Here is a 42,797-nt window from a genome sequence, read left to right on the forward strand (position 1 = left end):
GCGAAGGGAACTATTACTACGTCGATAAGACACCGCACATTGAGCGTTTGGTTAACCAGAACAAATACTACTTCCTCTCGCGGCCACGCCGCTTCGGCAAAAGTCTCTTGCTGGACACCCTGCGCTGCCTGTTTGAAGGTCGCCAGGCGCTGTTCGAAGGGCTGTATCTCCACGACAGGTGGGACTGGCAGCAGCGCTACCCGGTGATTCGTATTAGCTTTGCCGATGGCGTGATGCAGGGCCGTGAAGGGCTGGATGAGCGTATTCGTGAGCAGCTACGCGTTCAACGAGAGCGACTCGGCATTACCCACCACCATAAAACCGATATACCGGGTGAATTTTCCGCCCTCATTCGTGCCGCCCACCAGCAGAGTGGTCAGCGGGTGGTCATCCTGATTGACGAGTACGACAAACCGATTCTGGATAACATCCTGGCGCCGGAGCGTGCCCGGGAACTGCGCGAGGGTTTGAAGAACCTTTACAGCGTGCTGAAAGACGCCGACCCGCACCTACACTTCGTGCTGCTTACCGGCGTTTCCAAATTCAGCAAGGTCAGCCTGTTTTCGGGCTTGAACAATCTCCGCGATATTACCCTTTCGCCCGACTATGCAACCTTGTGTGGTTATACCGATGACGATATCGATACCGTATTTGAACCTGAACTTTCTGGGTTAGACCGTCAGGAAATCAAACAGTGGTATAACGGCTATCGCTGGGGTGGTCGTGAGGTTACCTCTGTCTACAATCCCTTCGATGTACTATTGCTGTTCCAAGAGCAAGAATTCGGCCCGTACTGGTTTGAGTCCGCGACGCCAACGTTTTTGGTCGATATTCTCAAACAACGCGGGGTGTTTACCCCTCGATTGGAGACCTTGCAAGCAAAAGCACAGTTGCTCGGCCGCTTTGATGTCGACGATATCACCACCGAAGGACTGCTGTTCCAAACCGGCTACATCACCATTAAAGACGTGCAGGAACCCATGCTGGGTTATCGCCTCTATACGCTGGGCTTTCCGAACAGGGAGGTAGAAAGCAGCCTTAACGATTTATTGCTGCCAGTATTGGGTATTAACACAAGCGATGCGCAAACCTACCAACTGGCGTTATTTGACACTTTTCAGCGCCATGACCTTGCTGCGTTGGAAGCTCACTTAAAGGCGCTCTACGCCGGACTCCCCCATGACTGGTACCGCAACAACCCCATCGCCAAATACGAAGGCCACTATGCCAGTGTCTTTTACAGCCACTTTGCGGCCTTGGGGCTGGATGTAACCGTGGAAGACGCCAGCCACCACGGCAAGGTGGATATGAGCGTGGACTTTGGTGGGCATATCTACCTGTTTGAGTTCAAAGTGGTGGAACAACTGCCGGAAGGTAAAGCGCTGGAGCAGATCAAACATAAAGGCTATGCCGATAAGCACCGCGCTTCGGGCAAGCCCATCCACCTGATCGGCGTGGAGTTTTCCAGCGTTGAGCGCCAAATTGTGGCGTTTGAGGTGGAGACCTTGGCTTAGCTACCAATCTATCCGCCACTGTCATCTCCGCGTCATGAATGGCTAGTTACATTGAATGCATACAGTTTTTGCCATTCACTAAGACACGATGAATGCCCAGGGGAAATACAATGCTCGATAGCAGTAACGACCTACTCGAAACGGTGAAGCAGGCGGCGTACGAGGCAGGTGCGCTGTTACGCGAGGGGTATTCGCTAAAGGGAAGAATTGCCTTTGAGCAAAAGGGGGCGTCAGACTTTGTCAGCTACTACGATACGGCCGCCGAGAATATCATTATCGACTGTATCAACAGCGCTTTTCCCGATATCGCTTTCCTTGGTGAAGAGAGCGGGCTTACACCCACCGATAGTGACTATACCGTCATCATTGACCCTCTCGATGGCACTAGCAACTTTCTGCATGGGGTGCCCCACTTCTCGGTCTCCATTGCAGTCACCAAGGGCGATGAGCTGATCATCGGGGTTGTTTATCACCCCTTGCTTGATGAAATGCTTTGGGCCAGCCTTGGCACCGGCGTATTCCTCAACGACACGCCGCTCACGACGACTGAACCGCGCCCATTGAACGAGATGCTGATAAGCACCTGCCTGCCCTACCACGCTAAAGGCGACTGCTCGACGGCCCTAAATCAACTCGCTGGTCTAATGCCCCAGGTGGCCGGTATCCGCAGCCCGGGCTCCGCGGCGCTGGAGATCGCCTACACCAGCCTGGGCCGGTTTGATGCGTTTTGGTCTCAAGGCGCTAAGCTCGACTTTTGGGATATCGCCGCTGGCATTGTGATTGCCAGAGAAGCTGGCTACACCGTCACGGATCTCACTGGCGAGCCGAATCCCGCTCAATGGAACAGTTTACTTGCGGCGCACCCCGAGAGGCATGGACAACTGCTAGCGTGTTTAGCGTCTTGCTGATAAACGATCAACGTCATCTCTAATCACATCGGTTAGCCAATCAAGCAGAGGCTAACCGCCTGAGACCTGCCCCTTGCCTGCTTTCCCCAAGCGGCGTTTGCCATCTATCACGTAAATCTTTTCATTTTTTTGTTAAAAATGAGAACCATTAGCACTAGAATGGAGGCATTATCATCAACCCTATCGCCAGGAGTCATTCATGTTCGAGGTCAAAGGCGCCACCTTTGAAATCAATGGTAAGCAGATTTTAAATCCCATTGACCACAGCTTTCATGAGGGCAAGGTTTATGGCCTGATTGGCCATAACGGCTCGGGCAAGTCGACGCTAATCAAGCTCATGGCCCAGCAGCAGCCGGTAAGCCAGGGGGAGATTCACTTTGATCAGCGCCCGCTGAGTGACTGGGGAAATCGTGAGTTCGCTCGTCAGGTGGCTTACCTGCCCCAGCATTTACCAAGTGCAGAAAGTCTTACCGGACGCGAGCTAGTCGCCTTTGGCCGCTACCCATGGCACGGGCTGCTGGGCCGCCATACCCAGAAAGACAAAGATGCCATTGATCGCGCCATTGCCCTGACCCACACAGAGTCCTTTGCCGACCGCTTGGTCGACACGCTCTCTGGTGGTGAACGCCAAAGGGTATGGCTGGCGATGCTACTCGCCCAGGGCAGCCGATTCCTGCTGTTGGATGAGCCGCTAGCGGCGCTGGATATCGCCCACCAAATCGAAGTGCTGGCGCTGATCCGTAAGCTGTGCGATGAGCTAAATCTTGGGGTGATTATTGTACTGCACGATATCAATATGGCCTCGCGCTACTGCGACGAGCTAATGGCGCTGCACAGCGGTCGCTTGTTGGCCCATGGCAGCCCGGATAATTTGATGTGCGGCAGCACCTTAGAGGCTATTTATGGCTTACCGATGCAGGTCATGAAGCACCCCAACGGAGAGCACAATATCGCCGTTGCTCAATAACGGTATGCTCCGAGGCCAGACACTATTAAAAGCACTCATTCGTAACCAAACACTTCAACTGATACGCATTATCGATTAAGCTGAATGCCATATTTTCCCTGTGTGCTGTGTCAAAACCTTGTTTGAAAGACCTGCGATGGAGCCCCGCGATGCCCTCTGCTCTGCGTCAGCCGCAACTGTTCGAGCCTTCGTTAGCGTCCTGCTACACCGGGCCGTTGGCGAACTTTACGCCGCCGTTAATAGGTGGAACGCCACCGCTGGAAGCGTTCAAAACAGCCCGTTGGCGGAATGCCGATTGGCTCAAAGAGGATCTCTCCCGTTTCGCTGAACAGTACCCAGGCGGAGACCAGCGGGCAGTGGTATCGATCTGGTCGAAATGGCACTTAAGTGCGCTAACCGTTCCCACACTGACTGCCAACCTGCTGCTTAACCGTGACCTGCCGGTGGGGCTGGACGACATGCAGGTTATCTTTAACGACAAGGGCGCCACCTCGCGGCTGTGGTTGCCCCACGAAGGCACGTCGATAACCACTCACGACCCGTTTGAGCGTTTTGCTACCCTGATTGAGCAGCACTGGGCACCGTTGATTGAGCAATTAGCGGCTATCTCCGGCGCTGCACAGCGGGTGTTCTGGAGCAATGCCGGTGGCTACCTGGACTTTTACGTCAACGCGCTGGGCGAGCACCCGCTTGCCAATAGGCAGGCGTTTGAGGCCGCCAAGGCGTTGCTAGAAGCGCGCAACCTGCCCAACGGCAAGCGCAACCCGCTGTTTCAGCCGGTGCGTTACTTTACGCCCAAGGGTAGTAAGGAAGTTAAGCGGGTGCGCAAGCTTTGCTGCCTGCGCTATTTACTGGATGAGTTTGATACCTGCGGCACCTGCCCGCTAGAGGGCTGCGACCTGGAAGCGCGAAAGCGGGCCAAACAGGTCGCCCGTTAAAACGTGAGCTATTTTTAACACGGTTTAGATATTAATTTGCGCAACAGCATCTTCGCTTGCCCGCGCACGCTGCTCGCCTTTCAGCTCGCTAAGCTGCCCCTTCGACATCTCCAGCAACCGATCAGCGTGGACGAAGTAGCTGTCGTCATGACTGATAGCAAACACGGTTTTACCCATCGCTTTTAAGTGCGGTAACAGCTCGCGGTAGAACAGCCGCCGGAACTGCGGGTCTTGATCCGCCGCCCACTCGTCGAGGAGCAGGATATCGCGTTTTTCGGCAATCGCTAGTAGCAGTGCCAGGCGCTTACGCTGCCCCTGGGAGAGCTGGGTGTTAATAACGCGATCACCCTCCCACTGCAATTTATGCTGCATCTGCAGTCGCTCAAGCCAGGTATCAACGACCTTCTGGTCAGCAGGCAGGCCTTCAGGGCCCATGGTCTGATCAAACTGATGAAAATCGGTAAACACGCTGGCAAAACGAGCGCGGAATGCTTCCCACTGAGCAGCAGTGACCACCTGCCCATCAATCTTAATAGTGCCGCTTTGGGGACGGTATAACCCCGAGAGCAGCCTTGCCAGGGTCGACTTACCGCTGCCGTTGCCGCCGATCAAAAACACCCGCTCACCGCGCTCTAGGGTCATATTGAGCGGCCCCACCTGGAAGCCCTCGCCCTGGGCAGTGTCCGGGTAGTGATAAGTGACTTCCTCCAGCTCCAGACGCTGCCAATCAGCCAGCGTATCGTCGACAGCAAAGCTTGCCTGGTACTCGGCTAGCTCCAGGCTGCTCAATTTATCAAAAGCGACCTGGGCGCTGATCAAGGTTGGCCAAGCGCCCACCGCCTGAATCAGCGGCGTACGCAGGAACAACAGCGTCAACGCGAAGGTGGAAGCCACCGTGGTATTCGCCCACCCCAACCCATTAGAGAGGAAAAACACCACCCCGATGGCACCCAACATCATAATGTTAGACCAGTTGTTAGCGCTTAAATGGTAGGTATCGGCGCGGATGATGTGATGACGGTAGTCGCGGGCATTGGCGGTATAGCGCTCATCATAAAAGCGCCGGGCACGGTCGCGGTTGAGCGCCAGCTCTTTGCGCCCTTCAATGGCCGCCTGGAAATCTTTATACAGACTGTCTTCGCTTTCACGCACGAGGCGAAAATGGCGATACACCCGCGACACCAGCACCCAACCCACGCCCATGGTGAACGCGATCCACAGCACCGTGATCACCACCATTTGCGGCGACAGCCAGGCCAAATAGGCCACCGAGGCAAGCGTTAGCACCACGCCCTGAATCAGTTCCGGCAGACGCACAAAGCCAATGGTGATGTTGCGCACATCGCTGGACAGACTGGCCAGCAAGGTGGCGTTGCCCAACTGCTCCAAGCGCTCAATATCGGTGTCGAGAATCCGCTTCACCAGCCGCGAGCGTAGGTCAAACACAAAGTGGTGCCCCAACACGGTCAGCGCTAATTGCGTACTGAGTGTGACCGCCAGGAGCACCGCCAACAGGCCGAGAAATTGCGGCAGCGCCGCCATACTGCCTACTTCGATAAGCCGCTGGTTGATAAAGGCAATTACCCCGACCCCTAAGCCAGCGCTCAATAGGCTCAAAGCAATGGCGCCTAAAAAGGGCCAGCGGTAGTGATGAAATACTAAGCGCAGCAGTTCCATGGGGCTCCTTGCCTTCCTGTAAAGAGCGCTGAAGTCTAACAGCAGCGCCTCTCACCAAGAAGACGTCATTCATATTGGGTGGCAAACGAGCAGCGACAGAGGCCTGACAAAGAGTAGTCTGAACCGGAACGCTATTCCTAAGAGCTATTCCTAAGGGCGATTCCGAAGGGCGATTCCTAAGAACTATGTCAGATGGTTATCCCAGCGGAGTTCCAGACTGGCGACCAGTTGGGGTGTTGCCGAGCCAGGCGTTACTCGGTAGAGCCCGCCCTGGCCGGAGGAGACCAGAAAGCCGCCGTTGCCGTCGCAGCGGGCGCCGGCGGCGTCGGGTAGCGCTAGGCTGGCAACAAGCTTGCCTTGCGCGGCATCCAGCAGCAGTACCCGGTTGCCGCGAGGGGCAGTCACCAGGGCATTGCCAGAAACACGGCTAAACGCCACGCTGGCAGTGTAGTGCTTCAGACTGGCGGTGACTTCATCGGCCAGCGCCAGCTCAGAGAAGTGCCCTTGGGCATCCAGACGGCAGATCAGCGGATGGGTCTCCCACTCGGGCCCTTCAAACTGGTAGCCAGCGATCACTGTACCGTCCGCCGCCACATCCAGATGACGGCAACTGAGCTGGTGGTGCGAAGGTTCGTGACGTGCCAATATCTCGCCGCTGTGGCGATCCAGCAGCATCAGCGCTGGTGCCATGGTATCAAGATTGAGTTTAACCCGGCCATAGTCAGGATGAGTCTTGATCCCCCCCAAACCAATCACCAGTGTGTCACCATCCGGCATCAGCCTAAGCTCATGAGGCCCGATACCACCCAGCGGCATATCGCGCACATGGGCGTAGTCGTTGGCAGCGTCGTAAACGCGCACTAGCCCGGCGCTGTCCTCCAAACGATTGGCGGTGACATACAGATAGCGCCCGCTCAGGTCGAAAACGCCATGCCCGTAGAAGTGGTAGCCCTCCCCGGCCGCAATGGTGTGGGCTAATTGGCGGCTGTCCCCATCGATCACATGCATCCGTGTGCCAGGGCGGCGAGCAAACAATACCGCCTGGCGAGAGTCGGGCTGCAGACAGCCTCCATGGCAGCGCTCGGGTACTTCGATCATAAAGCGGGTCTGACCATCCAATGCCACCCCGGCGATGTAATGCCCTCCTCTGGGGTCGTCTACCGCGCTGAACAGCCAAGCGGCTTCCTCCCGCGCGGGCAGCGCCCAACTCAGCGGGGTCAGCGCCATGGCGACGCTGCCCAACCCTACTTTGAGTACTTGGCGTCGCTGCATGGTTCAATCCCCATCGCTGGAGTTAAAGCCTCGTACCAGCCCCAGTTCACCAGCGATCTCGTTACCCAGTAGATGGCGTAGCTGGCTGATGTCGAGGTAGAGCGACTGCAGACCGCGAAACGCCTCTTCGTCTTCAAGGGAAGGCACCAAGCCCGGTGGCAGTTCGCTGGCCTGAACGAGTGTCTTATCCAACTGATCACGAAACGCCTCGGCGAGCGGCAGCGCATCGGCCTCGCGCAACAGCGCGGTGAGCCCCGGCAAGAAGCCGGTACGCAGACCCTCCAGGCTGCTCTCTACCAATCGAACCGTTTGTCCGCTTCGCCACGCTTCCGCCAAGTAGCCGTTGGCGGGTGCGCCTTTAAGGCCCATGGGCTCACCGAGCCGTTTATCTTCGAGTATTTCGAGAGCCTGGATGGCGCTCGCCAGCGTGGTCTCCGTGTAGTCAGGAGTCTCAAGATAGTGCTCGCCAAAGGCCTGCCAGTCGCGATGCAGCGCGCTTGTGGTATCAGCAAGATGCGTGGTGATGGCCTGCATCAGCGAGCAGGCTCCAGGGTCGCTCAGGGCCTGTTCGTCCATGGCGTCGTCATAAAGCAAGTATTCAAGGGCGGGAAAGCCTTGAATCGCCACGCTGTCACTGGCGATATCTTGGGCATCCGGGGCTTCGGCTGCCTTCAGCCAGCCGCGCACCTTGCTGCCCACCAGGTTTTTACGGTCTGGCCAGAATTGCAGTTGCCAGCCTCGGCTATTCTGCTCGACCGGGCCGAACTGAATAAAACGCACCGCCTGCCAAGCTTGATAGGCGCTCAGCCAGTCATTTTCCAGCCGCTGTCTGAGCGCTTCGTCTGGGCTCTGGCAAAAGCGTGCGGCGCTAGCTTCCAGGCGCTCGGAGGCGGCGCTCAGCTCAGCATACTGAAGTTCCACCGCGCCGTGCCACATTTCCCGCGGCGTAGGGGTGTCCGTAGCAAAAGAGAGCGGCGTCGCGAGTAGCGCGCAAGCCAGCAAACTCAGGCGGCGAAGAGATGCGATCACGTTAACTCCTTAACAGTAATGACTTACAGGGATTCAAGGAAACGTATAAGTTCCGCTCGCTGGTCAGCGGGCAATGCGCGATAGCCCTGGGTAGCGCTTTCTGCCTCACCACCGTGCCAGAGTATCGCCTCTTCCAGAGTGCGGGCGCGACCATCGTGGAGAAAACCAGCCCGGGGGTTAACCGTTTGCGCCAAGCCGATGCCCCACAGCGGCGGGGTGCGCCATTCGCGGCCATCGGCCTGGAACTCGCTGCGATGATCAGCCAGGGCATCGCCCAGATCGTGGAGCAGTAGGTCGCTATAGGGCCATATTTCCTGATTGGCTAGCGCCGGACGGGCAGCATCCGCAGCGGTGCGATGGCGCGGCGTATGGCAGCTCGCGCAGCCGAGCGCGTTAAATCTCTCAGCGCCCTGTTTCACCGCTGGGTCATCCATATTGCGTCGCATCGGTACCGCCAAGCTGGAGGCGTAGAAGGTCACGAAGTCGGCCACGTCATCGCTGACCTCAGGCGTGCCACCGTTAGGAAAATCATCGCACCCCTGGCTCTCCATGCAGTCGGTTTGTGGCACCAGACTGGAGGTCAGCCCCATATCCCCGGCAAAGGCGTGCAGCCCCTGCTGCTCAATGCTGGGCTCGCCGGCTTTCCAGCCAAAACGCCCTAGCACCGTGGTACCACTGCGCACATCCCATACCTGGTTGTAGCGGCCGGAAATCCCGTCGCCATCAGCATCGTCAGGGTCTGCGGCAGCGATAAGGTCAGCTTCAGGAATCGCTTCTAGCAGGCCCAGGCCAATCATTGGAGGTGCTAACCGTGGCGAAGTTTGCAGTGACTCCGGCAGCTCTCCGTAAGCGGGCTCGGCAATCGAGTAGAGCGGCTCCTGCAAGGTGACGCTGGTGCCATCGGTGAAACTCACTTCCCGAGGACGATACTCAATCACCAGCTTGGCCTCGGGCTTGGCACCGCTAATCGCCGCGGTTTGGAGCTGCAAACCGTAGTTAGGTACCGGAAGCGCGCCCCGCTGCTCCAGTGTTTCTGGATCCGCTTGGCTTGCGGGTAGCGAGAGGCGCAGAAACAGCGCGATGGGGTTTTCGTCGCCGGTGGGTGGGTGCCCCCGACCATCTTTAAGGTGGCACCCCTGGCAGCTATTGGTATTGAGCAGCGGCCCCAGGCCATCCCGGGCCTCGGTGCTGGCGGGCGCCGCCACCCAAGGGTTGCGAAAGAAGCTGTTGCCGACGCTGAAATCCAGCCGCTTGGTCATCGACATATTACCCAACGGCAGCGAATAGGCGTTATGGTCAAACTGCTCCACCGAGCCATCGCCACCACTCATGGGCGTCGTTTGAATGGGATAATCTTGGCTAGGTGGCGCATTTTGTATAGGTGATTCGGCTGCCTGCAAGGGCACGGCCAACAAGAACAGTAAGAAACTGCTGTGGGCTAATGTGCTGGGCACCCACTTGGCTAGGACAATAAACCGGGGTAAGCGGTACATGGTGATACCTTGAGAAGGAAGATACTGACAAAACCAACAGAGCCGCGCGATAGCAACACTATCGGCGGCTCATGGTAGACGCTAGTCCGCTCTAGAACCGGTGACCGGCATCATCAGGCTGTAGGGAGGTCACGCCCAGTTCACCTGCGGCCTGTTCGATAGACCCTGTTTGCGCCACCAGGGAGAGAATCGCCTCGTTGATCAATTCACTGCCCTGCTCGTTACCCGGCGCAATCATCATATCGAATGCCATCGGCGAGCTTTCCGCTTCAGCCGCCTGCTTGATAGCATCAAGCCGCGCCATGGTGGCTTCAAGCTGCTCACCAAGGGTGTCGGCTAGCTCGCTATCTGCCTGAGACAGTAAGTCTTGCAGCGAAGGCCCCTCTACCACACTGCCATCAAGACGCTGATAGCTGCCGGTGTAAATATTCTGAACACCCTGGCCGTTGTAGTAGTGGGAGTTGTGGGTATTGTCGCTGAAGCAGTCGTGCTCATCCTCAAAAGAGTTGGCTTCCAGGGCGACCTTTAAGCGCTCACCCGCCAGCTCGCCAAGCGACAGCGAGCCCATGCCGAACAGCATGCGGCGCAGGCCTTCCTGATCGCTCTCCGCCAGCAGTTCCTGGCGATAGTTGCCTTCAGTTTCCGGCGCCCACTGATTCACCATCCACTCAAGGTCATCGACTAACAGGTCTGAGACCGCGTCCAGGTAGGTACGACGACGGTCACAGTGACCATGAGTGCAGTCATCGCCGGTTTGGTAATCACTCACCGGTCGTTCGCCGTTGCCTTCCTCAAAGCCATGCAGATCCTGCCCCCAGAGCAGAAACTCGATGGCGTGATAGCCGCTGGCGACGTTAGCCTCCGAGCCGCCGATTTCATTCAGGTCGGCGAGTAATTCTGGGGTAATATCGCTAACGTCCAGAGTTTCGCCGCCGACAGTGATTTGCTCGTTGGCAATGATATTGGCAGTGGCACCTTCGTTGCCCAGCTCATATTGGTAGTCATCGCCCTCGACATAATCGATCATGCCCTCATCAAGGGGCCAGGCGTTTAGCTGCCCTTCCCAGTTGTCCACCACCGCATTACCGAAACGAAACACTTCGCTCTGCTGATAAGGCACCCGCGCCTGCAGCCAGGCTTGCTTGGCTGCGCTCAGGGTTTCGGCCGTGGGATTGGCGAGCAATTCGTCGATACGCTCGTTCAATGCTTGGGCAGCATTCAGTGCATCGGCGTAATTGGCATGAGCCAGATCGGCGTAGTGTTTAACCACGGCGTCAGCGCTAACGGTGTCGTCTGCAGCAGCAGTGTCGACAGCAACTGGGGCAAAAGGCATCAGCGCGCTAAGCGCAACGATGCCTGCAAGAGGGCGACGGAGCATGATGGCGGGCATTACAGTGTCCTTTAGGCTGTGGCATTACAGAAACTACTCACATAAAGTGCTAGGCAACCCGTGAGGGTTTTGGTGCTCTAGCCCTGCCTGAAATGTAATTCATTGACCTATGAGATTCAATCCTATTTGAGCGTAAATAAAGAGCACTACGCCGTTTCATCACCATTTTTTGCTCTGTGTCACTTTTTGCTGCCTTGGGAAAACCGACATGCTGGATTATAAACTGCTTCATGCCTTGGCAATCGTGGTGGAGTGCGAAGGTTTTGAGCGCGCAGGCGATGTACTGGGGCTTTCGCAGTCAGCTGTCTCCCAGCGCATTAAGGCACTGGAGGTTCGCCTTGGGCAGCCGGTGCTTATACGCTCTCCTCATCTAGCGCCGACCCCTGCGGGTCAGCGGCTGTTGACCCATTACCAGCAGGTACAGCTATTAGAGCGCGATCTCCGCGGCTCCCTACCCACGCTGGATGACCAGGCGCCGCGTCTGCGGATTGCTATCAATGCGGATAGCTTGGTCACTTGGTGGGCCGAGGCCGTTGCCACGATCTGCCAAGAGGAGGGTTTACTGCTGGATTTGGTGATTGAAGACCAGGATGTCGGACTCAAGCGCTTGCGCGATGGCGATGTAGCGGCCTGCCTGTGCGCCACACCACAACCGATAGCCGGTGCACGCAGTGTTGCGCTGGGAGAAATGCGCTACCACCCTTTGGCGACACCGGCTTATATCGAACGCTACTTTCCAGAAGGCCCTTGCAAAGAGAGCTTTCAATCCGCGCCAGCCATCGTCTTCGGCCCTCACGATCAGTTGCAGCATCGCTTTCTTGCTCAGTGCGGCTACCACGGCCACTTTCCTTATCACCTCTGCCCATCTTCAGAAGGGTTTGTGCGCTTAGCCACAGCCGGGGTCGGTTACGGCATGATGCCTCAGTTGCAGGTCGGCGAATTAATGGCCAGTGGCCAACTAGCCAGTGTTGCTCCCGGTCATTTTTTAGCAGTGCCCTTGTACTGGCATTTTTGGCGCCACAGCGGGCAACTCATTCAACGACTTACGCAACATTTAAGTCGTGCTATGACTTAAGCATGAGAGTTTTCAACGTTTCCTTTCACCAAAGCCAACTACACTCAAAGAGCTTATCGTACGGCACAAGGAAATTTGAGCTGCTTTTGGGCGGGGCGGCATGCAAACCGCGTCTGAGCGCTATGTCGACGAATTAGCGGCCCCCGGCGGGTAAGGGAACCCAGGGAACAGCGAACGGGGTAAAAAAACGAAAAAAGCGATACCCTATGCATGCACAACGTTTAACAGCGGGTGTTTACACCGGCTTATTGCTGCTGCTTGCGGTTTGTTTTATGCCCTGGGCGCAGGCAAATACTCTCCTATCCGCATCGCCAAGCCAGGCGAGCTATCCACTTGCCCCTTATAACGAGTTCTGGCACGCCGACGAACAGTCTGTAACGCTTAACGATTTGCTCGCCCAACCGCGTACTTTTACCCCCACGCACCAAGCCCAAGATTTAAATTTCGGCTATACCCGTGGTGATGTGTGGTTGCGAACTCAGGTGCGCAATGATTCGTCGGAACCCCAGCGTTGGATGGTGGAGTTTGAATACCCGTTCTTGGATTACGTTACCCTTTATACGCTTCGCCAACAGCTAAGAAGTGTGCAACGAAGCGGCAGCGCGGTTCCCGTTGAACAGCGTGCGCTTGCCCACCGTCAGGCAGTTTTTCCATTGGAGCTGGCCGCCTTTGAAACCGTCACGCTGTACACCCATGTGGCTGCCTCAGGCAGCAAGATGCTGAGCTACAACTTATTAACGCCAGAGAGATTTTATACCCAGAATGATCGCCATAATTTTTGGCTGGCGACTTACTTCGGCATGCTACTGGCGATGGGGTTATATAACTTACTGCTATTTTTTGGCTTAAAAGAGCGCATATTTCTTCACTACTCGCTTTTTGTCGCTGGCTTTGGGCTTGCCATTCTGGCGTTTAACGGAATTGGCACACTCATGTTTTGGAGTTTTCTGGGTGAGAACACGTCTCGCTTGGTGGCGCTCGGTTTCACCTTTGCCTCTACCATGGCCACACTGTTTGCGCAGAGCTTCCTAAACACAGAGACGTATTGCCCACGCTGGCACCAGGTATTAAACACCTTTCGCAGCTACTGTTGGCTCGCCGTCATTGCCTCGCTGCTGCTGCCCATTCCTGCGGCCCTCCACCTAATGGATGTGACGGGGTTTATGGCGGCTTTACTGCTCCTGATATGCGGCAGCTACTGCAGCTTTCGACGCATACCCAGCGCTAGACTCTTCGTGTTTGCGTGGTCGATATTTCTGCTGGGTGCAGGTGTCTTTACACTCCGCAACCTGGGCATACTGCCGGCTAATTTTATTACCCTACACGGCATTCAAATTGGCTCGGCGCTAGAAATGTTACTGCTTTCGTTTGCACTGGCATCACGCTTTAACAAACTTAAACGGCAAAAAGAGCGCGCTCAAGCCGCTATGCTAGCTGCGCTAAAAAAGCAGGAAGCCGTGCTGGAACAAAAAGTCGCTGCCCGAACTAAAGCGCTAGAGCATTTAGCCAACGGCGATATGCTGACCGGTTTATTAAATCGCCATGGCCTGGCGCGCTGCGCCGCAGAAGCTCTGGAGCGTAATCGTCAAAACGGCCATCGCTTGGCGCTCCTGATGCTTGATCTGGATCGTTTCAAACCCATTAACGACTGCTACGGCCATGAGGCAGGTGATTTTGTCTTACAACAAATTGCCAAACGTATTGCCCATATGGCGCGTACCGGTGACCACTGTGCACGCTTTGGCGGTGATGAGTTTATTATTATCATGGAGAACATCGAACCTCACGATACGCTGGAGAATATACAGGCACGTATCGACGAAGCCATTCGCTCACCCATCAAACTTCCCTGCGGCGAGCGGGTTAGTGTTAGCGTGAGCATTGGGATAAGCACTTGCCAGGGAACAGAGGGCGCCACTCTTGAGAGTTTACTGCGTGAAGCCGATAGTCATATGTACGCTGTTAAATCACGCCAAGCAGTAGCGTTCTATCGCTACGGCTCGGCGAGTTAGGTGTTAACCGTTTGCTTGGTCATTAATCAAACAGGCTCATACGCTTCATAACGTTATCGCGTTTGATTTTCCAATGGAATATGGCACCGGCGACATGCAGTACCACCAAACCTAAAATGGCCCACCCCAGGCGACCATGCCACATAAACAGCTGTTCAGACAGTTGTTCGCGTTCGCCAATCAAACCGGGTAAATGCCAGTGGAAAAACTCCACGGGAAAGCCGCCGCTTGCGGTAGCCGCCCAGCCCAATAAAGGCATAACAACCAAGGCCAAGTAGAGCAGATGGTGAACGCTGGTACTCACTACCCTCTCGAGGGCATTTAGAGGCGGTTCGTGGTCAGGCACCACAAAAGCCAGGCGGGTAATAATACGTAGCGTCATTAGCAAAAGGATCAGCACACCTAGCGTTTTATGGCTGGTATACAGCAAGTTCGTTAACATATTGCCGACTAGAGCGACGGTGCGTTCATAGCCCAAAAAGCCTAACGTTAAACCGCTGGCCAAGGAGAGCAGCACCGCGCCAGCCACCAGCCAGTGCAATACCCGATGCGGGTAGATATAGTGATCCAGTTCGTGCATGCAGTGCTCCTAACAGCCAATTCATTTGCTCTTCATTCTAGTCAGTAACGCTCCCTTACGCTGATTAAAGCACTACACGGCCATCAACGCTAAGCATTACTTAGGCTCTACCTGATCTAAAAAACCACTTTATAACGCTTGTTCGGGCACTGCCAGTTGATCGCGTATTAACTCTGCCAAACGGCGCACAGGCTCCGAAGGTCGGTGCGGCGCCCGGTGCAGCGCTAACTCAATCATCGGCAGCGCAGGCAGCCCACTGCTCTCATCCAGCGGTCTCAGCGCAGGGGTTAGCATACTGCGAGTCACCACCACGATGGCCAGGCCAGCGGTCACAATTGGCGCCAGCCCCGCCATGGATTGGCTGGTATAGGCAACACGCCAACTGCGCCCCGCCGATTGCAGCGCCTGCTCGGCCACTTCACGAAATACGTCGGCCCCAGGCGAGTAGAGCGCCAGCGGTAGCGGATCGCTAAGCAGCGGTTGTTGGTTCATGCCGACTGCCCACAGTAGCGGCTCCCGGCGAATCACATCGCCCCCTGGCGAGTTACGCTGTCGGGTCACCAGGGCGAGATCCAGCTCTTTAGCCTTTACCTGCTCAACGAGATGCGCGCTGGTGCCGCAGATCACCTTTAACCCCACAGCGGGGTAGAGCTGATGAAAGTAGGCAAACACCGAAGGCAGCAACGAAGCGTAATCTTCAGGAATGCCGAGGGTAAGATCGCCTGTCACCTGGCGCGCCTGCATATCGCTCCACGCGTCATCGTTAAGTGCTAATAGCCGTCGGGCGTGGTTAAGCAAGCGTTCACCTTCTGAGGTAAAGCGTATTCGCCGCCCTTCCCGCTCGTGCAGCGTGAGCGAGAGCTGCGCTTCTAACCGCTGGAGCTGCATGCTCACAGTGGACTGGGTATACGCCAACCGTTTAGCAGCTGCGGTCACACTCCCAGTGTCCGCAATCGCCACCAGGGTGCGTAGCAGGGTTAGGTCTAACGTGGGGGCACGCATATATCACCAAGCTTGATGAAAACGATCACAAAAGATCGATATTGTGATGCATTGATGATGAGTATGCTGCTCGGTACATGCTCAAATCAAGGAGAACTCTTATGCATCCCGTTCACTCCCCTGCGTTATTCCCACGTTGGTACAGTGTTGGTGCGGCGCTGGTGGCCGTGATGCTTTGGAGTTCGGCACCGCTGCTGGCTGAGTTTGCCAAAGCGACACCGCCCTTGCAGTTAACTGCCGTTACCCTGTTAGCGGGATCATTGGCGACGCTACCATTAAGCCGCCGCGTAAACGTCGCTGCCAGCGGCGTGGGTTGGCAACTCAGCGTTTGGGTGGGTATCCCACTGCTCATCTTTGGCGCCGTCAGCACCTACTTTATTGGTATGCGGCTAGCCCCCGCCGCCGAAGCAGCGTTAATTACCTACACTTGGCCCGTGCTGTTTGTGCTACTCAGCCAATGGAGCCGCTTTGGCCGCCTGCGCATCGCGGGGGTTGTCGGCGCCCTGATTGCGTTTTCAGGCGCTGCGCTACTGCTGGTTCCTCAAGCCATCAGTGGAGGGCTGGGTGGTGCCACCACGGGCTACGCGCTAGCACTGCTGGCCGCCTGCTGCTGGGCGATCTATTCATGGTTAAGCCAAGCTGCACCAGTGGCCTTAACACCCCTGCTGCCGCGGCTACTGCTGATTGCCTGCGCTATTGCCGTGGCAGCCAGCTTAATACTGGAAGGCACCCTCGCCCTCCCCAGCGGTGAAGCGTTACTCGCGGGCATCGCACTGGGTTTAGGGCCTTACGGAGTAGCCATGGTGGCCTGGGATAAAGCATTGCGCTGGGGGCACGCGAGCCTTGTGGGCAGCTTGGCGTATGGCGTGCCGATTCTAGCCGCCCTACTGCTGGTGCTAGCAGGCATGAGCGTGCTCGACTGGCGCCTACCCGCCGCGGCCGTGCTGGTAGTGGTAGGCTGCCTCAAAGCTGGCCGTTAACCTCCTCACGCCTAACTATTTACTCCTCACAATTCACTCCTCACCATCGACCAATAAACCAACGCCCCTATCACGATAAGCAACAGGGGCGCTGGGTATTATCGATTAACGCTAACAATTAAAGCTCTGGGGGAATGTTCGTCGGCTCCATGTCGAGGCTTAGTTCAAATAAGCCGCTACCGGTAGCGCTAAACCCGCGTGCGCTTACCGTGTAAGTGCCGGGCAGCAACTGCTCTTGAAGCCGTGAGTCGGTACCGCCCGCGCCGTCGTCATCGCTGGCGACAAAACCCTGACCACTGATCTCAATAAAGGTATCAAAATCGTCAGAGCTCATTTCCAACGTCACTAACGAGCTCTCTTCTACTTCCAACTGATACGTCAGCGGTTCACCGCTATACCAACCGTTAAGCGCTTCACCAGGGGTAAGCGTGCCTTCATTACGCAGATTAACATCTGGCATATCACGCGGTGCCATGGAGAGCGTAAACATGCCACTGCTCTCGCCATAGGCAGTACGTGCCGTTAGCTGATACTCACCGGGAGCAAGAAAATCAGCGATGCTAGCATCCAGATTGCCGGCACTGTCATCATCTTCGCGGTAGTAACCGTTAGGCCCTTCAAGCACCAGGTAGGAATCGATATCGCTGGAGCGCATCTCAATTTGGTACATGCCTGCTTCTTCTACTTCTACCTGATAGCTAAGCTCCTGACCACTAAACCAGCCGTTGAGAGAGTCATCAGGCGTCAGAGCGCCATCATTGCGAAGTTCGCCATCACCCGGTAACTCGTGAGGCTCTACTGAAAGCGTATAAACGCCATTGCCATCATCGTAGGCGCTACGTGCCGTCAGCGTATATTCACCGGGTTCAAGGAAATCAGCGATGCGCGCGTCTAAATCACCGGCGCTGTCGTCGTCTTCGCGGGCGTAACCGTTCGGCCCTTCAATCTCCAGGTAAGCGTCGAAGTCGTCAGAGCGCATTTCCAATTGGTAGAGGCCCGCCTCTTCTATGTTCAAGGTGATTTCACGGGCATCCCCTTGCAGCCAACTATCGATGGGCTCGCCCACTGCCACTGTGTCAGCATCCGTCAGCTCAACGGTTCGGCTGACAACGGTAAACGGGCCATAACTGTGGGCATCGGCACCGCTAACCACCACTACGTAGTCGCCGCTCTCTTCTATACGGTGACGAACGATAGGGGCATTATCGAGTAGCTGTAGCTGATCATCATAAAGCGCCACAACACCTTGTAAGGCTCCGTTGAGAGAAATCTCAACAATCTCATCCTCTTCCAGTGCGATGGCGTAGCGCATGAAGCGGCTGCCATCGTTACCGTTCAGCTCGCTGGCCGAGGTTATTTCGCCACGCATGCGCTCATCAAGCGTGAGCTTTTCAAGGCCAACAATAGCCTCGGCTACGGACGGCTGATCAGTTGTCTCAGCAGTTTCGGCAGGCGCTTCATCGGCGGTTTGCCCCGGTAAGGGAATAATTTGAGCAGCGAGAAAACCAACGGCTGCGCCACCGATCGCCACCAATACAAACGTAAACGAAGAAGATCTAGCCATGAGCGGTTCCTTGTTGAGTCGCAATGACAATCATTAATTAGATAAGTATCAGTGATTATAAGATGCTTACTCAATTAAAGTGAGCGTTTCATGAAGAATGCTGCTTTGCATAAAGTGCTTTCTCTATTCATTTCATACCTGGGTTGATAAGTCACTGAAACCCAAGGCCACATAAGTAGAGATTTAAAAATCTTGAAATTGAACCTATTTGCACCGATCTTCTCAAAGCTTGCTGACTCGTTGCGACAAGGGTAGTATCGAAAAGCCTATTCAGGCATCTCATCAAGAGTGCGGGATTCGCAACACGTAAAACCGAGGTACTCCCATGGGAGCCGAAAAACGACTGATCCGAACGATTTGTTTGGCAGCGATAATGGTAAGTAGCGCTGCCAATAGTGCTTTTGCACATGAAACAGAAACGCAGGAAGGCGTTGCCTCCTTTTACAGTGACCGCTTTCAAGGAGCGACCACTGCCAGTGGAGAGCCCTTTGACCAGCAGGCGTTGACCGCCGCCCACCCGAGTTTGCCGTTTGGCACCAAGGTGTTGGTGACACGCCCGGACACGGGGCAAGAGGTAGAAGTACTGATCAATGATCGTGGCCCTTTCATTCAAGGACGCATTATTGATTTATCTAAACGCGCGGCAGCGAAGCTTGGCATGATTCGCCGCGGTACAGCTCCAGTGATGGTAACGCTGTTGGATTAACGGATAACACATCCTTGGTTGTTGTGTGATACCCATTAGCCTAATCAATGCGACAGCACACGAAGCATCGTTATCTTAAAGTAGTCAACAGACAGGGTGACCAGCAATGGTCACCCTGTTTCTTTATGTGGCTTACCTCTTGTGACTTACTTCCCGATACATTAACGAACTTGCAAGCAGGCTAATGGTCTCTATGCTGCAAGGAGTTCGATACACGCTCAGTATTCGCAGGAGACAAATCCATGCAGTCACAATTCTATACGCTTACCGATTATCCCAAAGGCCTACCCGATCGCACGCTCTTCAAGCTAGAAACACAAACCCTACCCGACCTAGCCGAAGGCGAAGTGCGTATTCGCAACCGCTGGCTTTCCGTCGACCCTTATATGAGGGGGCGCATGAGCGGCATTCGCACCTATGTGGAGCCGTTTGAACTCGGCAAACCGATGGAAGGCGGCGCCATTGGCGAAGTCATCGAGACCAATGATTCAAGCTTAAAAGTGGGCGACAAAGTGAGCCATATGGGCGGTTGGCGGGATATTGCCCAACTGCCTGCGCAGGGCGTCACGCCGCTACCCGATATCGATGTTCCCGAACAAGCCTATCTGGGCGTACTCGGTATGCCTGGCATGACCGCCTGGACTGGCCTCAACCTGATTGCCGAATGCAAGCCGAGTGACAATGTGTTGGTTAGCGCGGCTAGCGGTGCCGTAGGCTCCCTGGCAGTGCAGTTGGCCAAAGCCAAAGGTTGTCATGTGGTCGGTATTGCCGGGGCTGCGAATAAGCTGGCCTGGCTTGAATCATTGGGCGTTGAACCGGTTAGCTATCGTGACCGTACCGCACAGGAGTTAAGCGACGCCATTAAGCTCGCCAGCCCCAACGGCATTGATGTGTATTTCGAAAACGTCGGCGGTATCTGCCTAGAAGCAGCATTGAACCAGCTAAATGAAGGTGCGCGGATTGCCGTATGCGGCATGATCGACAGCTACAATGCAAAAGAGCCTACCCCCGGCCCGAGCAATCTCTCTCAGTTGGTAGTGCGCAAGGCCAAAATGCAGGGCTTTATTGTGGCTGACCACTGGGCTAGCTACCCCTATTTCCTGAACGAAGTAGCCCCCCAAGTAGCGGAAGGTAAGCTGGTATATAAAGAGACAGTGAAAGAAGGCCTGGAGAACACCCCCGATGCATTCCTGGCCCTGTTTGACGGCGGCAATACCGGTAAAATGCTGGTCAAGCTATAAACCTCACGCCTTCTGGCTAACCCTACCGCGACATCAACTACCCTGGCGGTAGGGCACCCGCCTTAGAAAAAAACATCAAATCGTTAGACCAATAGCGAATTGATTATTAAAATCATCCACCATAGCGGTGTGTTTTAACCCATCGGCGCCGCCGATGGGTTAAAGCGCGTTGCGGGTTCGCCGTTTGGCACTTATTGCTTGAATTTAGGGTTTAAGCGGCATGCATTAACGTATTAAGTACGTTTCACTAGGGGAAATCTCATGGAAGAAAGCACGCGCGCTCACAGTAAATGGCCAGCTATTATAGTTGGCCTGCTACTATTTATTATCGGCTTGGTGCTTGCTTTTGGCGGCAGCAAGCTCGTCAGCGTAGGCGGCAGCGCCTACTACTTAATTGCCGGGCTTAGCATTATTGCTTGCGGCATTCTATTTGCCCTGCGCAAAGGCGCCGCTCTGTGGCTCTACGCGCTGATTCTTTTTGCCACATTAGTGTGGGCTCTGTGGGAGGTTGGTCTCGACTGGTGGCAGTTAGTGCCTCGCGTTGCCATTCTCTGTTTAATAGGTATTCTGCTGCTCCTGCCCTGGTGGCGTAAGCCACTACACTCAAAAGGCGGCAGTCTGGCGCTTGTTGGCAGCATTACTGCCGCTGTTATCGTGGCCATTGCCAGCCAGTTTAACGATCCCGGTACTATCGAAGGGTCGCTAGCCGCTAACAACCAATCAACGACCGATAGCGTAAACCCTGCCCAAGTGGCGGGCGATGACTGGCCCGCCTATGGCGGCACCAATGCAGGCACCCACTACTCTTCCCTTGATCAAATTACGCCGGAAAACATCGGCGAGCTTGAAGAGGTATGGCGGATTCAAACCGGTGACAAAGCGGGCCCCAATGCGCCCCCGGAGATCACCAATCAAAATACCCCGCTGAAAGTGAATGACAGCCTGTATATCTGTACCTCTCACAGCCGGGCAATGGCGCTGTCACCCGAGACCGGTGAAACCCTCTGGGCATTTGACCCCGAGATCAGCACCATGGGGGCGGATGACTTTTCTGGCTGGGCACATATGACCTGCCGCGGCCTCGCCTACTATGACGCCGCAAACTATTCTACTGACACTAATGACTCTGCAACCGATAGCACAGAAGTGACGAACAGTGACGCTGCCCCGAACAGTGCAACGGCACTCTCTTTTGATATCTTCGATGACAGCGATATTTTCAGTCTGGATCTCTCCTTCTTGTCACTGCTGTTTGGTGTTGAAGAAGAAAACGGCGCCCCGCAGCAACCCATGCTCAGCGAGACCGACGTCATGTGCCCACGCAGGCTCTACCTGCCCACGGCGGATGCACGCTTGATTGCGCTGAATGCGGATACGGGTGAGCGGTGTGCCAGTTTTGGTAATAACGGAGAAATCGATCTCACCAACAATATTGGCGATTTCTCACCGGGCGGTTACTACTCCACCTCCCCTGCGACGGTAACCGAAAATCTGGTTATTCTGGGCGGCCACGTCACCGACAACAGTTCCATTGACGAGCCCTCAGGTGTTATTCGTGCCTTTGATGTGCATACCGGCGAGCTGGTATGGAACTGGGATAGCGGTAATCCCGACGACACCGACCCGCTACCAGAAGGCGAAACCTACACCCGCGGCTCCCCCAACGTATGGGCACCGATCAGCGTTGACGAAGAGCTAGGCCTGGTTTACCTGCCAATGGGTAACGCCACGCCTGACCAGTATGGCGCTGACCGCACCGAGAACGATGAAACCTACAGCGCGGGTCTAGTGGCACTCAACCTGGAAGATGGTCAGGTTGAGTGGGTTTACCAGTTCGTACACCACGACCTATGGGATATGGACTCACCTGCGCAACCGGTACTGATTGACCTGGCCACTAGTGATGGCACCCAGCCCGCGGTTATTCAGCCGACCAAGCAGGGCAGCCTATATGTATTGAACCGTGAAACCGGTGAACCGATTGTGCCCATTGAAGAGGTTCCTGCACCTCAGGGCGCCGTGGAAGGCGACTGGACCGCCGAGACTCAGCCGCGTTCAGCGCTTAACCTGCTGCCACCGCCGCTCACCGAGCGCGACATGTGGGGCGCTTCACCGTTTGATCAAATGATGTGCCGTATTCAGTTCAACTCTTTGCGCTACGAGGGCCAATACACGCCACCTTCGCTGGAAGGCAGTATTGTTTATCCAGGTAATGTCGGTGTAATGAACTGGGGTGGTGTGGCCGTTGATCCCGAGCGCCAAGCGCTCTTCACTGGCGCTAAATACCTGGCGTTTGTGTCTACGTTAATTCCTCGTGAAGAGGTAGAAGAAGGCCAAGGCTCTGCCAGCGAACAGGGTTTACAAGCCAATGAAGGCGCACCTTATGCCGTTGAGCTTGGCCCGCTGCTTTCAGTGCTCGGCCTGCCCTGCCAAGCGCCCTCCTGGGGCGATGTAGCCGGTATCGATCTGCAAAGTAACGAGGTGGTGTGGAAGCACCGCAATGGCACCACACGCGACAGCATGCCGTTTGATCTACCGATTGGCTTGAACGTCGGCGTTCCTGCACTAGGCGGCCCGCTGACGACGGCTGGCGGGGTGTCGTTCTTAAGCGGCACGCTGGATCAGTACCTGCGCGGCTACGACATCACTACTGGCGAAGAGCTGTTTAAAGCACGCCTGCCAGCAGGTGGCCAAGCCACGCCGATGACCTACACCGGCCAGGATGGCCGTCAGTATGTGGTCGTCACGGCGGGTGGACACGGCACCTTTGGCACCAAGATGGGCGATTACGTGATTGGTTACGCTCTGCCTGAGTAAACGGCTAACTTAGCGTTATCACCCACGAGAACGGGCGGCCTCAGCAATAATGAATGAGCGCCGCCCGTTTTTATTTACTTGCAGTATTTCGACTTAAAAGCGTACTTCTAAACCGCCATACACACTGCGCCCCGGAGCAGGTTCATAGAAGCGACCAAAGGTGCCGTTCAAGCGCACGTTGGCGTAGTGCTCTTCATCTAAGAGATTGCGCACGCCCACATACGCATTTAGCCGTGTATCGCTTCCCAACTGCCAACCATCACCCACCCGCAGGTTCACTAGCCAGTAGCTATCGACTTCTGTCTCATTGGCGTTGTCCGCCACCATATCGCCCACGTACTGGGTTTCCAGCGTGGCAAAGCGCTCATCCAGACCCTGCCAAGTGAGTTGATTGACCCAGGTTTGCTCGGGCAGGCCAGGAATGCGATTCCCGCCAAAGCTTTCAGTTGGTGTAGCAAATTGATCAAACTCATAGCTCGCCAGCGTAACGGCGCTATTCAACCGCCATTGGTCGGCCAACTGCCAGCCCAGCGCCAGCTCGATACCGTCGCGGTCGGTGTCGCCTGCGTTTTGGTAGAAGGTGCGACCGCCGTCATCATACGGCACGAGCTCGTCACGCACGCGCACCGAAAATAGCGCCAGATCGTAATCCATGGCCAGTGGTTCAACGTAGCCCCGCAGCCCCACTTCACGATTCCAGGCTTTTTGCGGCGACACCGACGGGTTAAAACCACCGCCCGCCGGATTGGCAAACTCGGAGAACGTAGGCGTTTCAAACGCCGTACCGGTATTGATATAGGCTTGATGCTGCGGACGATAACGGTAACTTAACCCCGCCGAACCGCTCCACTCATTGAAGGTCTGGTCACCGCTTTGATCGCCATCGTCCTGATAGCGATCATCTACTTCTAGCTCCACTCGGTCAAAGCGTGCGCCAAGCGAGAGCGTTACCTGCTCGGTCAGCGCTAAATCGCCCTGGGCAAATACCCCAGCGGAGGTCGCCGTTTGGGTCTCTTCCGCCAACTGCTCGCCGACCACACCTTGGCCATTTACCGCATTACGAAAGCGCTCGTCGTCTTGACGCGCCACATCGACACCGGTGATATAGCTCAGCGGCAGGCTGCCCAAGCTGACTTCATGATGATACTCAGCACTCGCGCCCAGATAATCACGCTGGTAGCCGATACGGCTATCGCCCACGTAGGGTAGCTGCTGCTCAAAATCACGCTGCGCAACAAAGCCTTTTAAATAGAACTCACCAGGGCCGGCGGATAAATCTTCGTACTGTAAGCCAAGAAGCTGCTGATCTACGTTCTGCCCTGCATCCAATGCCAATGAGTTCGGCGCTGCTTGATCACGACCACTGGCCACTTCACGCGCGTTCAGCGCGCCAGGGTCTTCGGAACGGGGATTGTCAAGCAGGTTGATAATCGCGGTTAACGCCCGATCACTGCCTAACTCTCGGCGCAGTTTGGCATTCAGCAGGTATTTCTCCGTAGAGCTCTGCTCCCGATAACCATCCACATTGAGTGCCGAGAAGCTGACGTGGTGCGACCAATCACCCTGGGCTCCACCGGTTTGTACGACTGCCTTACGGTAGCCATCACTGCCCACCTCGGTGCGCACGCTTGAGCCAGGGTTATCGCGACCATCGGCGGTGGTCACATCAATTACCCCACCCGCTGCGTTGCCGTAAAGTACCGAAGAGGGCCCGCGGATAACTTCAATGCGCTCAGCGCTGTCCAGATCAATGGCATCTAACTGTGCCTGACCATCGGGTAACGTATACGGAATGCCATCCACCATCACGGTAATACCGCGAACGCCAAACGGCGCCCGAGCGCCGAAGCCGCGAATGGAGATTCGCTGGCCTTGGGCAAAGTTATCGCGGTTTTGCAAAAACATGCCAGGCACGCGCACTAACGCCTCATCCAGCCGTGTGCGCTGCTGCCCCTGAGCAATCGCCTCACGGTCGAGCGTTGAAACCGCAGCGGGCGTGGCGTAAAGCTCTCGCGATAGTCGTGGCGCCGTCACTTGAAGTGTGGCCAGCGTGTTGTCAGTTGTCGGGCTCTCTTGCGCCCAGCTTTGGCCTGCGCCAAGACAGCTTAATAAACAAAAAGACGTGGTGGTTACTTTTAATGGCACTTTGATGAACACGGAGTCCCTCCCAAACAGCGTAGAGCGGAAATAAATGGCGGAATTGAACGATTGCCTACTTGGCCAGTCATAGGAAATTAGCCAAGGCATGGATAAATAAGTTGATCGTGCCTACACTTGTACAAGTTACACCAATGAAAGCAAAGGAGGCTTCATGGCGTTTACAGCGACTGATCCAATCAAGATGATTTTTGCCGTAATACTTCCCCCACTCGGCGTATTTTTTGAGGTCGGTTTTAAAGGGCATTTCTGGCTGAATATTATTCTAACGCTATTTGGCTTCGTACCGGGCATTATTCATGCGTTTTATGTGATATTGAAGCACTGATACCCGAGAGCAGTAGATTGCTTTAACTAAACAGGCGTCTCTATGTAGGGGCGCCTGTTTGGGTTCAAATGGGATCGTTATCGATGACTACTATGCGTATGGATATGCGTAAAGTCCGGCCATGGCACCTTAGGCTGGCTCAGGGCATACTCTAAGGAGTCGTGCCCACTCACCATCAAGAGCCTCGCCCCTATGCCATTGGGCCATCAACCGCCTCTGCGCGTCGGATTTATCCTACTCCCGCTATTTACCATGAATGCCTTTGCAGGGTTCATCGATTCATTGCGCTTGGCTGCCGACAAGGGTGGCCGAAGCAGGCAAATCCACTGTAGCTGGCAGATCATGGGGCCCGGCCCAATCACCTCCAGCTGCGGCTTGGAGGCCCACCCACAAACACCATATCGTGAACCGGGTGAATTCACTCATATTGCCGTTTGTGGTGGTAATGACTATCTCAATCCCCACGAAGATCAGGCACTGAGTCAATATCTCAAGGAAGCGCATAGCAAAGGAGTGAAACTTGTCGGTGTATGTACTGGCACATTTGCCATTGCCCGTGCAGGCCTGCTGAGAGGCCAACGGGTATGTGTGCACTGGAACGTAATCAATGATTTTCGCCAACAGTTTCCCAAAATCGATGCCACTCCCGATCGAATATTTCTGGAATCCGCCAGGGTAATCACTTGTGCAGGCTCGTCAGGTGCAACGGATATGGCCCTGCACCTGATTCATCGCACATGTGGCCCCGAGAAGGCCCAGCAGGCGGTTCGTCACATGATCTTAAACGGCATGCGTACGTCCAACTCTCCACAAACACACTTTTTTGAAGCCATCCATGAAATTCGCGATGAGCGAGTCCGGGTAGCCGTACTCACCATGGAGCAATCGCTGAATACCCGTCTAAGTGCTTGTGACCTGGCCAAGCGGATCAATTTAAGCCCCCGACAGCTTGATCGACTCTTTCGTCAAGAACTGGGAATCACACCTATGCGCTACTTCAAAATCATGCGCCTGCGCTATGCAGACTGGCTACTCCACCATACCGACAGCTCAATTGCCGATATTGCCGCTGACTGCGGTTTCTCCGATGCCGCTCATCTCGCCCGAGACTTTCATGCGCATTTCGCTTGTAGCCCAGGCCAGTCACGCAGACAGGAAAAACGTTTGTAGCTCTTCGTTAGCCGCCTGCTGTCATGATTTTCAAACAGTTACTACGTGCGCAATCCGTCCAAAAAATTCAATTTTCTGTCTCTTTTATTCTATAAATCATGGTGGCGCAGACCTACTCTAGAGACACGTGATCGTAAAGGTCCGTGACATGACTCCCGCAGAAACAACCTCCGGAGCGTCACCATGAAAGCACTTTCCTCCGTACGATATATTGCTTCCTTCGCCCTAGGGCTCGGTTTGGCAGGCCAGGTAGCAGCCGCCGAGCTAGAGCTTCGAGCGGCGACCATTGGAAGCCAGCAAGGCATCCAGATGGCGGGGTTGAATGCCCTAGCCGCACACGTGGCAGAAGCGACCAATAACAGTGCCGACATAAAACTTTTTCATTCTGGTTCACTTGGCGATCAAGTCAGCAATATAGAAGCAATAGATACACGCTTGTTAGATATCGCCACTATTGAAACGCCGATTACTACCATTGATGAAGATATGGGTATTCTTTCACTTCCCTATCTATTTCGAGACAGGGAGCATGTGAGCAATGTCCTGAGCGGTGAAATCGGTCAAGAATTAAAAGACAAGCTTCAAAAGCAAGGCTACCGTGTTATCGGTTTTTATGAAGGAGGTTTCCGTCATATTACCAACAATAGTCATGCCATTGAAAAACCTGAGGATCTTGACGGGTTAAGAATCCGTACCCCTGGCAGCCGCCAGCGTGTCGAGATGTTTAATGCCTATGGCGCTAACGCTTCCCCGCTGCCTTATCCAGAACTTTACTCCGCCCTTCAGACCGGTGTCTTCGATGGCCAAGAAAATCCTCTCGTCGAAGTAGAGGCCAGCCGCTTTTACGAAGTACAGGATTACCTTTCACTCTCTGGGCATGTTTACACCGTCGGCTTCCTGCTGATGAACGAGTCACGTTTCCAGGATCTTGATGCCAGCGTTCAGCAAGCTCTACTCGAGGGTGGCGAACAGGCCTTCGAGGCAACGGTTAACTTTGGAGAACAAGCGGATCAGAGCGTCGTGGAGCTTGTAAAAGAGAACGGCATGGAAGTGAACGAGGTAGACACTGACGCCTTCATAGCAGCCTCTCAACCTCTATGGGACTCCTTTACCGAAGGACTGTCACAAGAGGCACGTGACATGGTGCAACGCATCGCCGACCTCCCCTAACGACAGAGCACACTTCCCGGCGGGCACTTCCTGCCCGTCGCTACTCCCGGGAGCACTACCATGCTTGATCGTTTTTTTGAAGCGGTCGCGGCACTGCTGTTGGCTGCCATTACTCTCCTGGCAATAGCGGCAGTGGCTGCGCGCTACATCCTGAATGCCTCGCTATCGTGGAGCGCCGAAGTCTTAGTGGGTCTGCTGGTCTACATTACCTTTTTCTGCGGTTATCTGGCACTCAGGCAAGGCGCTCACCTACGTATTGATGTTATCGCTGCCTTACTTCCCTATCGCGGTCAATGGGTATTGTTCTTTATCAACCAGACACTGATAGGGCTGGTCTGCGTCATCATGATCGTGTGGGGCTTGGAACAAACACTCACCTTTTCCAACCGTACAACGCTGATGCTAGGTGCACCTCAGTGGCTTTTCTACTCCGCCGTGCCTATCTCCGGCGCGGGCATGTTGCTGGAATTGGTTCGCCAGTGTGTCGTTGCCGCCAAGGCAAAGATACCGCCCTATGAAGCCGCTCGAAGAGCCGCTCTGGAGGAGTCAGAGCTATGATTCTACTCGTCATACTACTTGCACTTCTGGCTCTGATTGGGCTGGCCATGCCAATCGCCTTCGCCTTGACACTTGTTTCTATCGGCGTACTCGCTTTTTCCGGTGTCGATATGCTCGTGCTGGTACAGCGCCTATACCGAGGTACCGAGTCCTTTCCGCTATTGGCTGTTCCGCTGTTCATTCTAGCGGGCCAGATAATGAACCACAGCGGTATTTCAGCACGGCTTGTCGATCTGGCTCGTTCCATGGTGGGGGCCATACGGGGTGGGCTGGCGGCGGTCAATATCTTGACCTCCATGTTCTTTGCAGGCATGAGCGGCACCTCCATGTCAGATACGGCCGCTGTGGGCGGTGTGATGATCCCCCAGATGGTCAAACGGGGTTACTCCGCACCCTTTACTGCCGCCGTGACTGCCTCCTCCTCCACTATTGGCATCATCATTCCTCCCAGCGTGCCCATGGTGTTATTGAGTGCCTATATGGGACTTTCGACAGGGGCGTTATTTGCTGCCGGTCTAGTCTCAGGGCTACTCATTGCCATAGGACTCATGCTGATGGCGTGGTGGATATCGGTGAAACGCCAATATCCTATCGAAGCTGCATTTTCGCTCAGGCAACTGGGCAATAGCTTGGTCAGTGCATTCCCGGCCCTGCTAATGCCAGTCATCATCCTCGGCGGTATCCTCGGCGGCATTTTCACACCAACCGAAGCCTCCGCCGTGGCAGTCGCTTATGGCATCTTCGCTGGCATGGTGCTTTATCGTTCGCTTTCACTACGTGCGCTTTATCGTGCCCTGGTTGAGAGTGCCGTGTTGACCGGTGCGGTCATGTTTGTGACGGCAGCGGCACATACACTCGGCTACACCTTCACTTACCAAAGTCTCGGGCAGCTAGTTCTCGGGCCGATCGCAGCTCTGGATATGGGCCCCATCGGCTTTCTACTGATTTTGAGCATCGTCTTGATTATTGCCGGTACCTTCCTCGATGGCATCGCGATGATGTTCATAGTGGTGCCACTGTTCCTGCCCAGTGTTCAGTTGCTAGGCATAGACCCTCTCCAGTTCGCCATGGTGGTCATTCTTTGCTGGGGTATTGGCCAGCAGACGCCACCGGTCGGGGCCGCCTTGTTTATTACGAGCGTGATTTCACGTGTCGATATCATCCGCATTACCTACGCCAACCTACCGTTCATTGCCGTGATGCTGGCGGTGCTGCTCGCCGTGATTGTCTGGCCTGCTGGCATGGTCATGAGCGTACCTCGCTGGTTTGGTCTTTAACCCAACACTAATAACCCAACCGCACAGCCCACAGGAAGAAGCAACCATGAAAAACCAACAGTTCCTTGACGTTATCTATACCCATACGGAAGGCGAGCCAACCTGCATCGTGCATGCTGGCATTCCCTACCCGTATGGCAGCAACATTCTATCCAAACGCGCTTATTTGAAAGAGCATCACGACCATGTCCGCACTAGCCTGATGCGTGAGCCCCGCGGCCACCAGCACATGTTTGGTGTTTTTCTAACCCCACCTTCCGATGAGCATCATGACGCTGGCATGCTATGGATGGATGGCGAACAGTTCGTCGACATGTGTGGTCACGGCACCATAGCCCTTTCCATGGCGATGGTTTCTCACCGCTTGGCGCCCCCAGCACAAGAAGACGGCATGACACGCATCCGTTTTGAAACTACCGCTGGCACCGTCGTCTCGGAGGTCAAAGCCGATGCCGACAAAGTGCATTGGACTCGCTTTGAAAATGTGCCCGCCTTCGTGATGGAGCAGGACATTCCTGTTGACGTTCCGGGGCTGGGTACACTAAAGGCTGACCTGGTATTTGGTGGCAACTTCTTCGCTATCATTCGCATTCCATCTGACAAGCAACCCATCTGCCCCGAAAATGGCAGTTATTTTTCGATGGCGGGAGAGGCGGTCAAGGCAGAATTGAATAAACGTATGACGATTCGTCACCCCGTACATGCTCACATCAATGGCCTGAATTTCGTTACGTTCTGGCATGAGGGAACGCAGCCAGATTCACTTTACCGCAACGTCCATGTGTTCTCAGGCGGCAAGCTGGATCGCTCGCCTGGTGGCACTGGAACCAGCGCCATGATGGCTATGTTTCACGCACGAAATGAGCTGGAAGAGAACAAGGAAATTTACTCGGAAGGCCTGCTGGGAAGCGGCCGTTTCACTGGCAAAATATTGGGTAAAACCGAAATTGGTGGTTATTCTGCCATTCGTCCAAGCGTGCAAGGTACCGCTGAACTGATCGGTTATGCCAAATGGCTGATTGATGAGAGAGACCCCGTGGGTCGCGGCTTTATGATTGGTTAACGCGATCTCCCCCCTAAGTCGTTCTCAGGGGGGAGATAAACACACTACCCTTTTACTGCCAACCCCGCGTCCTCGACGGGCTCCTCTTGCAACTCCTCGCCTTCACTACGGGCTATCACGGAGGTGCCGACCAAGTCGCCTGTCACGTTCAGCGCCGTACACCCCATTCCCACCAGAGCATCGATAGCGGTGAGCAACGCGACGGTTTCAATTGGCAGGCCCACCTGGGCAAACACCGTGGCGATCATTATGATACCGGCCCCCGGCACCCCTGCTGTGCCCACTGACACTAGCGTGCCGATCAACACTATTTGCACCATGCTGATGAAATCCAGCGGTGCACCAATCACGTTGGCGGCAAACACCGCCGAGATGGCGATACGAATCGCCGCTCCATCCATATTTAAAGTAGCCCCTAACGGCAGACTAAAACCATAGATGCTTTTGGGAATTCCTAAGCGGTGGGCAGCATTAACCGTTAGCGGTAACGTACCCGAGCTACTCTGGGTGGCAAACGCCGTGGCCATGGGCGTACGGGCTTCGCGAAAAAAGGTGCGCAGCTTCACGCCAAACAGCCGCATGATGCCGCAATAAATCAGCAGTTGGGTTGCCAGGGCGATATAAAGCACAACCACCATATCGCCCAATGAGAGCAGCGTTGCCAACCCCTGCTGACTCACCGTTTCGGCGACAATCGCAAACACGCCGATGGGCACATAGTGCAATACCCCCGACATCACTTTTAGAGTGACCTCGTTTAGCGCTTCAATCACCTCATAAAGACGCTCACCCATGGCATGTTGGCGCTCCGACTGGCGCATTTTTAGCAGCGCGATGCCAAACACCAGCGCCGTAAAAATAATGCCCAACATGTTGAGTTCAGCAAACGCACCAATAATATTATCCGGCACTATATTCAGCAGCGTATCGACAACGCCTGGATTCTCGGGCACCGAGAAACTGGCACTCTCATCCAACGTCATACCGCTGCCGGGGCTAAACAACGTGGCAACCGCTAAGCCCACCATGATCGCCAGCGCTGAAGAGGTAAGGTAGTAACCAAACACCTTGCCGCCCACGCGGCCAGCTCTTCCCTCCCGGGACTGATTCACCCCCACCATCAGCGTAAACAGTACAATGGGGACAATCAGAAAAGTAAGCAGCCGTAGCAGCAGGTCACCCAGCGGCGCTAGCCAGGCAGCCACTGTCTCACCACCAATAAGCCCAACGACAACGCCCAGAACAAGCGCAACAGTGACGCGTAAAATCAACGATGCCTGAGCATAGGCCTTCCATATACGAGTCATTTGCGTCCCTACAGATTTGAAGAAGTTGGTAGGTCTAATTTGATAAGCGTACATCACACTCTATTAGTGTGGCACAGCGATATCTACCAGGTGAGTAGGCGGCAATAAATCAAGGCTTGCCTTCATGGTGCGCACCTCCTCCGCTGGTGGGCGGCCAAAGAAGCGCTTGAATTCACGACTAAACTGAGAGGGGCTTTCATAGCCCACTCGGCTAGCGGCTGCGGCAGCCGTCAACCCATCACGTATCATTAACAGCCGTGCATGGTGCAAGCGGGTGGATTTAATGTACTGGAGAGGTGAGGTCTGGGTGACCGCCTTAAAGTGTACGTGAAAGGCTGGCGCACTCATGCCAGCTTCATTCGCCAGGCTTGCTACTTCCAGCGCATCGGCATAGTTAGCATGAATACGATTGAGCGCCTTAGCAATTTTACCAAATTGCCCATAATGGGAGAGCGCTGTTCGAACACTGCCGCCCTGCTCTCCCGTCAATACCCGATAGCAGATCTCCCTGACAATAAAAGGGGCGAGAATATGCGCATCCGTTGGTGAGGTAAGCGCACTCAATAAACGTAATGTCGCATCTGCCAACGGCTCTTCCAGCGGGCTTGAAAGCATGCCGCGCGGCGCCTCAAACCCATGCTCGCCTGACGCCTCCAACATCGTCACCAATTCGGCGATTACCACCGCATCCAGGCGGATAGCAATGCCCAGCATTGGCTCGTCAGGGCTGGCTTCTGTTTCCGAAGTAAACGGCAAGGGCACTGATAGCACCAAATAGCGCTGCGCATCGTAGATATACACCTCATCTCCCAAATAGCCACGCTTTCGGCCTTGGCAGATGATGACGATACTCGGCTCGTAGAGCACAGAGGTGTTTTTAAGCGGGCGATTGGAACGCATAAAGCGTACGCCGTCCAATAGCGACTGGGTATACCCCTCGTGTGGTGCGAGTTGGTATAAGCATTCGACGATATTGCTGTAAACCACAGAATCGCTCTTCAGTGTCATGTTAACCACCTTGGTCATGCGTGCCGCACCTGAATCAACCCTAAGAGCCAATAACACCATAAGAGCAATATACATGCTGTGTTGCTTGCCTCGCCGCCCACCTTTAACAAACAAATAGGATTAGGCAAGCATGCAATAGGATCGCCTATACAGATGCCAGCCGCAGCAGCTTAATCTTCTCTGGGTACCCACCACCCTTAGGATTATCCAATGACTGCTTTAACAACCCCATCTTCCAAAGTCGTTTTACTGACCGGTGCCAGCAGCGGCATCGGTGAAGCCACTGCTCGCTGGCTTGCAGGTCAAGGGCACCGTTTGATTATTGGCGCACGCCGAACTGATCGGTTGGAAGCATTGACCCACTCCCTTCGCGAAGAGGGCGGCAGCGTGGATTTCCAGGCGCTGGATGTCACCGACCTTAAAGACATGCAGGCGTTTGCGGATTTCGCGATCAAAACCCACGGCCGCATAGATGTGATCGTCAACAACGCAGGCGTTATGCCGCTATCACCGTTAGCAGCACTTAAGGTAGATGAGTGGAATCGTATGATTGATGTCAACATTCGCGGTGTACTCAATGGTATCGCCGCTGTTCTGCCTACTATGCAGGCCCAGGAAAGTGGCCAGGTGATCAACATCTCCTCCATCGGTGGCCTCACTGTTATGCCCACCGCAGCAGTCTATTGCGCCACTAAATATGCGGTGCGCGCTATTTCCGATGGGCTACGTCAGGAAACCGACAAGATACGCGTGACCTGTGTCTACCCCGGGGTAGTGGAATCAGAGCTGGCCAATACCATCACCGACTCTGAAACCGCAAAGGCAATCGACCTTTTCCGCCAAATTGCCCTCAAGCCCGAAGCGATCGCCTCCGCCATTGCGCATGCCATCAACCAGCCCGATGACGTGGATACCAGCGATATAGTCGTACGGCCTACGGCGAGTCACTAACTGCGCGTCAGGTGCTGTCCGAGCTTTTGGCCAAACGTAAACATTAGCACGAGCGATATTCATGTAAGAAAACAAGCTTCCCATTTACTGGAAACGTGCCCTGATGGTCGCTGGCATTATCACTATTTTCCAGCGACCACCTCTAATAGAGGCTCTCACTGCGCCCCATAGGCAAGACAATCCAGAAAGGCTTTGACACGCGCTACAATTCATGACAATGTAGCGCCAGTTGGTTAGCAAGCAAGCATGGTTTCAGAAGTGTACGAAAAAGATTTAGAAATGTACGAGATAGACGTGTACAAAATCTTTCGGCAAGACTGTAATTGTATTCCTTGTTTTATCCGCTATTAATCTGGGTGATACCAGGAACTTTACAAAGCGCTTTGCGCGAAAGGATTTTTACTATGTCTACTGGCACAGTTAAGTGGTTCAACGATACTAAAGGCTTCGGTTTTATTGCTCCTTCTGACGGCGGCGATGACCTGTTTGCCCATTTCTCTGAAATTCAAGCAGACGGCTTCAAAACCCTGCAAGAAGGCGCTAACGTTTCTTTTGACGTTACCCAGGGTAAGAAAGGCCTCCAAGCTTCAAACATCAAGCAAATTTCCTAAGCCCTAGCGCTTAAGAATTTGCTCGAACCTTCTAAGGTTCGGATAACAAGGCCCGCTTATGCGGGCCTTGTTGCGTTTGGGCATATTAAAACTGCGCGTTTAGAGCAGACTAAAGGGAAGCTGCGTTTGCACTACCCTTCTATATTCGCATGTACATCACTATTCGCACATCCACCGTCACCACCAGCACCTCAAGTGCCGCTGCGCGATCACGCCCCTCAGAGCTAGTTCGGTAAAGATGCGGCGTCATCGCCAACAGATCGGCAATTTCCTCACTTCCGTTTAGTGCAATTGAGTAGCTTACCCTCTCGCTGCCATGGTGAATAAAGCCATCGGGCACTACCGTCTCACTCACACGCTCAGCTTTTAACGTGGGGTAGATAATCTCCCGCAGCTCCCTCAAGTGATTAGGCCCCGCTTCAACCTGCAGTAGTACGCCACCGGTTTTCAACACACGAGCAAACTCGCTTACCACTGGAAAGCCAAACATACACAGCACGCTATCCAACGTTCCCGTCTGCACCGGCAAGTGTGCATTACTCCCCACGACCCAGCTGCTTAGCGGTGCCTGCTTAGCATCCTGTTTTGCTGCGGCCAATACCGCCCATTTAGAGATATCCAGCCCCATCAGTGAAAGTGGCTGCGCGTTAGTCGCCGCGTCAGCTAATTGGCGAAGGTAATAACCTTCACCGCAGCCCGCATCCAGGCAGCTAAAAGGCAGTCTGTCTGCCTTTTGAACCTCGGCATGGCCCAACACAGCATGACTGACTGCCTCCGCAATGGGTTGATAGTACCCCGCGTTAAGAAAACGCTGGCGAGCAGCTACCATCGCCTTGCTATCACCCGGATCGTGGGAACGCTTTTGCTGCACAGGTAGTAAATTAACGTAGCCCTGCTTAGCAATATCAAAGCTGTGACCATCAGAGCATCGCCAAACACTATCCGACCAACTGAGTGGTTTTCCGTCTAGCGGGCACGCCAGTGCTTGAAAAGGGGTGATGCTCATATCGGTGTCTTCGCAAAGGTAGATGGGTGCATGCGTTTAGCGAGTCACCAGAATGATGCCAACTAAAATAACGCCACCGCCAATTATAAAATTAATACTCAGCGGCTCATTGAGCAGCAGTGTACCAAACAGAATACCGAAAAGCGGCGCCAAGAAAGAAAACACGCCTAACTGCGAAGCGCGGTAGCGGCGCAGCAAGGTAAACCATAACAGCAGCGCAGCAAACGAAATGATCAGCGTCTGAAAACCAAGGCTGGCTAACGCCATTGGGGTAAACTGCGCGCTCATTAGCTGCCCGGATATAGCCGCCACCGGCAGGAGCAACAACGCCGTCACGCTCAGTTGATAGCTCAGAGTGAGCTCTGCTGGCGCCTCAGAAAGCGAAGTCTTGCGGATCACGACGGTCGTGGCCGCCCATGAGAGGCCAGCGAGCAAGCCCAGCGTATCCCCAATAAGAATCTCGGTGCTGTAAGCACCGCTTGGCGCCATGGCAACCACCATTCCCAGAAATGCCAAGCCAACGCCCCACCACTGGCGAATGGAGAGCTGCTCGCCAGGTACCCAAAGATGCAAACCCAGGGCAGCGAAGATGGGCGCAGTATACAGAAACACCGACATGTGGGACGCCAAGGTATAGGTTAATCCCCAGGCGATAAAAGCGAACTCAGCCGCAAATCCCAGGCCCACCAGCAACCCAGGGCCCCAATGATACCCCACATCCGCCCAGCGAATACCGCGCCAATAAGCCAGCCCGCCGACCAGACACACCGCCAAAGCCGAGCGCAGGGCCATCTGCACCACGGGTGAGATATCCTCAGCCACACCCTTGATCGCCACCTGCTGAAAACCCAACACTAGGCAAAATAGCAGCATCAACGATGCTGCCGCTGCGTCCACTGACTTTCGCTGCGATCGACCAACCATGCAGACAGTGTGGTTGGTGGAGGCTATTCTTTGATTACTCATTGCGGGCTCCTATAACATATAGGTGCCCATTGCAGCAGTAAGCGTCATTGCATACAAACGATTACTTATCGGCCCTAGGCTTAGGAAAACTCACGCTATGAGAATAGAAAGGCTACCGCTGAATGCATTGCGCGCGTTTGCCGAGGCCGTGCGAGAAAATAGCTTCAAAGCCGCCGCTTATCGCCTCGGGGTGACGCCTGGCGCCGTTAGCCGACAGGTCAAACAGTTGGAAGGCCACTTAGGCGTGGTGCTGTTTGAGCGTCATGCCAATGGGGTATGCGTTACCGAAGCAGGCCGGGTACTGGCTGAAGATGTGCAGGCAGGCCTTTTGCGCATCGCAAGCGGCATACAGAACGTCACCGAGCGCTCAGAAGAGGCTTTTCGATTGTTACTGAGTGCACCGCCCTCCTTTCTACAACTCTGGCTACTCCCCCGCTTACCCCGCTTTGAAGCTAATGAACGGCAAATAGAAATCTCTCTGGATGCCGAGGCGCGCTTAACGCCACCGCTGTGGTTGCCCAACAGGGCACGCTTATCATTGCGCTATGGCCAGGGCCCTTGGCCCGGTGTCACCAGCCTACGCCTGTTTGAAGACACGTTATTTCCGGTTTGTTCGCCCTCTCTATTAGCGCAGGCAAACATGCAAACCCCCGACGATTTGCTGGCACAGACACTGCTCACCGTGGATTGGTGCAGCCACGCAGGCCACCCCATTCCAAGCTGGAGCGATTGGTTTAAAAGCGCTGGGGTAGCGCTAACCAAGATGCCCAACCAGCGGCAATACTCGCTTTACAGCTTGGCTCTCGATCAGGCCATTGCCGGGCAAGGCGTGGTACTCGCCAGCTACCCATTGGTGGCTGACCGGCTAGCGAGCGGTGTTTTGGTACGCCCCTTCGCGGAACACTATCCACTCGTTTCTCCGTTCGCCTACGAACTGATTCTACCTAGTAATGGAGAAGCGCCACCGGCGGTAGCTCGATTCACGGAGTGGCTTGAGCACGAAGCTGCCAGCTTTCGTGATACATCACTATAGCGGTGGCAGTCTCAACCTTTATTTCATCTACCTTCTTACTTAACCCTCACGCTTATAGCCTTGGAACAGCCCATACTGCCACTGCCGTACCGCCAGCACCGAGGTCGTGCCAAACCGCTGATGAATGGGTAGCCCACTCTCTCGTTCGCATAGCGCATGAAACTCTTTCGCCAAGCGTTGCATGGTCTGCTGCCATTCAGCATTTCCCGCAGGGGATAATAGTCCGTTAAGGACAATGAGTTTTTCGCTGTCACTATCAAAACGGGAACGGAAAAACTCGTTGGCGATATGCTGTTGAAAGAAACGCTGTATCGGCCCATCCGCCCGCCAGCGGAAATTAGCAGCGACCCGCCGTCGGATCCGGTTATCGGGAAGTAGCTCTACAAGCTTAAGCCGCTCAAGCTTCAGTAACTGCCGGATACATTCTGCTTCACTGAGCTGGTACTGGTGATGAATTTCGTCGAAGCTATAGCCATTGATGACGCAGACAGCCACCAGAAACAGCTCACGGTCATCCACAATACTCTGCTCTTGGCCATGGGTTAGCTCCTGCAAACGCTGCTCGTCCGCTTGCATGGTCTGCACCAGTTCAGCGAATTCGATATTTAGCTGGTCGCAGATGCACTCTAACCGCGATAGCGTAAAGTGCTTCTCTGCGAACAGGCGCTTCACGGAGGCCTCGCTCAGTGCCAACCACTGAGCAACATCGGCATAGGTTTTACCCTGAGCGCGGAGCTGGCGCTTTAGCGTTTCAATCAGCGAATCGGCTTGGGACATTGAAATCTCATCAGTGAAATGAAAGAACAGACAACATAAAAGTAGCAAATAACGATACCGACCAGCACCCATAACACAACTTTGTGCAAATGAGTTGCAACCAGTAAGCCTCACAGAGAAAGTGCTACGACTTCCAGGGATTAAGAAGGCTAAACAACGATGCACCGACTACTGCACTTGAAGGGCGCTTTGCCCTATTTGATCGCTATTTTTCTCAATGCCTTTGTGGATCTAGGCCACAAGATCGTCATTCAGAACACGATCTTCAAAAGTTACGATGGCGAAGCACAGGTCGTACTCACCGCACTGGTCAACGGACTTATCCTGCTGCCGTTTATTTTACTGTTCAGCCCGGCGGGCCATGTGGCTGACAGCTATCCCAAGGTACGTGTTCTGCGCACATCGGCCTGGGCCGCCGTCGTGGTCTCACTGGGCATCACCGCCGCTTACTACCAGGGCTGGTTCTGGTTGGCATTTTCCATGACGCTGCTGCTGGCGATTCAATCGGCCTTTTACTCACCGGCCAAATACGGCCTGGTAAAAGGGCTATTCGGCAAGCCGCGTTTGGCGGAAGCCAACGGGCTGATCCAGGCCGTTACGATTGGCGCCATTCTAGCGGGCACCGTGGCGTTTACCGCTCTGTTTGAAACCTGGATTACCCCTGATGATCAAACCCCAGCACAGCTGTTGCGCCAAATAGCCCCTCTGGGCTGGCTGCTGGTGCTCAATAGCGCCATCCAGGTCGTAACGCTTTACCGCCTTCCGCTTGATGCATCCAATCGTTCAGAGTCGCCGCTGACCTGGCAGCGCTACATCAAGGGTGCTGCCTTGAAAGACAACCTGAGAATTATCGCTCGCCAGCCTGTCATCAGGCTCTCCATTATCGGCCTTGCCACCTTTTGGTCAGTGGGCCAAGTGCTGCTGGCGGCCTTTCCTGCTTATGCCAAAGATGCCCTGAGTATCGATAACACCTTAGTGCTTCAGGGAATTCTCGCCGCTAGCGGCATCGGAATTGCGCTTGGCTCGCTATTCGCCAGCAAACTTTCCCACAACCGTATTGAAACCGGCTTGATCCCCGTAGGCGCTATTGGGGTGGCCGTGGGTTTATGGTGCTTGCCGCTGTTGACCACACCCGTTGGCCAAGCGCTGAACTTTGTGTTCATCGGCATCATGGGTGGGCTGTTCATCGTGCCGCTCAATGCGCTGATTCAGTTTCACGCCGCCGACAACGAGCTAGGCACCGTACTGGCCGCCAACAACTGGATTCAAAACATCGCCATGATGGGCTTTTTGGTGCTCACGGCGCTGTTCGCGTTGGCGGGAGTGAATAGCCACTACCTGCTGCTACTGATCGCTACCGTGGCCATGGTGGGCGGTGGTTACACCATTGTTAAGCTGCCCCAAAGCTTGGTGCGCTTTCTGTTGAGCTTCCTGCTGACACGCCGCTATCGTGTAGACGTCCATGGCTTGCAGAACCTGCCCGCCCAGGGCGGCGTACTGCTATTGGGCAACCATATCAGTTGGGTGGATTGGGCCATGGTACAAATCGCCAGCCCCCGCCCAGTGCGCTTTGTCATGCTCAGATCGGTTTACCAGCGTTGGTACCTGCGCTGGTTCTTCAAAGCCTTGGGGTGTATTCCCATCGAGCGCGGCAGCGGTGCCGAAAAGGCCCTAGCCGGTGTTGCTGAACAGCTCAACGCAGGCGAAGTGGTGTGCCTGTTTCCTGAAGGGGCGATCAGCCGCACTGGTCAACTGGGCGAATTCCGCCGCGGTTACGAGCGTGCCTGTGACATGGCAAATCCAGACGTCAAAATTGTGCCCTTCTACCTGCGAGGCCTGTGGGGCAGCCAGTTCTCCCGCTCATCCAGCAAGCTTAAAGAATTGCGCAATTCGCCATTCCACCGCTCGGTAGTGGTCGCTTTTGGCAAGCCGCTGCCCAAAGACACCTCTGCCGATGTGCTTAAACGGCGTATTTTTGAGCAGGCTACCCGCTCTTGGCAGCGGGCCATGGGCGAGCTCCCGAGCCTGCCTAACGCCTGGATTCAAAGCGTTAAGCGCCGTCCTAGCGACCTTGCCTTAGCTGATACCCTGGGCCGCCCACTCAACGCAAGCCAAGCGCTCACCGCCAGCCTGCTGATGGCAAAACGACTTCGCAAGCTCAACCCAGGGCAGAACGTAGGCCTACTGCTACCAACTAGCAGCGCCGGGGTTATCACTAATATGGCCACGCTGCTGGCGGGTAAAACGGTAGTGAACCTTAATTACACCGCCGACCACGAGGCGCTGACCTCTGCCCTTTCCCAGGCGGAAATCGCTACCGTATTCACCTCACAGCGCTTTGTGAAGAAGCTTGAGCAACGCGGGCTCGACGTTAGCCAATTGCTTCGCGAGAAACAGGTGGTCTTTTTAGAAGACCTGCAGGCCACGATTGGCCGTGGCGAACGCTTGAGTACCTAGCTGGCGGTGAGAATACTGCCGACTTGGCTGCTACAGCGCTGCTTCTGCCACGGCCACGATGCCGACGCCACCGCCGCCATCCTGTTCTCCAGCGGAAGTGAAGGCGAACCCAAGGGCGTGATGTTGAGCCACCGCAACCTGATGGCCAATATCAAGCAGACCTCTGACGTGCTCAACACCCAGAGCAACGACGTTGTAATGGGCTCACTGCCGCTGTTCCACGCCTTTGGCCTTACGGTCACCCAGCTGCTACCGCTGATTGAAGGGCTGCCGTTGGTGTGCCACGCCGACCCCACCGATGCCCCCGGCATTGCGGGCGCTATTGCCAAGCACAAAGCCACTATCATGTTCGGCACCTCCAGCTTTTTAAGACTGTTTATACGCAGCTCAAAGGTGCATCCGTTAATGCTGGAGAGCTTGAGGGTGGTGGTTGCCGGAGCCGAGAAGCTCGACGAAAACGTGCGTAGCAGCTTTGCGCTGAAATTCCACAAGCCTATTTATGAAGGCTACGGTGCCACGGAAATCGCCCCAGTCGCCTCAGTGAATCTGCCCGACGCCATGGGCGTTCACTATCAACAGGTGCAGCGGGGCAGCAAAGCAGGCACCGTCGGTATGCCTTTGCCCGGCACCAGCTTCAAAATCGTCGACCCTGACAGCTTTGAAGAGCTGCCGACCGGTGAGGCCGGTATGATATTGATTAGCGGCCCGCAAATAATGCAGGGCTATCTCAATGACCCCAACCGCACGGCCAAGGCACTCCACGTGATCGATGGCCACCGCTGGTACATAACAGGGGATAAAGGCTTTCTCGATGAAGATGGCTTCTTAACCCTGCTTGACCGCTACGCTCGCTTTGCCAAAATAGGCGGTGAAATGATCAGTCTCAGTGCCGTTGAAACGGCGGTTAAGGCGGCTCTGGAGGATACAGACACCGCGCTGATGGCAGTGAGTATTCCCGATAGCCGCAAGGGCGAGCGCATTGTGCTGCTTTCAGAAACAGCGTTAGACGCCAAAACCATCAAGGCCACTATGCTCGCTAACGGTACGCCACCCATGATGATCCCCAGCCATTGGTTTACGGTAGAGACCATCCCTCACCTTGGCTCTGGAAAAGCGGACTTTGCAGGGGCGAAACGTTTGGCCAAAGAACTGATAGAGGAAGAACTGAAGCATTAAAAGCTGATGTTGGAATGAGATACTGTACAGCAAAGCCCAAACTCAATGTGCGCTGTGCAGTATCGCGCTCTTCTTAATAAATCAGTTCTAAAATCAGCAGGCCGCTTAGCTTAGCCATTGCTCAATCAGCAGCATGACTTCATACCTGATATTACATCTTCAGCGCCACTTGACCTCAAGTTAACTTTAGGTCTTAGGCTACCTTAGTCGGAAAAAAACCACTGGAGCTCTTATGCGCTTATTCAGAGTCGTTAGTAAAACTATTTGGGATCAAACTCAGCAACTTGGCTATGTACCCCGCTGCGGAAACGATCATAAGCTCGACTGCGTTCATTTGAATGTTGAAGAAGCTGTTCTTTTTATCGCCAACAAATACTTCGTCTATGCAGAAGCACCGTTGGTGTTAGAGATTGATGATGCGCTATTTAACGACCGTATTGAGTGGTTGCCACCCAGTGATGAGCAGCCCTGGCTGCAACCGAGAGCGCATATCGACAACCTGCCCCAAGCAGCCATCATCACCGCCATACCTCTTAGCTACCGAGATGGGCTTTTTGGTGGGGAGAAAATCTCTAGCCCGGATTTCTCATAGTACCTCAGCAAGTACCGCACCCAGG

The 42,797-nt window shown here is 54.8% G+C and carries 34 protein-coding genes and 1 pseudogene; 21 read left to right on the forward strand and 14 right to left on the reverse strand.

Annotated elements, in window-relative coordinates; translation table 11 throughout:
- The 4 genes from HALA3H3_RS02360 to fhuF all read left to right on the forward strand — a co-directional run.
- Window positions 1-1,514: ATP-binding protein (locus tag HALA3H3_RS02360; protein WP_053856870.1), on the forward strand; the 1,514-nt coding region annotated here is incomplete at its 5' end.
- Window positions 1,515-1,624: 110 nt separating this feature from the next.
- Window positions 1,625-2,422, forward strand: coding sequence for an inositol monophosphatase family protein (locus tag HALA3H3_RS02365; protein ID WP_022523607.1), 798 nt, complete (start codon window positions 1,625-1,627; stop codon window positions 2,420-2,422).
- Between the two features lie 199 nt (window positions 2,423-2,621).
- Window positions 2,622-3,389 carry an ATP-binding cassette domain-containing protein gene (locus tag HALA3H3_RS02370; protein WP_022523608.1) on the forward strand — a complete coding sequence of 256 codons (768 nt, stop codon included), beginning with the start codon at window positions 2,622-2,624 and terminating at the stop codon, window positions 3,387-3,389.
- A 149-nt stretch (window positions 3,390-3,538) separates the two neighbouring features.
- Complete coding sequence (gene fhuF, locus HALA3H3_RS02375; protein ID WP_022523609.1) at window positions 3,539-4,327, forward strand: siderophore-iron reductase FhuF; 789 nt, start codon at window positions 3,539-3,541, stop codon at window positions 4,325-4,327.
- Between the two features lie 24 nt (window positions 4,328-4,351).
- Here fhuF and HALA3H3_RS02380 read toward each other — a convergent pair whose 3' ends face one another.
- The 5 genes from HALA3H3_RS02380 to HALA3H3_RS02400 all read right to left on the reverse strand — a co-directional run bounded on the left by HALA3H3_RS02380 (window position 4,352) and on the right by HALA3H3_RS02400 (window position 11,188).
- On the reverse strand, window positions 4,352-6,004 hold the full coding sequence (locus tag HALA3H3_RS02380; protein WP_022523610.1) for a multidrug ABC transporter permease/ATP-binding protein: 1,653 nt from the start codon (window positions 6,002-6,004) through the stop codon (window positions 4,352-4,354).
- Window positions 6,005-6,187: 183 nt separating this feature from the next.
- On the reverse strand, window positions 6,188-7,276 hold the full coding sequence (locus HALA3H3_RS02385) for a DUF1513 domain-containing protein (RefSeq protein ID WP_022523611.1): 1,089 nt from the start codon (window positions 7,274-7,276) through the stop codon (window positions 6,188-6,190).
- A gap of 3 nt (window positions 7,277-7,279) precedes the next feature.
- Window positions 7,280-8,305: an imelysin family protein gene (locus tag HALA3H3_RS02390; protein WP_009286895.1), complete on the reverse strand. Its 1,026-nt coding sequence runs from the start codon at window positions 8,303-8,305 to the stop codon at window positions 7,280-7,282.
- 23 nt (window positions 8,306-8,328) lie between these two features.
- Window positions 8,329-9,798 (reverse strand): di-heme oxidoreductase family protein, encoded by a 1,470-nt coding sequence (locus HALA3H3_RS02395; RefSeq protein ID WP_009286894.1) that lies wholly within the window; start codon window positions 9,796-9,798, stop codon window positions 8,329-8,331.
- Window positions 9,799-9,889: 91 nt separating this feature from the next.
- Entirely contained in the window at window positions 9,890-11,188 is a 1,299-nt protein-coding gene (locus tag HALA3H3_RS02400) for an imelysin family protein (protein ID WP_022523612.1), read from the reverse strand.
- A gap of 208 nt (window positions 11,189-11,396) precedes the next feature.
- Here HALA3H3_RS02400 and HALA3H3_RS02405 point away from each other — a divergent pair, with 208 nt between their 5' ends.
- On the forward strand, window positions 11,397-12,263 hold the full coding sequence (locus HALA3H3_RS02405; protein ID WP_022523613.1) for a LysR family transcriptional regulator ArgP: 867 nt from the start codon (window positions 11,397-11,399) through the stop codon (window positions 12,261-12,263).
- A 206-nt stretch (window positions 12,264-12,469) separates the two neighbouring features.
- The gene (locus tag HALA3H3_RS02410) at window positions 12,470-14,275 is read left to right on the forward strand and encodes a diguanylate cyclase (protein ID WP_022523614.1); all 1,806 of its coding nucleotides are present in this window, start codon (window positions 12,470-12,472) and stop codon (window positions 14,273-14,275) included.
- A 22-nt stretch (window positions 14,276-14,297) separates the two neighbouring features.
- Here the strand turns inward: HALA3H3_RS02410 and HALA3H3_RS02415 are convergent, their stop codons facing one another.
- Entirely contained in the window at window positions 14,298-14,855 is a 558-nt protein-coding gene (locus HALA3H3_RS02415; RefSeq protein ID WP_022523615.1) for a cytochrome b, read from the reverse strand.
- A gap of 129 nt (window positions 14,856-14,984) precedes the next feature.
- Window positions 14,985-15,857, reverse strand: coding sequence for a LysR substrate-binding domain-containing protein (locus HALA3H3_RS02420; protein WP_022523616.1), 873 nt, complete (start codon window positions 15,855-15,857; stop codon window positions 14,985-14,987).
- A 101-nt stretch (window positions 15,858-15,958) separates the two neighbouring features.
- Here HALA3H3_RS02420 and HALA3H3_RS02425 point away from each other — a divergent pair, with 101 nt between their 5' ends.
- Window positions 15,959-16,837: a DMT family transporter gene (locus tag HALA3H3_RS02425; protein WP_022523617.1), complete on the forward strand. Its 879-nt coding sequence runs from the start codon at window positions 15,959-15,961 to the stop codon at window positions 16,835-16,837.
- Between the two features lie 118 nt (window positions 16,838-16,955).
- Here HALA3H3_RS02425 and HALA3H3_RS02430 read toward each other — a convergent pair whose 3' ends face one another.
- A complete protein-coding gene (locus tag HALA3H3_RS02430) occupies window positions 16,956-18,401 on the reverse strand; it encodes a hypothetical protein (RefSeq protein WP_022523618.1) in 1,446 nt (481 codons plus the stop codon).
- A 325-nt stretch (window positions 18,402-18,726) separates the two neighbouring features.
- On the opposite strand from HALA3H3_RS02430, the gene HALA3H3_RS02435 reads away from it, so the two are divergent.
- The 3 genes from HALA3H3_RS02435 (at window position 18,727) to HALA3H3_RS02445 (ending at window position 23,165) form a co-directional block, all read left to right on the forward strand.
- Window positions 18,727-19,107 carry a septal ring lytic transglycosylase RlpA family protein gene (locus tag HALA3H3_RS02435; protein WP_022523619.1) on the forward strand — a complete coding sequence of 127 codons (381 nt, stop codon included), beginning with the start codon at window positions 18,727-18,729 and terminating at the stop codon, window positions 19,105-19,107.
- A gap of 242 nt (window positions 19,108-19,349) precedes the next feature.
- Entirely contained in the window at window positions 19,350-20,348 is a 999-nt protein-coding gene (locus tag HALA3H3_RS02440) for an NADP-dependent oxidoreductase (RefSeq protein WP_009286888.1), read from the forward strand.
- 261 nt (window positions 20,349-20,609) lie between these two features.
- Window positions 20,610-23,165, forward strand: coding sequence for a glucose/quinate/shikimate family membrane-bound PQQ-dependent dehydrogenase (locus tag HALA3H3_RS02445; protein ID WP_022523620.1), 2,556 nt, complete (start codon window positions 20,610-20,612; stop codon window positions 23,163-23,165).
- Window positions 23,166-23,258: 93 nt separating this feature from the next.
- On the opposite strand, the gene HALA3H3_RS02450 is transcribed toward HALA3H3_RS02445, so the two are convergent.
- Window positions 23,259-25,322, reverse strand: a complete 2,064-nt coding sequence (locus HALA3H3_RS02450) for a TonB-dependent receptor family protein (protein ID WP_022523621.1) — start codon at window positions 25,320-25,322, stop codon at window positions 23,259-23,261.
- Window positions 25,323-25,476: 154 nt separating this feature from the next.
- Here HALA3H3_RS02450 and HALA3H3_RS25915 point away from each other — a divergent pair, with 154 nt between their 5' ends.
- The 6 genes from HALA3H3_RS25915 to HALA3H3_RS02475 all read left to right on the forward strand — a co-directional run bounded on the left by HALA3H3_RS25915 (window position 25,477) and on the right by HALA3H3_RS02475 (window position 30,888).
- Window positions 25,477-25,650 (forward strand): YqaE/Pmp3 family membrane protein, encoded by a 174-nt coding sequence (locus HALA3H3_RS25915; RefSeq protein WP_009722289.1) that lies wholly within the window; start codon window positions 25,477-25,479, stop codon window positions 25,648-25,650.
- A gap of 192 nt (window positions 25,651-25,842) precedes the next feature.
- Complete coding sequence (locus HALA3H3_RS02455) at window positions 25,843-26,820, forward strand: GlxA family transcriptional regulator (RefSeq protein WP_022523622.1); 978 nt, start codon at window positions 25,843-25,845, stop codon at window positions 26,818-26,820.
- Window positions 26,821-27,003: 183 nt separating this feature from the next.
- A complete protein-coding gene (locus HALA3H3_RS02460; RefSeq protein ID WP_022523623.1) occupies window positions 27,004-27,990 on the forward strand; it encodes a TRAP transporter substrate-binding protein in 987 nt (328 codons plus the stop codon).
- A 60-nt stretch (window positions 27,991-28,050) separates the two neighbouring features.
- The gene (locus HALA3H3_RS02465) at window positions 28,051-28,548 is read left to right on the forward strand and encodes a TRAP transporter small permease (RefSeq protein WP_022523624.1); all 498 of its coding nucleotides are present in this window, start codon (window positions 28,051-28,053) and stop codon (window positions 28,546-28,548) included.
- On the forward strand, window positions 28,545-29,825 hold the full coding sequence (locus tag HALA3H3_RS02470) for a TRAP transporter large permease (RefSeq protein WP_022523625.1): 1,281 nt from the start codon (window positions 28,545-28,547) through the stop codon (window positions 29,823-29,825). Before HALA3H3_RS02465 ends, HALA3H3_RS02470 begins: the two co-directional genes overlap by 4 nt.
- 46 nt (window positions 29,826-29,871) lie before the next feature.
- Complete coding sequence (locus HALA3H3_RS02475) at window positions 29,872-30,888, forward strand: proline racemase family protein (protein ID WP_022523626.1); 1,017 nt, start codon at window positions 29,872-29,874, stop codon at window positions 30,886-30,888.
- A gap of 44 nt (window positions 30,889-30,932) precedes the next feature.
- Here the strand turns inward: HALA3H3_RS02475 and HALA3H3_RS02480 are convergent, their stop codons facing one another.
- Together HALA3H3_RS02480 and HALA3H3_RS02485 are read right to left on the reverse strand one after the other, a co-directional pair.
- Window positions 30,933-32,195 carry a dicarboxylate/amino acid:cation symporter gene (locus HALA3H3_RS02480; RefSeq protein WP_022523627.1) on the reverse strand — a complete coding sequence of 421 codons (1,263 nt, stop codon included), beginning with the start codon at window positions 32,193-32,195 and terminating at the stop codon, window positions 30,933-30,935.
- Window positions 32,196-32,258: 63 nt separating this feature from the next.
- Window positions 32,259-33,203, reverse strand: coding sequence for an AraC family transcriptional regulator (locus tag HALA3H3_RS02485; protein WP_053857117.1), 945 nt, complete (start codon window positions 33,201-33,203; stop codon window positions 32,259-32,261).
- 210 nt (window positions 33,204-33,413) lie between these two features.
- Here HALA3H3_RS02485 and HALA3H3_RS02490 point away from each other — a divergent pair, with 210 nt between their 5' ends.
- Window positions 33,414-34,154, forward strand: coding sequence for an SDR family oxidoreductase (locus HALA3H3_RS02490; RefSeq protein WP_022523629.1), 741 nt, complete (start codon window positions 33,414-33,416; stop codon window positions 34,152-34,154).
- A 404-nt stretch (window positions 34,155-34,558) separates the two neighbouring features.
- Window positions 34,559-34,765 (forward strand): cold-shock protein, encoded by a 207-nt coding sequence (locus tag HALA3H3_RS02495; protein ID WP_007111402.1) that lies wholly within the window; start codon window positions 34,559-34,561, stop codon window positions 34,763-34,765.
- A 139-nt stretch (window positions 34,766-34,904) separates the two neighbouring features.
- Here the strand turns inward: HALA3H3_RS02495 and HALA3H3_RS02500 are convergent, their stop codons facing one another.
- Both HALA3H3_RS02500 and HALA3H3_RS02505 read right to left on the reverse strand, forming a co-directional pair.
- Window positions 34,905-35,771 (reverse strand): putative RNA methyltransferase, encoded by an 867-nt coding sequence (locus HALA3H3_RS02500; protein WP_022523630.1) that lies wholly within the window; start codon window positions 35,769-35,771, stop codon window positions 34,905-34,907.
- Window positions 35,772-35,807: 36 nt separating this feature from the next.
- Complete coding sequence (locus HALA3H3_RS02505; protein ID WP_022523631.1) at window positions 35,808-36,737, reverse strand: DMT family transporter; 930 nt, start codon at window positions 36,735-36,737, stop codon at window positions 35,808-35,810.
- Window positions 36,738-36,834: 97 nt separating this feature from the next.
- Here HALA3H3_RS02505 and HALA3H3_RS02510 point away from each other — a divergent pair, with 97 nt between their 5' ends.
- Complete coding sequence (locus HALA3H3_RS02510; protein WP_022523632.1) at window positions 36,835-37,770, forward strand: LysR substrate-binding domain-containing protein; 936 nt, start codon at window positions 36,835-36,837, stop codon at window positions 37,768-37,770.
- Window positions 37,771-37,809: 39 nt separating this feature from the next.
- Here the strand turns inward: HALA3H3_RS02510 and HALA3H3_RS02515 are convergent, their stop codons facing one another.
- A complete protein-coding gene (locus HALA3H3_RS02515; RefSeq protein ID WP_022523633.1) occupies window positions 37,810-38,547 on the reverse strand; it encodes a helix-turn-helix domain-containing protein in 738 nt (245 codons plus the stop codon).
- A gap of 159 nt (window positions 38,548-38,706) precedes the next feature.
- On the opposite strand from HALA3H3_RS02515, the pseudogene HALA3H3_RS02520 reads away from it, so the two are divergent.
- Window positions 38,707-42,180, forward strand: a pseudogene (locus HALA3H3_RS02520) (acyl-[ACP]--phospholipid O-acyltransferase).
- Window positions 42,181-42,412: 232 nt separating this feature from the next.
- On the forward strand, window positions 42,413-42,772 hold the full coding sequence (locus HALA3H3_RS02525) for a DUF952 domain-containing protein (RefSeq protein WP_022523636.1): 360 nt from the start codon (window positions 42,413-42,415) through the stop codon (window positions 42,770-42,772).
- The last annotated feature ends 25 nt before the right edge of the window (window positions 42,773-42,797 follow it).

The sequence above is a fragment of the Halomonas sp. A3H3 genome (assembly GCF_000982975.1).
Taxonomy (GTDB): Bacteria; Pseudomonadota; Gammaproteobacteria; order Pseudomonadales; family Halomonadaceae; genus Vreelandella; species Vreelandella titanicae.

What these genes read in the sequence shown, in the direction of transcription:
- HALA3H3_RS02480 (WP_022523627.1), bottom strand. Translation starts at nt 32,195, where the DNA reads ATGACTCGTATATGGAAGGCCTATGCTCAGGCATCGTTGATTTTACGC.
- HALA3H3_RS02395 (WP_009286894.1), bottom strand. Translation starts at nt 9,798, where the DNA reads ATGTACCGCTTACCCCGGTTTATTGTCCTAGCCAAGTGGGTGCCCAGC.
- HALA3H3_RS02435 (WP_022523619.1), top strand. Translation starts at nt 18,727, where the DNA reads ATGGGAGCCGAAAAACGACTGATCCGAACGATTTGTTTGGCAGCGATA.
- HALA3H3_RS02465 (WP_022523624.1), top strand. Translation starts at nt 28,051, where the DNA reads ATGCTTGATCGTTTTTTTGAAGCGGTCGCGGCACTGCTGTTGGCTGCC.
- HALA3H3_RS25915 (WP_009722289.1), top strand. Translation starts at nt 25,477, where the DNA reads ATGGCGTTTACAGCGACTGATCCAATCAAGATGATTTTTGCCGTAATA.
- HALA3H3_RS02460 (WP_022523623.1), top strand. Translation starts at nt 27,004, where the DNA reads ATGAAAGCACTTTCCTCCGTACGATATATTGCTTCCTTCGCCCTAGGG.
- HALA3H3_RS02380 (WP_022523610.1), bottom strand. Translation starts at nt 6,004, where the DNA reads ATGGAACTGCTGCGCTTAGTATTTCATCACTACCGCTGGCCCTTTTTA.
- HALA3H3_RS02400 (WP_022523612.1), bottom strand. Translation starts at nt 11,188, where the DNA reads ATGCCCGCCATCATGCTCCGTCGCCCTCTTGCAGGCATCGTTGCGCTT.
- HALA3H3_RS02485 (WP_053857117.1), bottom strand. Translation starts at nt 33,203, where the DNA reads ATGACACTGAAGAGCGATTCTGTGGTTTACAGCAATATCGTCGAATGC.
- HALA3H3_RS02415 (WP_022523615.1), bottom strand. Translation starts at nt 14,855, where the DNA reads ATGCACGAACTGGATCACTATATCTACCCGCATCGGGTATTGCACTGG.
- HALA3H3_RS02425 (WP_022523617.1), top strand. Translation starts at nt 15,959, where the DNA reads ATGCATCCCGTTCACTCCCCTGCGTTATTCCCACGTTGGTACAGTGTT.
- HALA3H3_RS02385 (WP_022523611.1), bottom strand. Translation starts at nt 7,276, where the DNA reads ATGCAGCGACGCCAAGTACTCAAAGTAGGGTTGGGCAGCGTCGCCATG.
- HALA3H3_RS02475 (WP_022523626.1), top strand. Translation starts at nt 29,872, where the DNA reads ATGAAAAACCAACAGTTCCTTGACGTTATCTATACCCATACGGAAGGC.
- HALA3H3_RS02365 (WP_022523607.1), top strand. Translation starts at nt 1,625, where the DNA reads ATGCTCGATAGCAGTAACGACCTACTCGAAACGGTGAAGCAGGCGGCG.
- HALA3H3_RS02490 (WP_022523629.1), top strand. Translation starts at nt 33,414, where the DNA reads ATGACTGCTTTAACAACCCCATCTTCCAAAGTCGTTTTACTGACCGGT.
- HALA3H3_RS02510 (WP_022523632.1), top strand. Translation starts at nt 36,835, where the DNA reads ATGAGAATAGAAAGGCTACCGCTGAATGCATTGCGCGCGTTTGCCGAG.
- HALA3H3_RS02420 (WP_022523616.1), bottom strand. Translation starts at nt 15,857, where the DNA reads ATGCGTGCCCCCACGTTAGACCTAACCCTGCTACGCACCCTGGTGGCG.
- HALA3H3_RS02505 (WP_022523631.1), bottom strand. Translation starts at nt 36,737, where the DNA reads ATGAGTAATCAAAGAATAGCCTCCACCAACCACACTGTCTGCATGGTT.
- HALA3H3_RS02445 (WP_022523620.1), top strand. Translation starts at nt 20,610, where the DNA reads ATGGAAGAAAGCACGCGCGCTCACAGTAAATGGCCAGCTATTATAGTT.
- HALA3H3_RS02515 (WP_022523633.1), bottom strand. Translation starts at nt 38,547, where the DNA reads ATGTCCCAAGCCGATTCGCTGATTGAAACGCTAAAGCGCCAGCTCCGC.
- HALA3H3_RS02495 (WP_007111402.1), top strand. Translation starts at nt 34,559, where the DNA reads ATGTCTACTGGCACAGTTAAGTGGTTCAACGATACTAAAGGCTTCGGT.
- HALA3H3_RS02525 (WP_022523636.1), top strand. Translation starts at nt 42,413, where the DNA reads ATGCGCTTATTCAGAGTCGTTAGTAAAACTATTTGGGATCAAACTCAG.
- fhuF (WP_022523609.1), top strand. Translation starts at nt 3,539, where the DNA reads ATGCCCTCTGCTCTGCGTCAGCCGCAACTGTTCGAGCCTTCGTTAGCG.
- HALA3H3_RS02370 (WP_022523608.1), top strand. Translation starts at nt 2,622, where the DNA reads ATGTTCGAGGTCAAAGGCGCCACCTTTGAAATCAATGGTAAGCAGATT.
- HALA3H3_RS02440 (WP_009286888.1), top strand. Translation starts at nt 19,350, where the DNA reads ATGCAGTCACAATTCTATACGCTTACCGATTATCCCAAAGGCCTACCC.
- HALA3H3_RS02455 (WP_022523622.1), top strand. Translation starts at nt 25,843, where the DNA reads ATGCCATTGGGCCATCAACCGCCTCTGCGCGTCGGATTTATCCTACTC.
- HALA3H3_RS02410 (WP_022523614.1), top strand. Translation starts at nt 12,470, where the DNA reads ATGCATGCACAACGTTTAACAGCGGGTGTTTACACCGGCTTATTGCTG.
- HALA3H3_RS02430 (WP_022523618.1), bottom strand. Translation starts at nt 18,401, where the DNA reads ATGGCTAGATCTTCTTCGTTTACGTTTGTATTGGTGGCGATCGGTGGC.
- HALA3H3_RS02405 (WP_022523613.1), top strand. Translation starts at nt 11,397, where the DNA reads ATGCTGGATTATAAACTGCTTCATGCCTTGGCAATCGTGGTGGAGTGC.
- HALA3H3_RS02500 (WP_022523630.1), bottom strand. Translation starts at nt 35,771, where the DNA reads ATGAGCATCACCCCTTTTCAAGCACTGGCGTGCCCGCTAGACGGAAAA.
- HALA3H3_RS02470 (WP_022523625.1), top strand. Translation starts at nt 28,545, where the DNA reads ATGATTCTACTCGTCATACTACTTGCACTTCTGGCTCTGATTGGGCTG.